Source organism: Micromonospora wenchangensis (genome assembly GCF_002210435.1).
In the GTDB taxonomy this organism is placed as follows: Bacteria; Actinomycetota; Actinomycetes; order Mycobacteriales; family Micromonosporaceae; genus Micromonospora; species Micromonospora wenchangensis.
In genome coordinates, this window is record NZ_MZMV01000036.1 from 1 (window position 1) to 57,671 (window position 57,671).

Consider the following 57,671-nt stretch of genomic DNA (forward strand, 5'->3'; position numbering starts at 1 on the left):
GCCGGCGCTGGCGGCGCTGCTGGGCCTGGCGGTGCTGGTCTTCGAGATCCCGGCGCTGCGGGTGCTGCTGCACGGCCTGACCGGTGATCCGGTCCCGGTGTCGCACGTCGTCGTGGGCATCTTCCTGGTGGTCGGGTTGCCGATCTTCGCCGGCGGCCTGTACGGGCTGCGGGCCGGCGGGCTGGCGATGGCCGACGGCGACCGGGGCTGGCTGCGCCCGCCGACCGCCTATCTCACCGTCGGGCTGGTCCTCTTCGTCGCCGCCGCCCTCGCCGCCCGCTGACCCGCCCACCGGCCGGCTGCGCCGAGGGTGGCGCCTCCCGCATCCCGGGCCGCCCCTTCCGTCGGAGGGGAGCCCGGGGCCGGGTGGCGGGGTGGGGGCGTACACTGGCCTCTTGGCGACCGCCTTGCGCGGTCGACCTCGCGTGCCCTCCCCACGTCTCGTCGTGGGGCGACGGCCTCCCTGGTCCCGATTCCGTCGGGCCCACCATGGCCGGCGACCAGGCGCCAGGACGCCCGGCCACCGGTCGGGCGGAACAACCAGGGATCTTGAGGAGTACCCCACCATGGCCGTCGTGACCATGCGTCAGCTGCTGGAGAGCGGTGTCCACTTCGGGCACCAGACCCGGCGCTGGAACCCGAAGATGAAGCGCTTCATCATGACCGAGCGCAACGGCATCTACATCATCGACCTGCGCCAGACCCTCGACTACATCGAGAAGGCGTACGACTTCGTGCGCAACACGGTGGCCGAGGGCGGCAGCATCCTGTTCGTCGGCACCAAGAAGCAGGCTCAGGAGGCCATCTCCGAGCAGGCGACCCGGGTCGGTCAGCCGTACGTCAACCACCGCTGGCTCGGTGGCATGCTGACCAACTTCCAGACGGTGTACAAGCGGCTCCAGCGGATGAAGGAGCTGGAGGCGCTGGGTGACCTGACCGGCACCGCCGCCGGGTACACCAAGAAGGAGACCCTGCAGCTGTTCCGCGAGAAGACCAAGCTCACCAAGACCCTCGGTGGCCTGCGGGACATGCAGAAGCTCCCGGCCGCGGTCTGGATCGTCGACACCAAGAAGGAGCACATCGCCGTCGACGAGGCCCGCAAGCTGGGCATCCCGGTGATCGCGGTGCTGGACACCAACTGCGACCCGGACGAGGTCGACTTCCCGATCCCGGGCAACGACGACGCGATCCGCTCCGCCGAGCTGCTGACCAAGGTCGTGGCCGCCGCCGTCGCCGACGGTCTGATCGCCCGGTCCGGCCGGCGTCGCGGTGGCGACGACAAGCCGGAGGCGGGTCAGGTCGGCAGCGACGAGCCGCTGGCCGAGTGGGAGCGCGAGCTGCTGGAGCCGAAGAAGGCCGACGAGCAGCCGGCGGCCGACGCGCAGCAGCCGGCCGAGCAGCCGGCCACCGCCGCCGCCGAGTGACCGCACCGTCGCGTCCCGCCGCCCGGACGACCGGGCGGCGGGGTGCGACGGTTTCTGCCGGGCACGTCCGGCTCCGTTCCGGGTAACCGGCACCCCAGACCACCCACCGCAGTCTCAACACCGAAGAGAGAGTCATGTCCAACTTCACCGCCGCGGACGTCAAGAAGCTCCGCGACCTCACCGGCGCCGGCATGATGGACTGCAAGAAGGCGCTCACCGAGGCGGAGGGCGACTTCGACAAGGCCGTCGAGATCCTGCGCGTCAAGGGCGCGAAGGACGTCGGCAAGCGGGCCGGCCGGACCGCCGCCAACGGCCTCGTCGCGCACTCGGGCAAGGCGCTGCTGGAGCTCAACTGCGAGACCGACTTCGTGGCCAAGACCGACGCCTTCGTCGCCCTGGCCCAGCAGTTGGTCGAGCACGGTGAGCGCAGCGGCGTCGGCACCGCCGAGGAACTGCTCGCCACCGAGCTGGACGGCAAGACCGTCGCCGACCTGGTCCAGGAGCAGTCCGCCAAGATCGGCGAGAAGCTGGTGCTGAACCGCTTCGCCAAGCTCGACGGCACCGTCGCGGTCTACCTGCACCGCAAGAGCCAGGACCTGCCGCCGGCCGTCGGCGTGCTGGTGGAGTACACCGGCAAGACCGACGAGGCCGCCGACGCCGACGCCCGGGGCACCGCGATGCAGATCGCCGCGATGCGCCCGAAGTACGTCACCCGGGACGAGGTGCCGGCCGACGTCGTCGAGTCCGAGCGGCGCATCGCCGAGCAGACCGCCCGCGAGGAGAACAAGCCCGAGGCGGCCCTGCCGAAGATCGTCGAGGGCCGGGTGAACGCCTTCTTCAAGGACTACGTCCTGATCGAGCAGGCGTCGGTCGCCGACAACAAGAAGACCGTCAAGCAGGTGCTGGCCGAGGCCGGCATCGAGGTGACCCGCTTCGTCCGGTTCGAGGTCGGCCAGGCCTGAGCCGCCCACGGACCGGGCGCGGACACCGCGCCCGGACGGGCACGCAACGTCGACGAGGAGGCCGCCGGTGTACGTGACAGGCACCGCGGCCTCCTCGTCACATAGGGTCGGCAACGGGCAGGTACGCGGTGACGCGGCGCGGTCGACGTGCGCGCGGGAAGGGCGGGGCGGATGACACAGGTTGTGAACGACCGGAGCCTGGAGGCGGACGACCCGACGGCGCCGCCGCCCGGCCGCGCCCGCCGAGTGGTGCTGAAGCTCTCCGGCGAGGTGTTCGGCGGTGGGGCGATCGGTGTCGACCCGGACGTCGTGCAGGCCATCGCCCGACAGATCGCCACCGTCGTACGGCGTGGTGTGCAGGTCTCCGTGGTGGTCGGCGGCGGCAACTTCTTCCGGGGCGCGGAGTTGCAGAAGCGCGGCATGGACCGGGCCCGCGCCGACTACATGGGCATGCTGGGCACCGTGATGAACTGCCTGGCGTTGCAGGACTTCCTGGAGAAGGAGGGCATCGAGACGCGCGTGCAGAGCGCGATCACGATGGCCCAGGTCGCCGAGCCGTACATTCCGCTGCGGGCGATCCGGCACCTGGAGAAGGGGCGGGTGGTCATCTTCGGCGCGGGCGCCGGGATGCCGTACTTCTCCACCGACACGGTGGCCGCCCAGCGGGCCCTGGAGATCCGCGCCGACGTGGTGCTGATGAGCAAGAACGGCGTGGACGGCGTCTACAGCGCCGACCCGCGGATCGACCCGGACGCCAGCAAGTTCGACTCGATCACCTTCTCCGAGGTGCTGCGCCGCAACCTGCGGGTGGCCGACGCGGCGGCGTTCAGCCTCTGCATGGAGAACGGGCTGCCGATGCTGGTCTTCGGCGCCCAGGGCGAGGACACGATCATCCGGGCCGTCGGCGGCGACAAGATCGGTACGCTGATCACCGCCTGACCGATCCCGCCGGCCACCGCAGCGGTCCTCCGCACCAGAGCAGCAGATCAGCCCACGACGAGCAACAGAAGGAGGCGAGGAGACCGGTGATCGACGACACCCTCCTCGAGGCCGAGGAGAAGATGGAGCGTGCGGTCGAGCACGCCAAGGAGGAGTTCGGCGCCATCCGTACCGGTCGCGCCAACGCCGCCATGTTCTCCAAGGTCGTCATCGACTACTACGGCACGCCCACCCCGCTGCCCCAGATGGCGTCCATCGGGGTGCCCGAGCCGCGCATGGTCATCATCAAGCCGTACGACAACTCGCAGATCAACGCCATGGAGAAGGCGATCCGCGACTCGGACCTCGGGGTGAACCCGAACAACGAGGGCAACCAGCTGCGCATCCTGCTCCCGCAGATGACCGAGGAACGCCGCCGCGAGATGATCAAGGTGGCCCGGCACAAGGGCGAGGAAGCCAAGGTGGCGGTCCGCAACATCCGCCGCAAGGGCAAGGAGGAGCTGGACCGCCTGGTCAAGGACGGCGAGGTCGGCGAGGACGACGGCCGCCGCGCCGAGAAGGAACTCGACGACCTGACCCAGCGGTACGTCGCCACCGTCGACGAGCTGGTCAAGCACAAGGAGTCGGAGCTGCTCGAAGTCTGAGCTCCGGGCCGCCACGGCACCGGCGCGGCACCGCCTGACGGCGGCGTCGCTCCGGTGCCGTCGTCGTTGGGGTTGCCGTCGTCGTTGGGGTCGCGGTCCTTGTTGAGGTGCCGCGGTGTGGGGGTGGCCGCGTCGGCGAGGTGCCGGTGGCGGGGACCGGCACCACGATCGCCCGGGGCACCGGCCGGCGGGGGTGCCACGGGGAACCCGCCGCATCCGGGCGGTGACGGGCCGGCGGGACGGGGCCGCCGGGCGGACGACCCGGACGCCACCGCTGGCCGGCCGGGCCCGGCGTCCACCGTGCCCGGCCGGCCCGTGCAGTAGGCTCGGCACGATTCCCGGCCACCGGGCGGTGAACGGCGGGGATCGATCGGCCGTCGGGCCGGTCAACCGAAGTAGTCACGCGGGTAGGGGATGGTTGTGGTCTTGCGTCATGTGGTGGCACTCGTACCGTCGTCCGGTACGTGATGTCCCCCCTCGACCCCTACAGCGGCACCGAGCCCCGTGGCTGGGAGCGGTCCGACCGTCCCCCGGCGCTGCCCTGGCCGGACCGGGAGGTGGAACCGTGGTCCCCCCGGCAGTCGGGTGCCGACCTGTCCGCGGTGCCGCAGGCCCCGCCCCGGCCGCCCGTCCGCCGGCACGACGAGTCGCCTGACGGCCCGTACGACCCGCCGGTGGCCGGCCGGCCGTTCGCCGACGACGACGCCCCGACCTCGCAACTGCCCCCGGTCCGCGACGACGACGCCCCGACCGCCCAGCTCACGCCGGTCCGCGCCGACACCGTCCCCACCCCGCCGTTCTCCCCGGCCGGCGACGACGCCGACCTGCCGGAGGCCGACGCCGACCTGCCGGAGCCACCGCCCGGCCGGCGGCCCCCGGGGCGGCGACGGGCCAGCGCCGAGCGGCCCGCCACCGGGCAACCGTCGACCGGCCGGGCCGGGCGCAACCTGCCGGCCGCGATCGGGGTCGGGCTGGGGCTCGGTGCGCTGGTCCTGGTTCCGCTCTTCTTCTTCCTCCCCGGGTTCCTGGCCGTGCTGGCCGGCGCGATCGGGGTCGGCATCTGGGAGATGGCCCGCGCGGTCCGGCGCAGCGGCGCCCATCCGCCGCTGGTGCCGCTGCTCGCCGGTGGTGTGCTCACCATCGGGCTGGCCTGGTTCGCCGGCCCGGACGCGCTGAGCCTGGGCCTGCTGGTCACGGTGCTGGGCACGATGATCTGGCGGTTGGGTGACGGCCCGGCCGGTTTCCAACGGGACATCACCGCGGCCACCCTGATCGCGGTCTACGTGCCGTTCCTGGGCGGCTTCGCGGCGATGCTCGCGGCGGCTCCCGGCGACGGCCCGCTGCGGGTGCTGGTCACCGTGGCCGGCGTGGTGCTCTCCGACACCGGCGGGTACGCCGCCGGGGCGAACTTCGGCAAGCACCCGATGGCACCCCGGATCAGCCCGAAGAAGTCCTGGGAGGGGTTCGCCGGTTCGGTCGTCGCCGCGGCCGTCGGCAGCGCCCTGCTGATCTGGCTGCTCTTCGACGTGGCCCCCTGGTGGGGTGCGCTGTTCGGGGTGGCGGTCTCGGTGGCGGCGGTGCTGGGTGACCTCGCCGAGTCGATGATCAAACGGGATCTGGGCGTGAAGGACATGAGCAGCCTGTTGCCGGGGCACGGGGGGCTGATGGACCGGCTGGACTCGATCCTGTTCGCCGTACCCACCGCCTATCTGCTGCTGGCGGTCCTCGTGCCGGTGGTGGGCTGAGGGATGAATCACGCCGTGCCACCCGGGCGGTCCCGGCGGTGGGGGCCGATTCGGCACCTCCGGACGGGCGGCTGCGGCACACGGCGTGACAGACTGGACCAGTCATGACGAGCCTGCCTGTGATCCCCGTTGACCCCGACGCCCCCGGCCGCCGCCCGGCGATGCCTCCCCGGCACCTGGCCGATCTCGATCTGCCGGGCCGGAAGGCGCTCGTCACCGAGCTGGGTGAGCCGGCCTTCCGGGCCCGGCAGATCTCCCACCACTACTTCGGTCGACTGGTCCGCGACCCGGCCGAGATGACCGACCTGCCGGCGGCCAGCCGGGACCGGCTGGCCGGGGCGCTGCTGCCCCGGCTGCTCACCCCGGTCCGCGAGCTGGCCTGCGACGACGGCGCCACCCGCAAGGCGCTGTGGCGGCTGCACGACGGTTCGCTGGTGGAGAGCGTGCTGATGGGCTACCCGGACCGGGTCACCGTCTGCATCTCCAGCCAGGCGGGGTGCGGCATGGCCTGCCCGTTCTGCGCCACCGGCCAGGCCGGGCTGACCCGTAACCTCTCCGCCGCCGAGATCGTCGACCAGGCGGTCTACCTGGCCGGGGTCGCCGCCTCGGGCGCGGTGGCCGGGTCGCCGCCCCGGCTGTCCCACGTCGTGTTCATGGGCATGGGTGAGCCGTTGGCCAACTACTCCCGGGTCGTCACGGCGATCCGGCGGCTGGTCGCGCCGGCCCCGGAGGGGCTGGGTCTGTCGCAGCGTCACATCACCGTCTCCACTGTCGGTCTGGTGCCGGCCATCCGCCGACTGGCCAGCGAAGACCTCTCGGTGACCCTTGCGTTGTCGCTGCACGCGCCCGATGATGAGCTGCGCGACGAACTCGTGCCGGTCAACCAGCGCTGGAAGGTAGCCGAGGTGCTGGACGCAGCGTGGGACTACGCGGCGACGACGGGGCGCCGGGTGTCGATCGAGTACGCGATGATCAAAGACGTGAACGATCAACCGTGGCGGGCCGACCTGCTGGGACGCCTGTTGGCCGGACGGTCGGCGCACGTCAACCTCATCCCGCTCAATCCGACGCCGGGCAGCCGGTGGGACGCCAGTGCCAAGCCGGTGGAGCGGGAGTTCGTCCGACGGTTGCGTGAGTCCGGCGTCTCCACCACGGTGCGTGACACCCGGGGGCGCGAGATCGACGGTGCGTGCGGGCAGTTGGCTGCCGCGGGGGACAGTGACAGCGAAGCGCCGCGTGGGGCGCGACCGGGCGTAGCGGTACGAGACCAGGAGACATAGTGGCGAGTCAGGGTCAGCGTTTCCGGCGTAAGGCGCTCCGCCGGGGCTACAAGGTCGACGAGGTCGACGCCTTCCTGGATCGGGTGGAGGCGACCCTCGCCGGTCAGCCGGTCGGTGCTCCGGTGGCTTCCCAGGAGGTCCACGACGTCGTCTTCCGGGTCCGCTTCAACGGTTACGACGAGTGGCAGGTCGACCTGCACCTGGACCGGGTGGAGCGGCAGCTGGCCGAGCTGGAGGAGCGGTCCGCCCCGACCGGTCGCGGTGCCGACCCGCGCGGCGCGGACCGGCTCGCCCCGCCCATGCGTGACGACCACCGGGGTCTCCCGCAGGCCCCGCCGCCGATGCCGCCGCGCGCCATGCCGGCGCAGCCCGGCCCACCCGACCGGTACGGCAGCCGCTACGACGAGCCGACCGGTGCCTTCGCCGGTGGCTACGACGCCCCGCGTGGCGGGTACGACGCTCCGCGCGGCCAGTTGGGGCCGGGCCCCGGCGGGCCGATGGGTCCCGGCCCGGGTGCGCCGATGGGGCACGGTGGCCCGCCGCCGCGTGGCCTGCCGGCCGGTCCGGGCAGTGGCTACGGCCCCCCTGACGATCAGCGGTTCGACGGGTTCGAGGCCGGTCGGCACGGCCGTGCCGACATGACCGCCGAGATCCGGATGCCGGAGCGGGACCGGATGTCCGAGCGGGACCGGATGCCGGAGCGGGACCGCATGTTGGACCGCGACCGGATGCCCGAGCACGACCGCATGCTGGACCGGATGCCGGAGCGGGACCGGATGCCCGACCGCGACCGGATGCCCGAGCGTGACCCCCGGGACATGCGTGGCCGGGGCCCGGCCGGCCCGCCGCCGATGCCGCCGCCGTCGCTGGGTGGCCCGCCGATGGGTGGCCCGCCCGCGCCGATGGGCCCGCCGGTCGGTGGTCCGCCGATGGTGGGTCCGCCGATGGCCGGCCCGCCGGGCAGCGAGCTGTACCGGGTCGACCAGATCCGGCGCAGCTTCCAGGTGCGCCGGTTCGGCAGCGGGTACGACCCGGACCAGGTGGACCGGTTCTTCGAGAGCCTGCTCGGCGGGATGCAGGGCCGCAACCAGATGCCGGTGAACCCGAAGGACCTGGACACGTTGCGCTTTCCGCTGGTGCCTGGCGGCTACTTCGAGGCCGAGGTCGACGCCGCGCTCAAGGACGTGCAGGACATCCTGTTCGGCCGGTGATCCACCACACGTGACGAGGGCCCACCCCCGGTCGGGGGTGGGCCCTCGTGGCGTTGCGGGGGCGGTGCGTCAGGAGCGCAGCCCGCTGCGACGCAGCACGGCGTCGCCGACGACGATCGCCAGCAACAGCACGGCCAGGCCGACCAGCCAGATGTCCTCGACCTTGCCCTCGTGGTTGCCGCACAGCATCGCCAGCAGCGCCAACGCGGAGAGCACCGCGCCGATCCGCCCGGCCTTGCGGTGCCCGGGCCTGTGCTGATCTGGCGCGGTTACCGGCTCGCTTCCTGCCACTGTCGGTCCTTCCCTCGCGATCGGATCTCCGGTTAGTCTGGCACGCCCCGCCCCGGGCCCGGTGCGGGGTCCGCCCTGCTGGGGGCGCGGTGCGACGCAGGACCACGCCACCGGGTGGGGTTGACCGGCCGGGGCGGCACCCGGGCCGAAGGTCCCCTTCCCGGTGGGGCGGGTCGGCTCTACCGGCGTCGCGGACCGTCGACCACACTGCCTCCGGTAGCGTTCCTGACGTACACCTTGATTGTCTGTTTGAGGGGGACTGCGGTGCGAGTGACCGGTACGGGACACGCCAGCATGCGGATCGACACGGCTGCGGGCAGCATCCTGTGCGACCCGTGGGTCAATCCGGCCTACTTCGCCTCGTGGTTCCCGTTCCCCGACAACTCCCTGCTCGACTGGGAGACCCTGGGCCGGGTCGACTACCTGTACGTGTCGCACCTGCACCGGGACCACTTCGACGCCAAGCACCTGCGGGACTTCGTCTCGAAGGACGCCACCGTCCTGCTGCCCGAGTTCCCCACCTCGGAAATGGAGGACGAGCTGCGGGCGCTGGGCTTCACGAAGTTCCTGCGGGCCCCCAACGAGCAGGTGGTGGAGCTGGACGGCGGCCTGAAGATCATGATCCAGGCGTTGACCAGCCCGACCGACGGCCCGATCGGCGACTCGTCGCTCTGGGTGGAGTACGACGGGGTCCGGCTGCTCAACCAGAACGACGCCCGCCCCACCGACCTGACCGTCTTCGCCGAGCTGGGCCACGTGCACGCGCACCTGCTCCAGTTCTCCGGCGCGATCTGGTACCCGATGGTCTACGAGCTGCCGCAGGCGGCCAAGACCGCGTTCGGCAAGCAGAAGCGGGAGCGGCAGTTCGACCGCACCTGGCGCTACATCGACGACCTGAAGGCCGACCACGTCTTCCCGATCGCCGGCCCGCCGTGCTTCCTCGACGACGCGCTGTGGCAGTTCAACGACATCCACGGCGACGAGGGCAACATCTTCCCGGACCAGTCGGTGTTCCTGTCGGAGTACGCGAAGGTCGGCGGCACCAACGGCATCGTGCTGCTGCCGGGCAGCGTCGCCGAGGTGACCACCTCCGGCGCGACCACCACCCACCCGCAGCCGGTCGAGGAGTTCTTCGCGAACAAGACCGCGCACCTGGAGGAGATGCGGGAGCGTAAGCGCGGCGTCATCGAGGCCGAGAAGGCGTCCTGGCGGCACCCCGAGATCGACGTGTTGGCCGGGATGAAGCGCCGGATCGAGCCGCTGCTCGACGAGTCGATCTACCTGGCCAAGGGCGTCGGCGGCCCGGTCCGCTTCGACCTGGTCGGCTACGACGGCGACAGCGTCGAGTCGATCGTGGTGGACTTCCCCGGCAAGGAGGTCCGGCCGTACGCGGACGAGAAGGTCCGGTACCGGTTCCGCACCGAGCGGGCGCTGATCGAGCACCTGCTCTACATCGACGAGGTCGACTGGGTCAACTCGCTCTTCCTGTCCTGCCGTTTCTCGGCGGCCCGGATCGGCCAGTACAACGAGTTCGTGTACGCCTTCTTCAAGTGCCTGTCCACCGAGCGCCTCCAGTACGCCGAGGGCTGGTACGACGAGCACGAGCGGGCCGTCGACGCCGAGGACGTCACCCTGGGCGACTGGGTGGTGCAGCGCCGTTGCCCGCACCTGAAGGCGGACCTGACCCGGTTCGGCATCGTCGATGGCGACCAGCTCACCTGCCAGCTGCACGGCTGGAAGTTCGACCTGCCGTCCGGCCGCTGCCTCACCAGCGTCGGCCACAAGATCCGCGCCGCCCGGGTGGACGCGGAGGCCCCGGCCCCGGCCGGTGAGCCGGTCAACTGACCGGCTCACCGGGCCGCGGCCCGTACCACCGACCGGTGGGGTAGCGGCTTTGCCCTTCCGAGGTGGGACGGCACCCGCCAGCCTTCCCCGACGTCGGATCGGCAGAGGCAGCGGTGGCTGGAGTGATCACGTGCCCGGTGGACGTAACCGGCGGGGTACGCAGAGATTCTGCCGGGCCTCCTCGGTCAGCTGGGCGAAATGTCCACCGCACCAACTGGCGACCGACTCCTTCGACCCTTCGGGTAGCACGGCGAAGGTGAGCCACAGCGGCTGGTTGCCGTGCCGCTGCTGCTGGCCGTAGTCGGTGCTCAACAGGAGGACCACGGGTACCTCGGTGCCGAACTCCACCCGTAGCCGCAGATGCTCGGCGAGGATGTCACTGGCGTAGAAGGTGTGCGAACCGTTTGCTGCCTGCTGGCGCGGATCGACGATGCCCTCGGACTTCGAGGCGAGTTGGGCGACGTACCGGCCGTCGAGGTTGACCGTGGGCAGGTCCTGGTCGTGCAGTCGATGCAACTCGGCCAGGGCCGCGGCCTCGGGATCTGGTGGGGTGGTGGCACCGCCGTCGGGCGGTCCGGTCGGCTCGTCCGGGGTACCGGTCGAGTCGGCCGGAGTGAGGTATGGGTTCGGGGTGGACACCGATTCGCCGTAGCCGGAGGTGCCGGGGTCGTCGGAGTTCCACAGGTGCACGCCGTACGCCGTGCCGACGACGACCAGCAGGACGGCTAGGACCACGCCGGCCGGCTTCCGCAGCATGGGGGTGCTCGGCAGAGTCGTCCCGGATCGTTCCGGCCGGCGCGGGAACGCCTCCGGTGCGGTGACCTTGTCGGTCGGCACCACGGGAAGTCCACCGAATGGTGCCAGTGCTGGGTGCTGCCGCTCGTCGCCTTCCGTCAACGAGTCTGCCTGCTGGGTATCCGGGCGGGACGTGGGGGACTCGGCCAGTGGCGTACCGGGTAGCCGCCGGTTCGGGGCGTCCCGGGGCGGTCGGACCCCGATGGTCCGGGCGGCGGGGGCACCGTCGCCGGGGCCGGCCGGGATCTGGTCCGCGAGGTCGCCGACCAGATCCCGGAGGTCCCAGATCGCGCCTTTCCCCTGGTTCTCCTCTTTCGTCATCTCAGCCTCTCAGGCGTCGCCGGGTACCAGAACCCGACGGCGGCTCCCACCGTCGGGCGTGGGGGTCGCCACCGCGGCACCCGCAGGCACAGCCCGTTCCCGACCCCAGTCACGGATTTCCGCGATCTGTTCGGGGTGGGTGCGGCTCAACGGGATGATGTTGACGAAGGTGTCGATCACGAAACTGGCAGTCAGGGCGCTTTGACCGTCGTGCAGCATGACCTCGATTCCCACCTCGTTCATCGCCGACTCGATGTCCGAGCCGGCGAAGCCGTCGGAGAGGTCGACCAGCCGGGCGAGCAGACCACCGTCTGCCTCGGTGCCCAGATAGCGCCGGTGGTAGAGCCGTATGATCTCGGCGCGGTCGGTCGCGTCGGGCAGGTCGACGAAGAAGAGTTCGTCGAATCGGCCCTTGCGGAGCAGTTCCGGTGGCAACGATCGGACGTCGTTGCAGGTCGCCACGACGAAGACCCGTGACTTGGACTCCTGCAACCAGTACAGGAACTGTCCGACCAGTCGACGGCTCACCCCGGTGGAGTCGTGCTGTCCGGCCAGCCCCTTCTCGATCTCGTCGATCCACAGGACGCACGGCGCCATGCGTTCGGCCATCTCCAACGCCTCCCGCAGCCGGGCCTCGGACTGTCCGACGTACATGCCGAGAATGGTGGCGAAGTCGAGCCGGTACAGGGGCATCTGCCACTGGGCCGCGACGGCCTTGGCAGAGAGCGACTTTCCGCATCCGGGCACACCGACCAGCAGCACCCCACGGGGCGGGCGCAGCCGGGTGCCGCTCAGGTCGGCGAGCATGACCTGGTGTCGACGTTGCAGCCAGGCGCGCAGGGTCGTCAGCCCGCCCAACTGGTTGTCGGCCGGGGCGACGTGCACCCGTTCCAGGCCAGCGAGATCACCGAAGTGCTTGTCCTTGAACTCGGCCAGCCGGGCCACGTCGTCCCGGTGGAGACGTCCACTCGCGGCCATGGTGGCCAGGACGTTGATGGCAGTGCCTTCCGGTACCCCGACGAGGAACTCCGCGGCGCGCCGGGCATCGGCCTCGGTCCACTCGATGTCCACCGCACCCTGCTGCTCGGCCAGGAAGTCGGCGACGATGTCGTACATCTCGGCGGCGTCGGGCAGGTCGAGGGTGATGCTCATCCCCAGGCGTTGCAGACCACTCCAGAGCGGCGTGTCGGTGATCAGGACGATGCTGCCGGACCGGGCGTCGGCGAGCCGGGCGAGTTCGGCCAGATGACGGGCCGCAGGTGAGTCGGTGGTCAGGTCCTCCGGCTCGACGAACACGATCGTCGCCTGGGCCCGGCGGGACAGTTGCCCCGCCGCGAAGTCCATCGCTGCCACCAACGACCGGTCATCCTGCACCTGCGTGTTGGTGCGTAGGTCCCGCAGGCCGGCGGCACGGGTGTGGAGCCAGAACGGCAGGCCCGCGCGACGCGCGCTGCCGGCCACCTCACGTAGCAGCCGCACGGCGCGTAGCGGCTCGACGGTACGCACACCGACGAGCGGCACCCGAGCGGCGACAAAGCTGTCGAGGTCGCGGTGGGCCTCCAGGTATCGGGACATCCGTGCTCCTCAGCCGGCGGTGGTGGACGGGCCGGTGATGATCCGGCGGGACGGTCGGACGGGTTCCGTCGCCCACTCGTCGAGGGGCCCCGGAAACTGGGCGACGGACGCCGTGAGCGAGTTCTCCCGCAACGTCCGCAACCTGTTCTCCACCAGCCGGCCGTCGCCACCAGCACGGCGGAGCGTCTCGACACCCTCCTCGAGCGTCTGCTGCACGAGTACGACCTGTTCGTCGACCAGACCGCGCAGGTGCCGGGCCAGCGGCTCCGGCAGCCCAGGATGTCCCGCGACGGCCCGGATCGGCACCAAGCCGCGACGGCCCTGGGCAAGGGCACGTCCCCGGTCGAACTCGTCACCGGCGGCGGTCAACGCCTTGAGCAGGCCGTCCACCCATGCCTGGAGACGCTCGGTCAGCGCGCTGTTGAGCAGCTGCACAAACCGGAACCAGCCGTCGGCGGGCAGTGACTCCGGGGCCAGCGGAGGCAATCCGTGCGGATCGGCCGGCTCCGCGTTGCGCCAGCGCCGCAGAAAGGTCAGCCAGGCGTGCAGGTCGTCGCCCCCGTTGCTCATACGTCGTCCCGTGCGGGTCGACGGACCTTGGACTCCCCCGGTGGCAGCGGATCCCAGTCGGGTAGCTCCTCGACGATCTGCCGGCGGCGCTCGGTGCGGGTCAGCCATGCCGGGGGTGTGGTCCGGGCCCACGGCACGTTCGTCTGTGGGGTGGCCACCTGCGGTACGGCCATCTCGCCGGCATGGTCGGAACCGGTCATGTCACTCTCCTTCCGTGATGCGGGCCACCACTCGACGATCGTGCGACGACTCGGGCCCGCCCGCCGTCGCCAGGTCAGCGATCAGGACGGTGACCTCACCAGCCTTGCCGTCAGCGGCCTTGAACCGCTCGTACCAAGTTTCGAGTTCCATGCCGGTGGCCCGGAGGTCGCGCAGGGACTCGTCCCGGGCGTCGTCGATCAGCGTCCTGACCCGTGCCTGCTCAGCGGCTGCCCGGTCGGCCCGGCCCTTCAGGACCACCGCCCAGGCGATGCCGGCCGCGGCGGTGACGAGCAGCCCCGCCCCCGGACCCCCCAGCCCCCAGGTGATCACCAGCAACAGGAGCAGGAACACCGATGGTCCGATCAGGTTCCTGCCCCAGGTGAAGGTGAGGCTGTCGACGAAGGAACGGGAGGCCCGGTCCCAGTGGGTGGTCAGCAAGTGCTCCATCGCTCCCAGCGGCTCGTCGAAAGACCCCTGCCACCGGGGCGGTCGGAAGGCGGGGATCCCGCAGCTTGCTGCGGGATCGACAACCATCTGCACCGTCTGGGGCGCGGCGAGCCGGTAGTCGCGGGTGAACGACTCATGGGCCTGGGCCAACCAGTCGTGGCAGTTCGCCAGGGCGAGCCGCTGGGTCTGCGGAGAGACGGCCAGGGTCTCGGGGGTGAGCGCGCAGTCGGTCTGCAGGCTGAGGTAGTCACGGGTGTCGTCGAGGGCGTCGGCCTCGGTCCGGACCAACTGTTCGGCTGCCGCCAGGTCACCGTCGGAGCGGACGACTGCCTCGTACGCGAGGAGCTCCCGACGCAGAGGCAACTCCTCGCGGTCGCTCTCGCTGACGAGTTGTTCGAGCAGGTCGTCAACGGCGTCTTCGATGTCGCTGCTCACCGTGGCCTCGGCGGCCAGCAGGGGCGCGTATCGGTCGATGATCGACTGGTGGGCGTCCGCGTGGGACAGCATCAGGCGTAGCTGAGGCCACTGCGGCGTGGCCGTGGCCAGTCGGGGAAAATCTGTTTCGAGCCCGTCAGCGCGGATGTGGGTGTTCAGCTCCTCGCGCCAGCGTCGGACCTGCGCGGCCACCGCCTCGTCGTCGAGCAGGAGACGACGCCACCGGTCGAGCCGTTCCTGAACGAGGGCCACTCCGGCGGGGCCGAAGGCACCCTGGGCAATCGCCTCCAGGATGACGGGGAACTCGCGACCGAGCGCTGCGGGGTCCTGGGCGTCGAGGTAATGCCGCAACCACCGTACGGCGGCCGACCGTCGGCCCTGCCGCCGGAGCACCAGGGTCATGAACAGCGATGTCCGTTCGGGCGAGTGGCTGTAGGCGTCCTCCAGCGCACGTACGCACCGCTCCTGGTCATCGCCGACCCAGGCGGCCAGTGCCACCAGGACGGGTGCCAGCCAGTAGCGGGAGTTCTGCACCATCAGCTCCTCGCTGACGGTCTGGACGGTCTCCTCCCGGACCAGCCCTCGGTCGAACGCACGGAGGATGCCGACGGCGGTCCGGCGTACCACCTTGTGATGGCCGAACCGTTGCTCGATGTCGGCCTTGACCTGGCCGACCTTTGCCTCGGCGCTGTGCAGGTGCTTGGTTCGCTCGGCCTGTTGCTCCAGGCGGAGCAGGCCGTTGCGCAGCGCGAGCAGTTGGTCCTGGGTGTCCCGCTGGCGCACGCCGATGTCGGCGACCTGCGTACCGACCTCACCCACGGCGACCCGCAGGCCGTTGATGTCCCGTCGGTACTCGCGGAGGACGCTCTCTATCGCTCTCAGTTCTGACATGGCTCCCCGGCTCCTACCCGTACCGAATTTGAGTCGACGACTCTCAGGCTCTGCTAATCGTTGACGGCGATGAGATCGAGTCGGTCCCGTCCGCGATACTCATATTCGCCTGTGACGACGCCGCCATATCGTTTTCCGGTGCGGCGTGATGAATGGGCGATGGTGTGGATGGTCGTCGGTTCGGGGCTGCCGTCGCGTCGACCGAAGGTCTCGAAGGGTTGACCGATCGGATAGCGGTTCCCGCCTCTTCTGATTGGAGGCTGTCCGGTGGTGGGGCGGATCCCGCTCGTCGGTCTTCCTGATGTGCCATCTGTGCGAGCGCGGCCGGGTCGGCGGGACGATCTGGCAGTACCCGGCCGGCCGGTGGGCGTTGAAACCGTCCACCCCCCACCACAGAGGCGGTTGCCTGACCGGTGTTCACCGGTCGGGATGCGACTGCTGACCTCGGCCGGACTCACACCCACTCCCTCGCGTCTCGTGTGGACACCGAGCCTGGCACGGTCGCGACCACGCGATCCCGGATTAGTACGGGATTCCCACCGCCGGATCGGCCGATGATGTGTTCCGGAGATATTTGAGGCCGGACGCGATTATCGGAAACTGTCAGTTGGTTGACAGTTCCACGTGGGGGATCGGATGGTCGACGATGATCGGACATCGCGTCGGCGGTGATCCTCCCGGGGGCGACCGGGTAGTGCGGTGGGTAAGGCCGTCCCCGTGCGGTACGAATTCCTTCAGGCGCCCTGAGACGAATCGCCGGTGGCCGGGCCGATCGGGTCCTTTCGAATGGAGACCACATGGACGCGGATGAGCCGCTGGCAGGGAACCCGCCGGTGCTGTCGATGGACGAGCCGATACGGCCGTCGGACCTGCTGGTCCGGGTGGCGCTGCTTCCCGGTTCGACCCGCGACGCGGGCACCGCCGGATTCCCCACCGATCCGGGCGGGGTGAGCCTGGGACGTCCTCTGCTCTTCCCGGTCCCCGCCGAGGAACTGCCTTCCCAGTTGCGCCGACGTGCCGGGGCTGGCGGGCTGCGCTACTACGGGGTGTTGTTCGCCTTCGATCTGGACCCACTGCCGCAGGGGGGACAGCACGCCGCGGTCCGGTTCGAGGTCGCCCTCGCCGACGAGGGCGCACTGGCCGTGCAACTGCACGCCGACGGGGGAGCCCTCGGCCTGACCTTCGGAGCTGAGCGGGCCCGCGCGGTCACTCCCGCCGCCGACCGGGCTGCCGCAGCGGCGGCAGCCCGCAACGGTTGGCTGACCCGCCTGGCACCCCGGGCGGATCGCCCCCGTGCCTGGTCGTTCGGAGCCCACCGGCACCGGTTCGGGTGGAACTACGAGGATGCCGGCGGGTCGGGCCTGCCCCTGACCTACGGACTGCACGCCCTGATCGAGGTGCCGTCCACCACCACCGTGCTCACTGGACGACTGGGGGTTCGGGTCCGGAACCGACCGGGCCGGCTTCATACCGGTGGAAGCTGGACAGCAACCCTGCACGACACCGTGCCGTTTCGTGAGGTGCTGCCCGACCGGGTGGAGCACCAGGGAGCGGCGGTCCGGTTGTGCATGGCTGCCGACGTTGCCGGCTACAGCAGGCGCCCCAACGACCTCGCTGCCCGGACCCAGTCCTGGCTGGTCCGGGTGCTCAGGGAGGCGCGTCATGCCGCCGGCATCGACGAGTCGGCCGTGTCCCTGCAGTTCCAGGGTGACGGCGAGTTCGCGGTCCTGCCTGTCGGCATCGACGAGTCGAGGGTGATCCCCCGCCTGGTCGACGGGCTCGACCTGGCATTGCGCCGGACGAACGATGGTCTCGGTCCGGCCGAACGGATGCGACTCCGATTCGCTCTCCACCGTGGTCTGATGAAGCCCGGGGACAGCGGTTGGGTCGGGGCCGCAGCGATCGCGGTACACCGGATTCTGGACAGCCCGCCCCTGCGGGCCGCCCTGCGCGACAACCCGTTGGTCGACTACGTCCTGGGCGTACCGGATGTGCTCTATCAGGACGTGCTGCGGCACTCCCAACTGCCGCCACTGCCCGAGCGCTTCGCCGAGGTGACCGTCGACCTGCCGGAGAAGGGCTTCGTCGAACACTGCTGGCTCCACGTGCCGATCGGGGAGGGGCCTTGACCGGGCGGGTCTTCGCGTTGCTGGTCGGCATCGACAGCTACCGGGCGTCGCCTCCCCTGCGCGGGTGCGGCAATGACGTGGCGCAGGTGGCGGAATTCCTTCGGGTCCGCGTCCCGGCGCAGCGGAGTCCCTCGGTCCTGGCGTTGGTCGACCACGAAGCGACCCGGGACCGCGTGGTGGCCGGATTGCGTGATCATCTCGGGCAGGCCGGGTCCGGGGACACGGCCTTGTTCTGGTTCAGCGGGCACGGCTCGCGGGCCGCTGTGCCTGGCGAACTGTGGCATCTGGAGCCGAGCGGGCAACTGCAGACCCTGGTCTGCTACGACAGCCGTCACGGCGACGTCCCCGACCTGTACGACAAGGAGGTTTCCTTACTGCTCGGCGAGGTCGCGGCCCGGGACTGTCATGTGGTTGCCGTCCTGGACAGCTGCCACTCCCACGGCGCGACCCGCAACGTACAGCGTTCGGTGCCGGATCTGACCACTCCGCCCGCAGTCGGAGCACTCCTGCCGGAACTGCGCCTCGCCGCTACCCGGGCCCCGGTCGAGCATGTGCTGCTGGCGGCCTGCCGGTCCTCCGAGGTGGCCACCGAGGAGTGGTTGGACGGCGCCTACCGGGGGTTGTTCAGCTGGGCTCTGATGGCGGCGATGCACCGGCTCGGCCCGGCGGCCACCTATCGTGAACTGCTCGCCGCCGCCCGGTGCGAGGTGGAGCGGTATGCGTCCCGACAGGTGCCGAAGCTGGACCCGGTGACCCCGGGAATCGTCGACCAGCCGTTCCTCGGTGGCCGGATCCGCCCGCCCGCCAGCGGGATGTGGCTACGCGCGGGTCAGGGCTGCTGGGAGATCGACGCGGGAGCCTGCCACGGCATCCCGACCAGGGTCGACGGGAACGGCATACGGGTGGCCGTGGCAGGCACGAGCGACGAGGCCAGGATCGTCCGGGTCGACCCGGACCGTAGCGTCGTCGAGCCGGTCGGCTGGGAACCGGACGAGGACGTGCAGTATCCGGTGGTGCTCAGCCGGGTACCCGTGCCGGAGGTCGTCCTCGCCGTCGAGGAGGCCGCGGGGCCCACCATCGACGTGGTCATGGCCGCGCTGGCCGCGTCGGGACCGACCGGGGGCCCGTCGCCGTACGTCCGGCCGTTCGTCGGGGCGGGGGAGGCTGACTCGGTCGAGTTGCGTCTACGGGCGGAGGCCCCGGATCGGGTGAGCATCCGCGACCGTGACGACGTCCCGCTCTGCGCGGACTTCACCGGGGTACACGGCGACGGTGGCCGGAGAGTCGTCGCGGCGCTTGAACACCTGGCCCAGGTACGCCTGGTCCGGACCCTGGTGAATCCGGTGTCGCGGCTGACCGGTGCGGTGTCCCTGCAACTCGTCGAGGCCCGTCCCACGGACGTGACCGCTCCGGCGCACCGTCCGGCACTGCTGCCGGGGGCTGACGGTGCGATCGTGCTGCGCTACCACTGGGAACACGGTCGCTGGGTGGCACCGACGGTCTTCGTCCGGCTGCACAACGACAGTGGTCGCCCGCTGCATGTGGTCCTGTTGAACGTCACCCAACGTCACCGGGTGCACGCCGGCCTGTTCCCCGGTGAGGACATCGCGCCCGGGAGTGCCGGCGCTGCCCTGTACGGCCGGCCGGTCGAGTTCCGGCTGCCGGCCGGAGTCCCGGTCGAGCCGGGCGCACACACCCGCGACCTGCTGATCCTGCTCGCGGCCGAGGAGGAGTTCAGTGCCGCGCCGTTCGAGCTGCCGGCCCTGGACGAGGTGGGTACGCGGCGGACCCGGGCACCGTTGGCGGTGACCGGCCTGCTCGGCCGGCTGGGCCTGGCCGCCGTGCACCGCGACGCGGGCGCCGCCGGCACGGCGTGCGACTGGCTCAGCTTGGCCCTGACGGTGGTCACCGAGGTGCCGGGGAGCACCGGTCTCAGCGGGGTGGGTCGATCCAGGTGACCGACGACCACGACCCGGACGAGCTGCCCCTCAACGAATGGATCGACGTGCTGCTCCAGCTCAGCATGGATCCGCCGGCCGACGCCGACCCGGCCGAGATCGCCGGGCTGCTCGGCGAAGCCCTCCTGGAGTGGTACGACCAGGACGGGGACGACAATCACCTCTTCGCGGCGGTCGGCGAGCTGACCCGCGCGCTGGATGTCTCCCCGCACCACACCGGCGCGGCCTGGTGGCACTACGGCCTCGGGCTTGCCCACGGTGAGCTGGCCCGGCTGGCGGCGGGACTCGAAGGGCCCGGCCGTGCCGGGGTGGCCGACCACCTGGAGCGGTCGGTGACGCAGCTGACCATGGCCCATCGGGCTTGGCCGGCTGCCGATCCCGAGCGGGACAACGTGGCGGTGGACCTGCTGGAGGCGGCCTGGAAGCGGTTCTCCTGGCATGCTCCGGACCTGGAGGAGGACTCGCCGGCTGCCGTGGCGGAGGTGGATCGTCTGGAACGGGCCATGGTGGGTGTCACGGTGGGCGACGCCGATCCTCACCGGATCCGGTACGTGCGGATGCTCGGTGGGTTGGCCCTGCTGGCCCGTTACGACTGGGCCGGCCGTCGTCGGCGGGATCTGGACGAGGGGGTGGCGCAGCTCACCGCGGCACTCGCCGGCCTGCCACCGGAGACTCCACGGTATTCGTTCGCCTCCGCCGAGTTGGCGGCGGGTTATCTGGAGCTGGCCGGCCTGGACGAGGATCCGAACAGCCTGAGCCTGGCCATCGCGGTGGCGAACCGGGCGATCCGGTCTGGCCGGCCGGACCAGCCCGGCTGGCTCAGCCTGCACCGGGGGCAAGCCTTCGGGTACGCCGCCCGGTGGGACCTCGACGACGATCCGGCGGACATCGCGGCGGCGATCGAATGCTGGCGGACCGTGCGGGCGGACGACCCGGACCCGTCCTCGGCTATCGCTCTGGCCGAGCTGCTGCACAGCCGGGCGGTCCGGACCGGGGAGGCGGACGGTCTCGCCGAGGCGGTCGAGCTGTTGGGCGGAGCGCTGCCAGCGGCACCGGACCCCGCAGCGGTCTGGTGCCAACTCGGTGCGACGCACCTGCTGCGCTGGCAACATGGTCGTGCCCCTGAGAGTCTCGCCGCCGCCCGGGCCTGCGTCGACCGGGCGCTGACCGCCGACGCCTCGACGGAGGACGTGCTGGCCGCCCACCGGATCCGCCTTCTCGCGCTCTACGAGGCGGTCTCCGACGAGGACAAGGTGGAACCGGTGGCCACGCCCGCCACTTTCGAAGGTCTGGAGCAGTCGCTGGTCGAGGCCGACCGGGTGTTGGACGAGGTGACCCAGGCGTCGCCCGCTGACCGGGGGAGACTCGCTCTCGTCATCACGTACGCGGAGTTCGCCCGGCTCGCGATCACGATGGCGGACCCCGATCTGCCCCGGCTGCGGCATTTGCTCGCGACGGCCCGGGTGGGAATCGAGGGCCAGCCGGCGGGCTTCGCCGGGGCCGTCGACACCGCGGAGGGAGTCGTCGCGAGCTTCAGCGCTGTCACGGAATTCGACTCCGACTCCGACTACGGCATGGCCGCCTTCTCCGCGGCCCTGGCCGACCAGGACTTCATCGCCGGCTCACAGGGGCGGGCGCTCACCTCCTTCACGCTGGTCTGTCGGGGGGCCCGCGTCGGTGATCTCCGCAGCTTCCGGGCCGGGACGGCCCCGCTGCCGACGCGGGGTGACGCCGCCGCCGAGGAGACGGACGCGACCTGGTCAGAGTTCGCACTCTTCGCGGCCATCATCGAGGTACTCCGCCTGGGTACCCACGCGGACGTGGTCGGGATGGGCCGTGCGCTCGCGATCGTCGAGGAACTGTACGGCGGTCTGCGTCCGTCGCGGCTGTCCCGGCACCTGCTCGATCCCCTCGTCGAAGCGTGCCGGGATCACTACGCGCTCCTGGCACGTGCCACGAGCGAGTCGCCCCGGCCCCGGCCCCCGGTCCCGCTGCCGGCCGGGCCGCTGACCCCGCCTGACCTGCTCACCATCCTCCTGACCGCCGGGACGCAGGTGCACTCGGCGACCAAGCACCAGGACGTGGGGTTGCTCCGGCGCTGGGCCGACCACCTGATCGGGCTCGCCCACCGACAGTTGCCCTTGTCCGGGCTACGGAAGTCCGTGCTCAGCCTCGCCGGCAAGGCCGAACTCGCGCGGGCGGCTGCGGCTGGGGACCGCGGGTCGGCGGCCCGCGCGGTCCGGTACCTCGGCCAGGCGCTCGCCGAGAGCGTCGGTCCCGCTGATCCGCTCTGGTCCGACATGGTCGGCGACCACGCGGAGGCGCTGCGCCGATCAGGGGATCCGGACCGGGCGGCGACCCGGCGGCTCGGCTTGTCCGCGTTGCAGGGGCAGGCCCGGCAGGTTCTCCTCCAGTCCGGCACCGACCAGGCGTTGGAGACGGCGCGGTCGGCCGCCGCCGCCGCGGCCCGGGTGGTCCGTTGGTGCCTTCAGGACGAGGCCGACGACGATCTGCTCACCGCCCTGGACGCCGGCCGGAGCCTGACCCTGCACGCGGCGACCGCCGGTCACACCGTGGTGGAGTTGCTCGGTCGTGCCGGTCGGAACGACCTGGCTGCGGAGTGGCAGGACTCCGGGGGCCTGGGTCGCGACCACTTCACCGGTGACCTGCTCGGGGCGGTCGTCACCGCCGGGGAGGCACCTGACGATCTGCGCCTGCGGGTGCTGCGTGCGCTGGAGAACGCCGGTCTCCTCGACGACCTGCTGACCCAGGTGCGGACGGACGAGGTCCGTGCCGCCCTGCACGGACTGGACTTCGACGCCCTCGTCTATCTCGTACCGGCCGCAGGGGCGGTGCCGGGGCTCGCGGTCGTGGTACCCGCCGTCGGCGACATCCTTCCGCTGAGCTTCCCCGACCTGTTGGCGGGCCCCGGCAGCCCGGTACGTCGACTGTTGGCGGCGGCCCTGGGCCCGGCCGTGCTGGGCGACGCGGCGGCACCCGGATCGCGCGGCGTCATGCTCCGTCCGGATACCGACGTCGTGGCGACCAACGGGCGGCCCGTTGCGGGGACGGTGCCGCGGGACGCCGGTGCGGTGGGCGGCGAGGTGGGAGGGCCGGCTGCCGTTGCGCGGGCCACCTACATCGACGACCTGTGTCGGTGGGCGTGGCGGGCGGTGGTGGGACGCCTCGTCGCCGACCTGCGGGGGTTACGACCGGACCGACCGGCCCGGGTGGTGCTGGTGCCGATGGGAGTGTTCGGGCTGGTGCCATGGCACGCCGCGTACGAGGAGACCGTCACCGGTCGCCGTTACGCAGTCCACGACCTGGTGATCTCGTACGCGCCGTCGGCCCGGATCCTCTGTGCGACGGCGGCCCGGCCGGTACGGGCGGTCCGATCCGCCCTGGTGGTCGGCGATCCGCTGAGTGACCTGCGGTATGCGGGCATCGAGGCGCATGCGGTGTACGAGCGGTTCCACCACAGTGGCGACTTCCTGGGCGCGGATCCTGATCCGCGACGCCGGGCCAGCCCGGAGGGTGTGCTGGCGTGGATTCGTGCCGTCAGGCCCGGCCCGTCCCTGCTGCACTTCGCCTGTCACGCGCGGGTGGACCCGGCTCGGCCGGCCGATGCCCACCTGCTGCTTGCCGGGGGGCCGTTGCCGGCCCGGGAGCTGCTGCAGGCGTCCCGCCTGGCGCAACTCGACCTCGGTCAGGTGTTCCTGGCCGCCTGCACGACGCACGCCGCAGGTGGGGCCTACGACGAGGCGTTCAGTCTGGCCACCTGCTTCCTGGCGGCCGGTGCCCACACCGTGTTCGGTTCGTTGTGGCAGGTGCCGGACGAGGGCACCTCGCTGCTCATGTACCTCGTGCATCACCTGCTGTACGAGGAGGGCTGTGCCCCGGCCGACGCTCTGCACCGGGCCCAGTTGTGGATGCTCGACCCGGACCGTGAGCCGCCGGCCGGGATGCCGGCCGTACTGGCCGCGGAGTGTTCACGGCCGGGCCTGGCCGACCCGATCTCCTGGGCCGCGTTCACCCACCAGGGCCGATGACGCCTTCTACTCTTGTCCCCCGATCGCCGGCCTGCGAGGCGAGGATGACAAAGGCGGCGAAACGGCCCTGTTTTGGTAACCGACGGTCCACGATCGTTGTGGGGCCGCGATTCGATGCGGTGCCCCGGTTGAGGGGTGGGGGTGGGGTGGGGGACGAGGAGGAGTACGAGTTCGGGCAGCGGCGGGAGAAGGAGCGGGACGCGTCGCGGGTGGAGGCGTTCAGCGACGCGGTGATCGCGATCGTGCTCACCCTGATGGCGGTGGAGCTGCTCCAACTCAGCCCGCAGCGGCCCGAGGGCCAGGACCTGCCCGGGGCGCTGTTCCACGAGTGGCCCGCCTACCTCGCGTACGTGATCACGTTCGTGATCGTCGGGCAGGTCTGGTTGACCCACCACAACATGTGGCGGTACGTCGTCAAGGTCGACCAACTGCTGCTCGTCCTCAATCTGCTGTTGCTGCTGTTCGTGGCGGCCATTCCGTTCGCGGCCAGCCTGCTCGCCGACAATCTGCGGGGCACCGTCGCCGACCAGCGGCTGACCGCCGCGCTCTACGTGGGCACGGTGCTCGGTGAGGCGCTGTTCTTCAACCTGAGCTGGTGGTGGGCCCGCCGTCGTCGACTGCTCGACCCGGGGCTGGACCCCCGGCTGGCCCGCGCCGTGGCCCGCCGGTTCCTGCTCGGCCCGGTGCTGTACGTCGTCGCGTTCGGTATCTCCTTCGTCGACCCGGTGCTCAGCCTCGCGGCGTACTTCCTGCTCACCGGGCTATACCTGATCCGGGGTCCGGGCGACCTGCCGTCCTCCCGCCCGACCCCCGCCTGAGCGGGGGCACGGGCCGGGCGGGTGTCAGCGGCCGAGGTCGGCGAGGATGCGCTGGGCGGCGTTGTGACCGGCCGCGCCGATCACGCTGCCCGCCGGGTGGCAGCCGGCGCTGCCCGCGTACACGCCGTCGATGCCTGTGGCGTACGGCATCCGGTCGGTGAACGAGACGGTGTTGTCGACGTGGTGGATGTGCCCGCCGGTGATGCCGAAGTGCGCCTCGATGCCGGGCGGGGGCAGCGGCACCGCGTCGGCGATCAGGTCACCGGTGCCCGGGGCGTACCGTTCGCAGATCTCCACCAGCCGGGCGACGTAGCCGGGCAGCGCGGTGTCCCAGTCGGTGCCGGCCAGCGTGTAGGGCACCGACTGGACGAACAGCGCCGACGAGTGGTGCCCGGCCGGGTCGGACAGCGACGGGTCGACCGTGGTGTGCAGGTACCACTCGATGGTCGGCTCGTCGGGCAGCCGCCCGGCCCGTACGTCGGCCCACATCGCCCGCAGCGCCGCCATCGGCGACGCGCCACCCGCCCCGACCAGCGACGCCGACCCGGGCAGCAGGTGGATGGTGGACCCGAACGGGCTGGGCGCGTCGGCCGGCAGGCAGGAGAACCGGGGCAGCCCGGTCAACGCCAGGTTGAGCTTCAGGGTGGTGCCGGGCCGGCGGACCGCCGCCATCCGCGCGCCCAGCTCCGCCGGCAGCGCGCCGTCGGGCACCAGCTCCATCAGCCGGTACGGGTCACACGCGCCGAGCACCACCTCGGCGGCGACCTCCCGCCCGTCGGCCAGCCGCACGCCGGAGGCCGCGCCCCCGGACAGGGTGACGGCGTCGACCCGGGCACCGGTCAGGATGGTCGCCCCGGCCGCCCGCGCGGCCTCGGCGAAGGTGCGGGAGACGGTGCCCATCCCGCCCTGGGCGATCATCCAGGTGCCGTCCGCGCCGGGCAGCCGGCACATGTTGTGCACCAGGAAGTTGTGGCCGGTGCCGGGGTCGTCCGGGCCGGCGTTGAGGCCGGACAGCCCGTCGGTGACCGCGTACATGCTGACCAGCAGTTCGGAGCGGAAGTCGAACCGGGCCAGGTAGTCGGCGACGGAACCTCGGACCAGGTCGACGAAGACCTGCCGCAGTTCGGGGCGGACGTAGCGCTCGGCGGTCTGCTCCACCGGCAGCGGCTCGGCGAGCCAGGCCGGTGCCAGGTCGGCGCGGAGCTGCGCCAGTTCGGCCTGGAGCGCGTCGTCGGCGGCCACGTCGGCGGGGGAGAAGAACTCGGTGAGCTGCCGCCGGGTCGCTGCGGTGTCGCTGCCGAACAGCAGGTACGGCGCACCGGGCCCACCCGGGGTGGGCAGGAAGTAGTGCGGGTCGCGGCGCAGCACGGGGATGCGCACGTCGAGGGTGGCGAGCAGCTCCGGCGGCATCAGCCCCAGCAGGTACGACCCGGTGGAGTGGCGCAGCGCGGGCACCTTCGGGAACGGGTTCTCGGTACGGGTGGCCCCGCCGATCACCTCCGCCGCCTCCAGCACCAGCACGTCCAGCCCGGCGCGGGCCAGCAGGACGGCGGAGACCAGCCCGTTGTGCCCCGATCCGACGATCACGACGTCGGCGCGGGACGGCAGCTCACTCGCATCGCTCATGCCTGGGCAGCCTAGTGCGGTGCGCGGCGTGAAGTCTGCCGCCTCGACCGGCGGGACCGGCCGGTCCCGGCCCGTCGAACGTGAACGGTTGTTGCGATAGTGGACGTCGATCGCTGTGGGGCGGTCCCGGTGGGCGGCCCGGGTGCGGGCGGCGGTGGTTCGACGGGCCGGCGGGTCGACGAGGGGAGAGGCCGATGTTCGCCTGGTGGGGGCGGGTGGTGGTGCGCGCCCGGTGGGCGGTGCTGGCCGTGGCCGGGGTGCTGATCGCGGTCGGGGCGACCTGGGGCACCGGGGTGTTCGGCGAGCTGAGCGGGGGTGGCTTCGACGACCCGTCGAGCGAGTCCAGCCGGACCGTGCAGCGGGTCACCGCCGAACTCAGCAGGCAGGGCGCGGACGTGATCGTCCTGTGGTCCAGCGACACCGTCACCGTCGAGGACCCGCAGTTCCGTGACCCGGTGACCTTCACGGTGGCCGGGCTGCGCCAGCGCGCCGAGGTGGCCGAGGTGACCACCTGGTACGACGCGCCCGCGCCCGCGCTGGTCGCCACCGACCACCGGGCCACCTACGCGCTGGTCAAGCTCACCGGCGGCGACGAGGACGCCCGCTCGGCGCAGTTCGCGGCGCTGCGCCCCGCACTGGACGCGCCCGGCCTGCGGACCGACGTCGGCGGGCTGGTGGCGTTCCAGGAGGCGGCCACGACCCAGAGCACCGAGGACGTCACCCGCGCCGAACTGCTGTCCATGCCGGTGCTGCTGGTGCTGCTCGTGTTGATCTTCGGTGGGCTGGTCGCCGCCGGCACCCCGCTGCTCGTCGGCGGGCTGGCCATCCTCGGCGCGTTCCTCGCGGTACGCCTGGTCAACATGGTCACCGACGTGTCGATCTTCGCGATCAACGTGATCACCCTGATCGGCCTCGGGATGGCTGTCGACTACGCGCTGTTCATCGTCAGCCGGTTCCGGGAGGAGTTGGCCGCCGGCCGGTCCACCGCCGAGGCGATCCGCCGCACCATGCTCACCGCCGGCCGGACCGTCTTCGTCTCCGGGCTCACCGTCGCGCTCGCCATGGCCAGCCTGCTGATCTTCCCGCAGCCGTTCCTGCGGTCGATGGGCTTCGGCGGGATGGCCGCCGTGCTGATCGCCATGCTGGCCGCGTTGACCGTGCTTCCGGCCCTGCTGGTGGTGCTCGGCCACCGGGTGGACGCGGTGCGCGTACCGCTGCCGGGGCGGCGGGGGACGCGGGGTGGGCGGCCGGCGGCGGGTGCGGCCGGCGGCGCGTGGGCCCGGATCGCGCGCAGCGTGATGCGCCGGCCGGCGCTGTACCTGGTGGGGGTCGCGCTGCTGCTCGGCGTGCTGGCCACTCCGTTCGCGCGGATCACCTTCGGCGGGGTCGACGAGCGGGTGCTGCCGGCGGACGCCGCGCCCCGGGTGGTCTCGGAGCGGATCGCCGCCGAGTTCCCCGGCGGCACGATCGCCCCGGTCGAGGTACTGGTCTCCGGCGCGCCGGCCGACGCGGTACGCCCGTTCGCCGACCGGATCGCGGCGCTGCCCGGGGTGACCGGGGTGCAGGTCACGGCGGCGAAGGGGGAGTCCACCCTGCTGTCGGTGAGCTACCCGGGGGAGCCGACCGGCGACGCCGCCCGGGACGTGGTGCGGGCGCTGCGCGACCTGCCCGGCCCGGACGGGGCGCAGGTGCTGGTCGGCGGGCGACCCGCCGCCGACGTCGACCTGCTGGACAGCCTCGGCGACCGGCTGCCGTGGATGGCCCTGCTGATGGCCGGCGCGACCCTGCTGCTGCTCTTCCTCGCCTTCGGCTCGGTGGTGCTGCCGGTCAAGGCGGTGCTGATGAACCTGCTGTCGATCGGCGCGTCGTTCGGCGTGGTGGTCTGGATCTTCCAGGACGGCCACCTGTCCGGCCTGCTCGGCTTCACCTCCACCGGGTTCATCGAGCCGAGCAACCTCATCCTGATGCTCGCGGTGCTGTTCGGGCTGGCCACCGACTACGAGGTGTTCCTGCTCAGTCGGGTCCGCGAGGAGTGGGACCGCACCGGCGACAACACCGCCTCGGTCGCCGCCGGCCTGCAACGCACCGGCCGGATCATCACCGCCGCCGCGCTCCTGCTGATCATCGTGGTGGCCGGTTTCACCACCGGCGGGATGGCCTACATCAAGCTGATCGGCGTCGGCATGATCGTGGCGATCGTGGTGGACGCGACGCTGGTCCGGGCGCTGCTCGTGCCGGCCACCATGCGGCTGCTGGGCCGGTGGAACTGGTGGGCCCCGACGCCCCTGGCCCGGTTCTGGGCCCGCTACGGCCTGCGCGAGACCGACGACCCGGCGGCGTCGCCGACCCCGGACGCCTCGGAGCCGACGGCCCCGACGGCCGGGTCGGTTCCGGCGGACGCGGACGCGGACGCCGTGGGGTGGTTCGCCGTCGCGGGCCGGGACGTCCCGGCGGCGTCGGCCCCGGATCGGGACGCCGACCCGGAATCGGACGTCGACCCGGAGGCGGCGGCGCGGCGGGCCCGCCAGCGGGACAACGCGAGGGTGGCCGAGTAGCCGGCCAGCACGATCACGTGGAACAGGTAGAGCCAGAGCAGCACCGCGACGCCGGCCCCGACCGGGTCGAAGCCGCCGAACGGCACCCCGAGATCCAGCGGGAGCGAGCAGAACAGCACGAAGCCGTGCAGGAAGCCGGAGAGGTTGGCGGCGGTGAACGAGCCGACCGCCAACGTCGACAGCCAGTCCGGTGAGGCCGGCCCGACCACCCGGAACACCCACATCAGCACCGGGGTGAGCACCAGCCACACCGCCAGGAACGACAGCACGATGCCCAGGGCGGCGACCCAGCCGCCCTGCCGGATCAGCCGGGTGGTGGTGGGCAGCGCGATGAGGATCGACAGCAGCAGGGCGGGGGCGGGGGCGAGCAGCGGCAGCAGCAGCAACCGGCCCCGCCAGCCGACCAGCGACTCGTCCGGGTTGGGCGCGGTGGCGACCGAGACGAACGCCCGGCGCAGCCCCTCACCGTAGAGCGAGGCGGGCAGCAGGGAGGCCAGCGCCAGCAGCGGGGTCAACTGCACCCCGGCGTTGACCAGCGCGTCCACCGCCTCGGGCGCACCGATCGCGTCCGGCAGCGTCTCCACGGCGTACGCGGTGAGCCGGCGTACCCGGTCCGCGCCGGCCAGCAGCGAGGTCAGCCAGATCGCCAGCAGGGCGACGGGCACCACGGCGATCGCCCCGTAGAAGGTGATCGCGGCGGCGTGCAGGGAGAGGTCCCGTCCGCGTACCGGCCGGAACGCGGCGCTGGTGATCCGTTTCGTACGCTGCCATGCGTCGCCCATCGCGATGTTCTTCCCCCTGTCGCCCGCCGCCACGCATCACGATCCCGCGTCAGGGCCGTGCGCCGTCGACGATCGGGCCAACTGGGCCGATGCTGCGGTGTCGGGACGCCGGGATGGCGCAACATCGGCCCCGGCGAGTGGATCACCAGCGGACCGGCCGGCGGCTAGGCGGTCATTAGCCGCAATCCGGACGACGTCTTGCGGTATCGACAGACGTCACCCTATTCTCGCTTGTGGAAAGCGCTTTCCAGATGCTCAGTGCGGGTGCCCCGGCGAGTTCCACCACCGCCGCAGGCGCCAGTTCGCCGTGCGCGGCAGCGCGGCGAGCGGGTCGACCCGACCACCGGCGCAGACATCCCTGGCCGGCCGGCGACTCCGCCTGACGGCCGCGAAGGCCCGGCCCGTCCCCGGCGCGCAGAGGTCCGCCAGGACCACCGTCATCACCGCCGCCCGACCGGGCACCACACCACCCGGCGGCGGCACCACCACCAGGTAACGAGAAAGGTGACGCGAGGATGAGACGACCAGTCGCACGACGAGTCCAGGCGGGGCTGGCCACGGCCGCCGTCGGTGCCGCGATCTGCGTGGCCCTGCCGGTGCACCAGGCGTCGGCGGCGGCCGGCAGCGCCAGCGGCTACGCCACCCAGAACGGCGGCACCACCGGTGGCGCGGGCGGGCAGACCGTACGGGCCAGCACCGGCACCGCGATCCACGCGGCGCTGTGCAACCGGGCCAGCAGCAGCACCCCGATCGTCATCGAGGTGCAGGGCACGATCAACCACGGCAACACCACGAAGGTCTCCGGCAGCAGTTGCAACACCGCCGCCGACAAGATCGAGCTGAAGGAGATCAGCAACGTCACCATCGTCGGGGTCGGCAGCGGGGCGGTCTTCGACCAGCTCGGCATCCACATCCGCGACTCCCGCAACATCATCATCCAGAACGTGACGGTCCGGAACGTCAAGAAGTCGGGCTCGCCCGTCTCCAACGGCGGCGACGCCATCGGCATGGAGAGCAGCGTGCGCAACGTCTGGGTCGACCACGTCACGCTGGAGGCGTCGGGTGGCGAGTCGGAGGGCTACGACGGGCTGTTCGACATGAAGGACGACGTCCAGTACGTGACGCTGTCGTACAGCATCCTGCGCAACTCCGGCCGGGGCGGCCTGATCGGCTCCAGCGAGAGCGACCGGGGCAACGGCTTCGTCACCTTCCACCACAACCTCTACCAGAACATCGACTCCCGTACGCCGCTGCTGCGGGGCGGGATCGCGCACGCCTACAACAACTCGTACGTGCAGCTTAACGAATCGGGGATCAACTCCCGGGCCGGCGCGCGGGCCAAGGTGGAGAACAACTACTTCAAGAACTCCCGGGACGTCCTGGGTACCTTCTACACCAGCGAGGCCGGGTACTGGCAGGCCAGCGGCAACATCCTGGACAACGTGACCTGGTCCAGCCCCGGCAGCGAGACCAACCCCGCCGGCCCGGGTATGCCGTCGAACACCAGCGTCAGCATCCCGTACTCGTACCGCCTCGACGGGGCGAGCTGCGTGCCGGACATCGTCCGGCAGACGGCCGGCGCGAACACGGGTCTCAAGGAGTCGAACGGAAGCTGCACGCCGACCACCCCGAACCCGACCACCCCTGCGCCGACCACGCCGGCCCCGACCGCCCCGCCGCCCACCAGCACCCCCGGCGGGACCAACCTCAGCATCGGCGCCGGCTCCGACGGCTCCAGCAAGGCCAGCGGTACGAGCTACGGCGACGTCCGGGACGGCAACCTGGGCACCTTCTGGTCGCCGGCCGGGTCGACAGGTGACATCTCGATCAAGTGGGGCTCCGCGACCAGCATCTCCTCGATCAACATTCGGGAGGCGTCCGGCTCGGCCGGCAGCGTCACCTCGTGGCAGGTGCTCAACGGCGACACCGGCGCGGTGCTGGCCTCCGGCAGCCGGGCCGGGGTGATCACCTTCGCCCGTACCTCGCTGAAGAAGGTCACCTTCCGGATCAACAGCTCTGCCGCCACCCCGAAGGTCGCCGAGTTCGAGACCTACGCCTGACCGTCGTCCCCGGCCCGGCCCCGGGGCGATGATCAGCTCAACGGGGCCCAGGTGGGGCTGTCCGGTCGGCGAGGACACCCCCACCTCGGCCCCCTTGTGTCGATCAACCCAGGTCGGCGGGTACGGCTGCGGGCGACGACCCGGATGGCGTGCCGGGCGGCGGGTCGGGTGGTGGCCGGTCGTGGCGGGTCCAGGCGAGGAACCGGGTGAAGTAGGCGGCCGGGTCGACCGGGCCGGTGCCGACCCGCAGCGCATCGGCGATCGCGTCGTGCATCAGCAGGCAGAGGTAGATGGCCAGCGCCGGCCGGTCGTGGGCGTACTCCCGCCGCAGGCTCAGCTTGGCTGGCTGGCAGGGCCACGGGGCGGCACAGGCCCGGCACCGCCAGGCGGGCCGCGCGGCGACGTGCCGACCGCCCGCCGGCCACCTGCGCCGCGCGTCACCCTCCGGCGAGGTCACCGGTGTCGGCCGCCCCTGCCGTGAGCTGTCCGTCGGTGGGGTCACCGTCGACAGCGGCCGTTCCCGTCGTGCGTCGTCCGGCGGCGTCACGGCCGACGCCGGTCGCCCGCGCCGTGAGCTGTCCGTCGGCGGGGTCACCGGTGGCGGCCGTTCGCCCGACGTGCCTGCCCCCGGGTGACCAGGCCCGCCGCGCCCACCCAGTAAACGGCAGTGGGACCATTCCACAGGTGTCGGCGGTGCGCCGGCAGCGGGGGCGGTGGCGGTTCCCGCAGCGGTACGGCGGCCCGCCGGTCCGGGCACGGCCAGCGCAGCCCACAGGTGCAGTACCGACCCCACCGGGACCAGTCCCGCCGATGCCGTGGCGTCACCGGTACCGGTCTGTCGCGCTTCCTCATCCGCCTGCTCCCTCCGTGAGCCTGTTCACACTCTGCTGTGGACGCGACTACTGTCGGAAGGTGGCGCGTGGCCTCAGCGAAGGGTGTGCCGACCGGGGGCGGTGCGGTGGTCGACGTTGGCGGCGGATGGCAGACGTGTGGTGGAGGTGTGATGACCGGTGGACCGATGTCGACCCTGGAATTCCTCGGGGCGGAGTTGCGCCGGGCGCGCAGGGAGCGCGGGCTGAGTCAGGAGGATCTGGCCCAACGGATCAGCTACTCGTCGTCGCTGGTGGGCATGGTCGAGATCGGCCACCGTACGCCCTCGCAGGACTTCATCACCCGCGCGGACGCCGCCCTGGAGGCCGGCGGCCTCTTCGAACGGCTGCTCGCCCTGGTCCGCGCCGACTCCGCACCCCCGTGGCTACGCGAGTGGATCAGCGTGGAGCGGGAGGCGACCTTGATCCGCTGGTTTGAGCCTTCCCTCGTCCCCGGCCTCCTGCAAACCGAGGCGTACGCCCGCGCGGTCCTGCACGGTGGCGGAATGCTCCGGGAGAGTGAAATCGAGCAGCGAGTCTCCTCCCGAATGGATCGGCAGGCAGTGCTGACCCGGGAGCGCCCACCCGAGGTGGTGGCGGTGATCGACGAGGCGGTGCTGCGCCGGGGGATCGGCGAACCGGCGGTGATGATCGAGCAGTTCGAGCATCTGCTGCGGCTGACTGAGCACTCCCACATCAGCGTGCACGTGGTGCCAGCAGATGCGGGGATGCACGCTGGCCTGGCCGGTCCGTTCATTCTGGTCCGCGTGCCAGACGGGGGAGAGGTCGTGCATCTGGACAGCGCCCTGCGGGCGCACATCACCGACCGGCCGGACGACGTTGATAGCCTTCAGCGCAGATGGGAGAGCCTGCGCGGTGAAGCACTGCCACGCCGGGCCTCCCGGGATCTCATACGGGAGTTGGCGAAGTCATGGACTTGACCGGTGCAGTCTGGCGCAAGTCGACCCGCAGCGACAACGGTGGCTCCACCTGTGTGGAGGTGGCGACGAATCTGCCGCAGGTGGTCGGGGTGCGGGACAGCAAGGACCGGCGTGGCCCGGTGTTGACGTTCACACCCGTCGCCTGGGCCGGCTTCGTGGCCGCGACCAGGGCGGGCACCCTCGGCGTCCGCCAGTGACCGACTCGTCGCTGCCTGACGGCGTTGATGTATCAGTGTGAACGGGCCGTCCGCCTGGTTGTCCCGGGATCTCGTACAGGAGTTGGGTAGTCATGGAGCTGACTGGCGCGATCTGGCGTAAGTCGACCCGCAGCGACAATGGCGGTGCCACCTGTGTGGAGGTGGCGACGAATCTGCCGCAGGTGGTCGGGGTGCGGGACAGCAAGGACCGTGGTGGCCCCGCGCTGACCTTCCCGCCCGCCTCCTGGGCCGGCTTCGTGGCCGCGACCAGGGCGGGCACCCTCGGAGTCCGCCAGTGACCGACTCGTCGCGGCCCGATGACGTCGATGTCGGAGTTGGCGAAGTCATGGATCTGATCGGTGCTGTCTGGCGTACGTCCACTCGTAGTGGAAACGGCGGGTCCACCTGTGTGGAAGTGGCGACGAATCTGCCGCAGGTGGTCGGGGTGCGGGACAGCAAGGACCGTGGTGGCCCCGCGCTGACCTTCCCGCCCGCCTCCTGGGCCGGCTTCGTGGCCGCGATCCGGCCGGGTGACCTCAACCCCGCCCGACGTATCTGCCGTCCGGCATGATGATCGACTCAACGGGGCCGATATTGGGGTAAGGATCGTCGCGGACACCCCTGTATCGGCCCCGATGTGTTGATCAGGCGTGTGGATCTGGCCGACGGGCGGGGAGGTCGTGGGCTGACCGGGACGCACTGGCGGTGCGACGGGCGGCTCCGGGGGCTGCGGCGATTAGGCTGGGACCAGCAGGATGTTCCGCTGAGGGGGTGAGCCCGGATGGCCCAGGCCGCATTCGCGCCCGAGCCGGCACCGCAGTCGCCCGACCCGACGTGCCTGTCGACCGGGTCGGTCGACCGGCCGGCCGGGCCGTCGTTCGACGTGTTGCGCTGGCACGACGAGCCGTGGACCGCCCAGCTCGCCCTCGACCTGTTGCCGGAGACCAACGGTCCCAAGGTTGAAGTCCTGAGCGGAAGCGTGATCGTGACCCCACATGCCGGATACGACCATCAGAACGCCGAGTTGGATCTGGCCTACCTGCTCAAGCAGGCGGCCCGCCGGGAAAAACTGTGGCTGTACGCCGAAGCCAACATCGTTTCCGGTGCCGACCTCTTCATTCCGGACATCGTGATCCTCGACGCTCCCGGTGGCGGGCGGACGACGATGGACATCGGCCACGCCGTGCTGCTCGGCGAGGTCGTCTCCCCGGGTAACAGGCGTAAGGACGTGATCGACCGGCCCCGTGAGTACGCCGCCGCCGGTGTCCCGTTCTTCCTCCGCGTCGACCTGCGTAACCGGGTGCCCACCATCGCGCTCTTCGAGTTGACCGACGGGGAGTACCGGCCGGTCGCGGCGGCTGCGGCCGGGACGACGTTCGTCATGCGGCAGCCCTTCGCGTTCAGTATCGATCCGGCCGACCTGCTGGGCGAGGAGGCACCGGTCGAGGAGGCGGAACCGCTGGGTCGGGGGGCGGGCGCGGAGGGTGACGTCGAGGGGTGAGGCTCCCAGCCGGCGCACAGCGCGTACGGGGCAGAATGGCCGGGTGACAACTCCCCGGGATCTCGTCCTGCTCGGCTCCACCGGTTCGATCGGCACCCAGGCGATCGACATCGTCAGGCGCAACCCCGACCGGTTCCGGGTGGTGGGGCTCGGTGCCGGCGGCGGCAACGTCGAGCTGCTCGCCCGGCAGGCCCTCGAACTGGGCGTGGACGCGGTCGGGGTGGCCAAGGCGTCCGCCGCGCAGGACCTCCAACTCGCCTTCTACGCCGAGGCGAGCCGGCGCGGCTGGGCCACCGGGGAATTCAAGCTACCGAAGATCATTGCCGGCCCGGACGCCATGACGGAGCTGGCGCAGTGGCCCTGCGACGTGGTCCTCAACGGGGTGGTCGGGTCGCTCGGGCTCGCGCCGACGCTGGCCGCGCTGCGCTGTGGTCGTACCCTCGCGTTGGCCAACAAGGAGTCGCTGGTGGCCGGCGGCCCGCTGGTGAAGGCCGCGGTGACGCGGCCGGGGCAGATCGTGCCGGTGGACTCGGAGCATTCGGCGCTGGCCCAGTGCCTGCGCGGCGGCACCAGGGGCGAGGTGCGGCGGCTGGTCGTCACGGCCAGCGGCGGGCCGTTCCGGGGGCGGCGGCGCGACGAGCTGACCGCCGTCACCCCGGAGCAGGCGCTGGCCCACCCGACGTGGAACATGGGACCGGTCGTCACGATCAACTCGGCCACCATGGTCAACAAGGCGCTTGAGGTGATCGAGGCGCACGAGCTGTTCGACGTGGCTTACGCCGACATCACCGTGATGGTGCACCCGCAGTCGGTGATCCACTCGATGGTCGAGTTCGTCGACGGCTCCACCCTGGCCCAGGCGAGTCCGCCGGACATGCGGCTGCCCATCGCGCTCGGCCTCGGTTGGCCCGACCGGGTGCCCGACGCCGCGACCGCCGTCGACTGGACCACCGCCCACACCTGGGAGTTCGCCCCGCTCGACGACGAGGCGTTCCCGGCGGTGGCGCTGGCCAAGGCGGCGGGCGAGGCGGGCCGCTGCCGGCCGGCGGTCTACAACGCGGCCAACGAGGAGTGCGTGGCGGCGTTCGTCGCCGGACGGCTGCCGTTCCTGGGCATCGTCGACACCCTCGGGCGGGTGTTGGAGGACGCCCCCGATTTCGGTGAACCAGGTACCGTCGAGGACGTGCTCGCCGCCGAATCGTGGGCGCGCGCGCACGCGCAGGAGATCATCTCGGGGTCGGGGAAGGAAGCCTGATGCTCTATCTGCTCGGGGTGGTGGTGATCGCCCTGGCGATCCTCATCTCGGTGAGCCTGCACGAGGCCGGTCACATGTTGACCGCCAAGGCGTTCGGCATGAAGGTCACCCGCTACTTCGTCGGCTTCGGGCCGACCATCTGGTCGTTCCGCCGGGGTGAGACGGAGTACGGCCTCAAGGCCATCCCGCTCGGCGGGTTCTGCAAGATCGTCGGGATGACGCCGCAGGACGACGACGTCGAACCGGGCGACGAGAAGCGGGCGATGTGGCGTTACCCGGTCTGGAAGCGGACGATCGTGATGTCCGCCGGCTCGGTCACCCACTTCGCGCTGGCCATCGTGGCGATCTGGCTCGCCGCCATGTTCATGGGCCTGCCCAACAAGGACCTGCCCAACCCGCTCCCGGCGCACGTCAAGGTCGTCGACTGCGTCATCCCCACCGACGCGGTCCGCGAGTGCGCCCCGGGCGACCCGGTCAGCCCCGCCAAGCAGGCCGGGCTGCGCGACGACGACAAGATCGTCGCGGTGAACGGCATCGCCGTCCCCGACTACGCCGCGCTGGTCAAGACCGTCCGTGACCTGCCCCCGGGCCAGCCGGCGACGATCAGCTACGAACGCGACGGGGTCGCCGGCCAGGTCCGGGCCGACCTCGCCGCCGTGCAGCGCAAGCCGTTGGACGACCCGAACGGCGCCCCGATCACCGTCTCCGCCCTCGGCGTCGCCGGCCCGATGCTCCCGCCCGGCGTCCCGGCGAACGTCACCTACGGCCCGGTCGAGGCCATCCCCGCCACCGCCGGCTACACCAAGGACCTGGCCGTCGGCACCTACGAGGCACTCAAGCGCATCCCCGACAAGGTGCCCGCCCTGTGGACCGCCGTCACCGGCGGCGAACGGGACAAGGACACCCCGATCAGCGTCGTCGGCGCGAGCCGGCTCGGCGGCGAAGCCCTGGAGAACGGCGTCTGGCAACTGCTCGTCCTGCTGTTCATCTCGCTGAACTTCTTCGTCGGCGTGTTCAACCTGCTGCCGCTGCTGCCCCTCGACGGCGGCCACATCGCCATCGCCTGGTTCGAACGGGCCCGCTCCTGGCTCTACGCCCGGATCGGCCGGCGCGACCCCGGCCGGGTCGACTACCTCAAGCTGATGCCCATCACGTACGCGGTGATCCTCATCGGTGGCGCGTTCACCCTGCTCACCGCCACCGCGGACATCGTCAACCCCATCACCCTCTTCACAAGGTGAGTGCCTGAAGTGACCGCTGTCAGTCTCGGTATGCCCGCCGTACCGCCCCCGCCGCTCGCCCCGCGCCGGGCCAGCCGCCAGATCATGGTCGGTTCGGTGCCCGTCGGTGGCGGTGCCCCCGTCTCGGTGCAGTCGATGACCACCACCCTCACCTCCGACGTCAACGCCACCCTCCAACAGATCGCCGAGCTGACCGCGTCCGGCTGCCAGATCGTCCGGGTCGCCGTGCCCAGCCAGGACGACGTGGAGGCACTGCCGGCGATCGCGAAGAAGTCGCAGATCCCGGTGATCGCCGACATCCACTTCCAACCGAAGTACGTCTTCGCCGCGATCGACGCCGGCTGCGCGGCCGTCCGGGTCAACCCGGGCAACATCCGCCAGTTCGACGACAAGGTCAGGGAGATCGCGGCAGCGGCCTCCGCCGCCGGTACGCCGATCCGGATCGGCGTCAACGCCGGCTCGCTCGACAAGCGGCTGCTCACCAAGTACGGCAAGGCCACCGCCGAGGCGCTCGTCGAGTCGGCGCTGTGGGAGTGCTCGCTGTTCGAGGAGCACGGCTTCCGGGACATCAAGATCTCGGTCAAGCACAACGACCCGGTGGTGATGATCCGGGCGTACCGGCAGCTCGCCGAGCAGTGCGACTACCCGCTGCACCTGGGCGTGACCGAGGCCGGCCCGGCGTTCCAGGGCACCATCAAGTCGGCCGTCGCCTTCGGGGCGCTGCTGGCCGAGGGCATCGGCGACACGATCCGGGTGTCGCTGTCGGCCCCGCCGGTCGAGGAGATCAAGGTCGGCAACCAGATCCTGGAGTCGCTGGGCCTGCGCGAGCGCGGGCTGGAGATCGTCTCCTGCCCGTCCTGCGGCCGGGCCCAGGTGGACGTCTACAAGCTGGCCGAGGAGGTCACCGCCGGCCTGGAGGGGCTGCCCGTACCGCTGCGGGTCGCCGTGATGGGCTGCGTGGTGAACGGGCCGGGTGAGGCCCGCGAGGCCGACCTCGGGGTCGCCTCCGGCAACGGCAAGGGGCAGATCTTCGTCAAGGGGCAGGTCGTCAAGACCGTCCCCGAGGGGCGGATCGTCGAGACGCTGATCGAGGAGGCGCTGCGGATCGCCGACGAGATGGGCGCGGAGATCCCCGAGGAACTGCGCGACCTGGTCCCCGGCCCCACGGTCACCGTGCACTGATCCACCGTCGAGAAGGGCGGCCCTCCCGGTGGGGGGCCGCCCTTCTTCTCGTACGGGGTAGGCGACCCGGGCCGGGGTCGTGTGGTGGTCCGGGCCGGCCGGGTTCGCCGTGCCGGGCCCGGACGTCGACGGTCGCCGGGGGGGTGCCGGGTGCCAGGTGCCGGGTGGTGCCCGGCGGTCACTCGGATTCGGCGAGGATCGCGTACAACTTGCGGCGGGTCTCGTCGAGCACCTGGGCGGCGCGTTCCCGCTGGTCGTCGGTGCCGGTCATCATCACCTGGCGCAGCGCGTGCATGGCCTGCGCGCCCGCGTCGCGGATGTCGTGCCAACTGTTGACGGTGTCCTCGGCGAACTCGGCCCAGGGTGGGGTCTGCGCGGCCGTCGCGGCCTCCTCCCGGCCGGCGTCGGTCAGGTCGAACCGCTTGCGCCCGCCGCCGGCCGGATCGGTGCTGGCGGCGATGACGCCCTCGTCCTCCAGCAGTTGCAGCGTCGGGTAGATCGACCCCGGGCTGGGCCGCCAGGCCCCGCCGGTGCGGGAGTCGATCTCCTGGATCATCTCGTACCCGTGCATCGGCCGCTCGGTGAGCAGGGCCAGCACGGCGGCCCGGACGTTGGGCCGGCGTCCCCGGCCCCGACCGCGCCCGCCCCGGCCGCCGCCCCAACCCCCGTGCCCGTGCGGGCCGGGCGGTACGGGGGGGAAGCCGAAGCCGCGCTGCCGGGCCTCCTGGAGTGCGTGGATCCGACGGTGGAATCCCATCGTGTCGTCCTTTCGTTGTGCTGTCGCTGATGCATCAACGATATATCGGCAATGTGTTGGCGACAAGTCCTTTGACGGCTGTGCCGGTCGCCCGGCGAACCACCTCCCGGATCTGGCAGGCTGGTAACCGTGCTGACGGTGCCGGTACGCCAACTGGGGGAGTCGGAGCGGCGCGCCGTCGAGCGGCTGCTCGACCTCGACCCGTTCGCGGGCGCACAGGTCGCCGAGCGGGTCTCCGCGCGCGGCCTGGCCTGGTGGCGGGCCGAGGGTCGGATCCTCGGCTACGGCACCCGCCGCAACCTGGAGTCGATCTGCTGGCTCGGCGGCAACCTCACCCCGATCCTCGCCACCGACTCCGCCGTCGCCGCCTTCGCCGAGCAACTCTCCGGCGAGGAACGGCTCTGCTCCTCCATCGTCGGACGGGCCGACGCGGTGCTCGGCCTCTGGGACCGGCTCGCCGACAACTGGGGGCCGGCCCGCGACGTCCGCCCCAACCAGCCGCTACTGGCCACCGACGCCCCGCCCGCCATCCCGGTCGACCCCGAGGTGCGCCGGGTCCGCCCCGACGAGGTGCACCTGCTCTTCCCCGCGGCGGTCGCCATGTACGCCGAGGAGGTCGGCGTCTCGCCGCTGGCCGACGACGGCGGTCGGGCCTACCGCCGACGGGTCGAGGACCTGGTCCGCGCCGGCCGGGCGTACGCCCGCATGGTCGACGGCGAGGTCGTGTTCAAGGCCGAACTCGCGGTGGTGACCCGCCGTACCGCCCAGATCCAGGGCGTCTGGGTGGCCCCCGCGTGGCGCGGACGCGGGATCGCCAGCGCCGCGATGGCCGCCGTCGTCCGCGACGCGCTGCTCCGGGTCGCCCCCACGGTCAGCCTCTACGTCAACGACTTCAACCGCCCCGCCCGCCGGGTCTACGAACGCTGCGGCTTCCACCGCGTGGGCACCCTCGCCACCATCCTCTTCTGACCGCCCCGGCACTCCCGCTCCCCGGGCACCCGCCCTCAGGCGTCCACCCGCCCGACTTCTCCGCCCCGCCCTGCCCTGCCTCGGTGATCAAGAAGTTTGCGTCAGTTGATCAAGAGGTTCGAGTCAACTTGAAGATCAATCTTGACGCGAATCTCTTGATCACCGGGGCAGGGCGAGGGCGGGGCGGGGCAGTGCGGGGGCGGGGCGAGGCAGGGTGGGACGGGAGGTGGGTGGGGCTGGGGTGGGTGGGGCGGAGTGGGGGAGTTGGGTGGGTCGGTGGTAAATGCGTTGAGGGGAGAGGGGCGGGGGGTCAGGCTGGGGGGTACCGCCACCCCGAGTCCCGGAGGGAATCTCCATGCGCCTGCTCCGTGATCTCTGGGCGTCCGCGCCGCGCCGCGTGACGGTCGTGATCGTCCTCGTCGTCCTCGGTGCCGCCGGTCAGGCCGCCGCCTCCGCGGTCGCCGGCCCGGTGCTGGTGCACCGCTCGGCCGGGTGGTTCACCGCCCTGGTCGTCGCGCTGGTCGTCGCCGTCTTCGGCGAGTTGGTGATCGCGCTGCTGATGGCGGGCATCACCGCCGACTGGTCCGCCGACGTGCGTCGCCGGCTGTGCCGGGTCGCCCTCGGGCAGGACCTACCCACCCTGGAGGGCACCCCGGTCGGCGAACTGCTCGACCGGATCGACAACGACGTCTACCAGGTCGCCTCCGAGCTGCGGAACACCGGCGTACGGCTGGTCCAGGGGTTGGTGCTCTGCCTGCTCGCCACGGTCAGCGCGCTGTTCGTCTGGTGGCCGGCCGGGGTGGCGATGCTGCTGCTCACCGCGCTGCTCGTCGTGCTGCTGCGCCGTCCCACCGCCGCCATCGCCCCGGCCCGGATGTCCGAGGAGGAGGCCTGGTCGGACCTGGCCGCCGTGATGGAGGAGGCGGTGCACGGCCAGGACGACGTCCGCACCAGCCTCGCCCAGCCGTACGTGCTGCGGTTGTACGCCCGGCGGGCCGCCGAGGTGCTGACCCGCTGCCGCCGGGTCTTCCTGATGTCGGCGCGGGTCACCGCCTTCGCCGCCGGCACCATCCGGGTCGGGATCGCCGGAGTGGTGCTCGCCGGGGCGTGGGCGTTGACCACCGGCCGGGTCGACGGCGCCCGGCTGACCGCGATCTGGCTGCTCGCGTTGAGCTTCGGCGCGACCGTCGAACACCTCGCCCGCTGGGTGCCGCACCTGCAGTACGCGCTCGGCGCCTGGGCCCGGGTGCTGCTGCTCTCCGACGCCCGGCAGGAACCCTCCGGCGGGGCCACCCCCACCGACGGCGACCTGACCCTGCGCGGGCTCACCTTCCGCTACCCGGCCACCGGCGAGGACGAGCGGGCGCCCGCACTGCGCGACGTCCGGCTCAGCTTCGTCCGCGGCCGGTCGTACGCGCTGGTGGGGCGGACCGGTTCGGGCAAGTCGACGCTGGCCAAGGTGCTCACCCGGGCGGTTGAGGTGCCACGCGGGACGGTGCTGCTCGGCGACACCGACCTGTGTGACCTGGACGTCGAGGAGCTGCGCCGGTGGATCGCGGTGGTGCCGCAGCGTACCGAGATCCTCGCCGGCACCCTCGCCGAGAACGTCGCCCTGTTCGACCCGGACCTGCTCGACGACGCGCCCCGGGCACTGGCCGAGCTGGGGCTCACCGGGTGGGTCGCGGAGCTGCCCGACGGCATCCGCACCCGGCTGGGCGAGGGCGGCCATGTGCTCTCCGCCGGCCAGGAACAGCTCGTGGCGTTCGCCCGCATCCTGGTGCGCGACCCGCACGTGGTGATCCTCGACGAGGCCACCGCACGGCTGGACCCGGTCACCGAGACCCGGGTACGCGAGGCGACCGAACGCCTGCTCACCGACCGGATCGGCATCATCATCGCGCACCGGCTGTCGTCGGTGCGACGCTGCGACGAGGTGGTGGTGATGGCCGACGGGGCGGTCCTGGAGGCCGGCCCGCTGCGCTCCTCGGCCCGCTTCGCCGAGCTGCTCGCCACCAGCCACGCCGCCGCGTACACCCCGGTCGGCGCGGGCCGGTCCGGCAGCCGGGGCGGCGTGGACCTGCTCGACGGCCCGGCCACCGCCTGGCCGGAGGCCGGCACCCGGGGCACCGCCTGGCCGGAGGCGGACCCGCCGGCCGGGAACTGGGCGCAGGCCGACCCGCCGGGCACCGCCTGGCCGGAGCTGGACGCGACGTCCCCGGCCGGGCCGGACGGCACCGGAGCGGGCGACGACGGGCCGGGCCGGGCCACCGTCGTGCAGGGGACCGGGACGGCCGGGCGGACGGCGGTGGCCGTACCGAAGGGGGATCCGCCGCCGCTGCCACCGCTGCCGCCCGCGCGGACCATGCGGGAGATCCTGCGCCTGGGCCTGAACGACCCGCGCCTCGGCCTGCTGTCGGTCGTGCTGTTCATGGTGATCACCGTGCTCGGCCTCGACGGCGCGGTGCTGCCCTGGCTGTGGGCGGACGTCGTCGACGGCGGTGACCCGTGGCTGCCGGCGCTCGGCATCGCCGCCGCGCTGGTGGTGGTGCTGCCGCTGCCCTTCCTGACGAACCTGCGGTTCCCCCAGTGGTGGGTACGGCAGATGCTGCGGATGAGCCTGCGGCTGGTGCACGGTCAGACCGGTCCGCGCCGCACCAGCCGGCACACCCCGGCCGAGGTGGTGGCGCAGAGCGGGGACACCGAACGGGTCGTGCAGCTCGCCGACAACCTGATGGACCAGTTCATCGCCCTGGTGACGATGGTGACCATGACGCTGATCACGGGCAGCCTCGTGCCGGCGCTGTTCTTCCTGGGCACGATGGCCGTGTCCGGGCTCGCCGCCACCCTGTTCGGCCCCGGGTTGGAGCGTTCCGCGCGGGACACGGTGGCCGCCCGCGCCGCCTTCGCCACCGCGCTGGTGTCGTCGCTGTCGGCGGCCCGCACGGTCAAGCTCGCCGGGGCGACCCGGCCCGTGCTGGACCACCTCTCCGCGCTGGACCTGGTGCGCAGCGACCGGCAGCGGCGGGAGATCGCCGCCCAGGTGTGGGCCCGCTCCACCCCCTCGGTGGCCAGCGGCCTGCTGCCGATCGCGGCGTGGGCGCTCTACCTGGCCGGCGGGCTCTCCGCCGGTGCCACCCTGGTCGCCGTCTCCACCCTCGGTGCGGCCCGCTGGTTCGCCTGGACCACCGCGTCCCTGGTCTCGCAGTACCCGTCGGCGCGGGTGTGGACCCGGCGGACGGTGGCGATGGCCGGGATCGGGGCGTACTCGGCGGAGGTGCCGGGGGTGGACCTCGCCGCCGGCACCGCCCCCGCGCCGGAGCCGCCGCCGCGCCGGCCGCTGCGTCGCCTGGAACTGGCCGGCTTCGGGGCGCTGCACTCCGACGGCACCCTCGCCGTACGGGACGTCGACCTGACCGTCGACCGGGGTCAACTGGTGCTGGTGGTGGGGCCGGTCGGGTCCGGCAAGTCGTCGCTGCTGCGGGCGCTGGCCGGGATCGTGCACCACGTCGGCGAGCTGCGGTGGAACGGCGAGCCGGTGACCGAACCGGAGCTGTTCCTGCGCCCCCAGCAGGTCGGCTACGTCGGTCAGCTGCCCCGGGTGCTCTCCGGCACGGTCGCCGACAACATCGCCCTCGGGCACGACGTGGACGCCGCTGGGGCGGTCACCACCGCCCAACTGGAGCACGACCTGGCGGGCGGCGGCGGACTGGGGCTGCTCATCGGGCACAAGGGCACCCGGCTGTCCGGCGGGCAGTTGCAGCGGCTGGCGCTGGCCCGGGCGCTCGCCCCGCGTACCGAACTGCTGGTCGCCGACGACGTGTCCTCGGCGCTGGACGTCACCACCGAGCTGGCGCTGTGGGCGGCGTTGCGGGGGCACGGGGTGACCGTGGTCGGCTCCACCTCGAAACGGGCGGCGCTGGTCCGCGCCGACCACGTGGTGGTGCTGGTCGACGGCACGGTCGCCGCCCAGGGCGGGTGGCGGGACCTGGAGGACGACTGGGGTCACCTGGCCGGCTGACCCCGCCCCGCCGGGCCGCGGGACCGGAGGGGGTTGTCGTCGCCGAGGCGACGACAACCCCCCGGCCGGAGTCACGGCGGGCCGGCGGACGGTCAGAAGGCGCGGGCGTACGGGTCGGGCCAGTCGGGGGCGGCGCCGAGCTTCGCGGCGGCCCGGCGCGGCCAGTACGGGTGGCGGAGCAGTTCCCGACCGAGCAGCACCAGGTCGGCCTCACCGGCCGCGACGATCTGCTCGGCCTGCTCCGGCTCGACGATCAGGCCGACCGCGCCCGTCGGTACGCCTGCCTCGCGGCGGATCCGGGCGGCCAGTGGCACCTGGTAGCCGGGCCCGACCGGGATGGCCGCCCCGGTCGACGCCCCGCCGGAGGAGGCGTCCACCAGGTCGACGCCGGTCGCGGCCAGCTCGGCGGCGAGGGCGACGCTGTCGTCGACCGTCCAGCCGCCGTCGACCCAGTCGGTGGCGGAGATCCGGGTGAGCACCGGCACCTGCTCGCCGACGGCGGCGCGGACCGCGCGGGCCACCTCCAGGGTGAGCCGCATCCGGGCGGCCCGGTCGCCGCCGTAGCCGTCGGTGCGGTGGTTGGTCAGCGGGGACAGGAACTCGTGCAGCAGGTAGCCGTGCGCGGCGTGGATCTCCACGGCGGCGAAGCCGGCGTCGACGGCCCGGCCGGCGGCGGTGGCGAACGCGGCCACCACCCCGGCGATCCCGGTCTCGTCCAGCGCCGTCGGCCGCCGGTAGTCGGGCAGGAACGGCTCGGCTCCGGGGCCGACCGGCGTCCAGCCGCCCTCGGCGTCCGGCACCCCGCCGCGCCCGGCCGCCCACGGCCGGTAGGTGCTGGCCTTGAAGCCCGCGTGGGCGAGCTGCACGGCGGGCACCGCCCCCCGGGCGGCGACGAACGCGGTGACCGGCCGCCACGCGTCGACGTGCGCGTCGGACCAGATGCCGGTGTCCTGGGGGCTGATCCGCCCCTCGGGGACGACCGCGGTGGCCTCGGTGACGACCAGGCCGGCACCGCCGACGGCCCGGGACCCGAGGTGCACCAGGTGCCAGCCGGTGGGCAGCCCGTCCGGGTCGGCGCTGTACTGGCACATCGGCGCGAGGGCGATCCGGTTGGGCAGGGTGACGCCGCGCAGGGCGAGCGGGGTGAACAGGGCACTCATGCGGGTGATCCTCCGGTACGGGCGGGTGGCGGTGCGGGGCGGGGCGCAGGGTCCGGGGGAGGGCCCGGCCGGCGTGCTCAGGCGGGTGCCGGCGCGAGGTCGTCGCGGCGGGCCGGCCGGTCGTCGGTCCCGTCGGCGTCGGTCAGGTCGCGCCGGCCGGCGTCGGCGTAGGCGTCGCGGTCCAGGATGCCCTCGCGGGCGGCCACGATGGTCGGCACGACGGCCTGCCCGGCCACGTTGGTGGCGGTGCGGATCATGTCCAGGATCGGGTCGATCGCCAGCAGCAGGCCGGCCCCGGCCAGCGGCAGGCCCAACGTGCTCAGGGTGAGGGTCAGCATGACGATGGCACCGGTCAGGCCGGCGGTGGCGGCCGAACCGACCACCGAGACGAAGGCGATCAGCAGGTAGTCGCCGACACCGAGGTCCACCCCGAAGACCTGGGCCACGAAGATCGCGGCGAGCGCCGGGTAGATCGCGGCGCAGCCGTCCATCTTGGTGGTGGCACCGAACGGCACCGCGAAGGAGGCGTACTCGCGGGGGACGCCGAGCCGCTCGACGGCACGCTGGGTCACCGGCATGGTGCCCACCGAGGACCGGGACACGAAGGCCAGCTCGATCGCCGGCCAGGCCCCGGCGAAGAACCGCAGCGGGTTGAGCCGGCCGGCGGTGACCAGCAGCAGCGGGTAGACCACGAACAGGACGATCGCGCAGCCGACGTAGACGGCGGTGGTGAACTTCGCCAGCGGGGCCAGCAGGTCCCAGCCGTACGCGGCGACGGCGTGGCCGATCAGCCCGAGGGTGCCGATCGGGGCGAGCCGGATCACCCACCACAGCGCCTTCTGCACGATGGCCAGCACCGCGCGGTTCAGTTCGACGAACGGCTCGGCGGCCGCGCCGACCAGCAGCGCGGCGGCACCGACCACCAGGGCGAGGAAGACGATCTGGAGCACGTTGCCCTCAACGAACGCGCCGACCGGGTTGGTCGGCACGATGCCGGTGAGGAAGTCGGTCCACGAGCCGGTGGTCTTCGGGGCGGTCGCGCCGCCGACGTCCAGGCTCACCCCCCGGCCCGGGTCGGTGAGCAGGCCGATGCCGATGCCGAGGCTCACCGCGATCAGCGCGGTGACGCCGAACCAGAGCAGCGTCTTCAGCGCCAGCCGGGCGGCGTTGGCCACCCCGCGCAGGCTGACCACGCTGACCACGATCGCGGTGAAGACCAGCGGCGGGACGGCCAGCTTGAGCAGTTGGACGAAGAGCCCGCCGACGGTGTCGAGGGTGCTCGCCAACCAGCTCAGGTCGTTGGCACGGGCGAGGAAGCCCAGCGCCACGCCGAGCACGAGGCCGAGCAGGATCTGGGCGGAGAACGGGAACTTGCGCAGGGTGGAAGCCATCAGGGTGGGTCCAATGTCGGGAAGGGTCGGCGGTCAGCGTCAGGAGCGAGGCTGCGCCGGACAGACCCCACTGGCCTGCCGTCGGAGATCGACGTACAGGCGCACGGTGAGGTGCCAGACATTGGTCATCGCCTGTCGACGGTACTCCCGGCCGATCGCGGGCTGGAATGACCGCTCGGCGTGAGGCTCCTTACACGGAGGTTGTCGACCCGGTGACCCGTTCGTCACGTTCGACGTGCTCACGGGCGCGGGACACGGCCCGGTCGTCAGGTACGGGGGCGGCCGGCCGGCGCCGGGCCAGCAGCAGCGCGGTGCACAGGCCCCAGCCGGCGCAGACCACCAGCAGCACCCGTTCCAGCCCGGCCACCAGGTCACCCCGGCCCACCGTCAGCAGGCCCAGCGCGACCGCGCCGGCCACCGGCAGCGCCACCACCCCGGCGACCCGGGCCACCCGGCGCAGCCCCGCCGTCGCCGGGCGGACGAACCCGACCACCAGCATGGCGAGCACGGTCACCCCGGCGGCCACGATGCTCGCCCCGGCGTGCACCAGGTCGGCCGGCGTCGCCGCCTCGAACGGCGGCAGCGGGCACCCGGCGCTGCACGTCACCGCGCCGGAGACCACGGTGCCGGCCGCGCCGGCCAGCAGCAGGCCGGCCGCGAGCCGCAGCGTCACCGGCAGCGCCGCGGCCAGCGCCAGCAGCGCCGCCGCCAGGGCGAACACCCCCATCCGGTACGTCGAGGCGAACGCGCTGTCGCTGACCCCTGCCTCGCTGACGTACCCGCGCCACGGGCCACCCGGACCGGCCCCGACGGCGACGGTCACCGCGACCGCGCCGAGCAGCACGCAGCCGGCGGCGACCCGGCCGGCTACCGCGCGGGCGGCGTCAGGCACGGCCGTGCGGGGTGAGCCAGCCGGAGGTGTCCGGGCCCGCCGGCACCACCCCCGTGGGATTGATCTCGCGGTGGGTGGCGTAGTAGTGCCGCTTGATGTGGTCGAAGTCCACCGTCTGCCCGAAGCCCGGGGTCTGGAACAGGTCCCGGGCGTACGCCCAGAGCACCGGCATCTCGGTCAGCTTCTGCCGGTTGCACTTGAAGTGCCCGTGGTACGCCACGTCGAAGCGGACCAGGGTGGTGAACAGCCGCACGTCCGCCTCGGTGATCGCGTCACCCATCAGGTACCGCTGCCCGGCCAGCCGCTGCGACAACGCGTCCAACCGGGCGAACAGCGCCGCGTACGCCTCGTCGTACGCCTGCTGGGAGGTGGCGAAGCCGCACCGGTACACGCCGTTGTTGACGTCGGTGTGGATCTCGGCCATCAGCGCGTCCAGCTCGGGACGCAGCGCGACCGGGTACAGGTCGGGGGCGTCCGGGGCGTGCAGGCGTCGCCACTCGGTGGAGAAGTCGAGGGTGAGCTGCGGATAGTCGTTGGTGACCACCCGGCCGGTGAGCGTGTCCACCAGCGCGGGCACCGTCACCCGGCCGGTGTAGTCCGGGTCGGTGGCCAGGTACGCCTCGGACAGGAAACCGACGCCCAGCGCCGGGTCGAAGCCGTCCGGGTCGAGGGTGAACCGCCAGCCGCGTTCGTCGCGGATCGGGTCCACCGTGCCCAGCGAGATCACCCCGTCCAGGCCGAGCAGGCCCCGCACGATCGTGGCCCGGTGCGCCCACGGGCAGGCCCGGCACCAGATCAGCCGGTACCGGCCGGCCTCCAGCGGCCAGCGTCCCTGCTCGTCCGGTCCGCCGCCCGCCGGCGAGGTGGAGTGCGGGGTGACCCGGCCGGTGAACCGGTTGGGCTGGCGGACGAACGCCCCACCGCCGGAGGTCTCTGCGCTGAACTGGGCCCGGGTCATACCGCCAACCTATCCGGCGGCCGCCCGCCCGACCTGTCGTGCGACCCGGCCGGGGCGGCGTCCGGCGCGGGCGTGGATATCCTGACGGCGGGCGTCCCCCGTGACCCGGGTGACGCCGGGACCGCCAGCCCCTTCCCACCCCCCGAAGGACGTGCGTCGATGAGCGTGGCCTACCTCGTGTCCGGAGTCCGTACCCCGATCGGCCGGTACGCCGGCGCGCTGGCCGGGGTGCGCCCCGACGACCTGGCCGCCCACGTCCTGCGGGAACTGGTCGCCCGGCACCCGGCGGTGGACTGGGCCCGGGTCGACGACGTGGTGCTGGGCTGCGCCAACCAGGCCGGTGAGGACAACCGCAACGTGGCCCGGATGGCGGCGCTGCTGGCCGGCCTGCCGCAGGAGGTGCCGGGCAGCACCGTCAACCGGCTCTGCGGCTCCGGCCTGGACGCGCTGGCCACCGCCGCCCGTGCCGTGGTGGCCGGGGAGGCCGACCTGGTGCTCGCCGGTGGTGTCGAGAGCATGAGCCGGGCCCCGTTCGTCATGCCGAAGGCGGCCACGCCGTATTCGCGGGCCGCCGAGGTGTACGACACCACCCTCGGCTGGCGGCTGGTCAACCCGCTGATGGAGGCGGGGTGGGGGATCGACTCGATGCCGGAGACGGCCGAGAACGTGGCCGCCGAGTTCGGCGTCGACCGGCGCGCGCAGGACGAGTTCGCGCTGCGTTCCCAGCAGCGGGCCGCCAAGGCGCAGGCCGACGGCCGGTTCGCCGAGGAGATCGTGCCGGTGACCGTGCCGGCCGGGCGCCGGGACACGAAACTGGTCGAGGTCGACGAGCATCCCCGGGAGACGTCGCTTGCGAAGCTGGCCGCGCTGCCCACCCCGTTCCGGGCCGGCGGCACCGTCACCGCCGGCAACTCCTCCGGGGTCAACGACGGCGCGGTGGCCCTGCTGGTCGCGTCCGAGGCGGCGGTGGCCCGGTACGGCCTGAGCCCGCTCGCCCGGGTCAGCGGCGCGGCGGCGGCCGGCGTACCGCCCCGGATCATGGGGATCGGGCCGGTGCCGGCCACCCGCCGGCTGCTCGACCGGCTCGGCGTCGCCCTCGCCGACGTGGACGTCGTCGAGCTGAACGAGGCGTTCGCCGCGCAGGGGATCGCGGTGCTGCGCGAACTGGGGCTGCCGGAGGACGCCGAGCACGTCAACCCCAACGGCGGGGCGATCGCCCTGGGGCACCCGTTGGGGGCCAGCGGGGCCCGGCTGGCGTTGACCGCCGCCCTCGAACTGCGCCGCCGGGGCGGCCGGCGGGCCCTGGCGACCATGTGTGTCGGGGTGGGGCAGGGCATCGCGCTGATGCTGGAATCCGCCGACTGAGGCGTCCGGACGCGCCGTGGTGGCCGGTGGTGCGCGGGCGGACGCTCAGCGTGACCACGGCCCGCCGGGCGCGTCCGACCTGCCGGTCCGGGCACAGATCGGGCTCGGCTGATCTCCCGTACCTGGGCGGACGGGCCTAGAGTGGTCAGCACCACACGATCCGCGGGTCGGCCGGTGCGGCTCCGCGTGCCCGCGCACGCCGTCGACACCGGTGCCCTCCCGCACCGCGGCGACGAACTGGGGGGCCAGGCAGAGATGCAGACGCCGGACGGACTTCCCGCCGAGATCGACCTGAGCCGGCCCAGCGCCGCCCGGGTCTACGACTACTTCCTCGGCGGCGCGCACAACTTCGAGATCGACAGGCGGCTCGCCGAGCAGATCGCCGGCATGACCCCGAACCTCGCGGCCACCATGCGCTCCGGCCGGGAGTTCCTGCGCCGCGCCGTGCGGGTGCTGCTCGACGCCGGCATCGACCAGTTCCTCGACATCGGCTCGGGCATCCCCACCGTCGGCAACGTCCACGAGGTCGCCCAGGCGGCCGACCCGCAGGCCCGCATCGTCTACGTCGACATCGACCCGGTCGCCGTGGCGCACAGCCGCGAACTGCTCACCGGCAACGACCGGGCCGTCGCCGTGCACGCCGACCTGCGGGAGCCGAAGCTCATCCTGGACGAGGCCCGGTCCAGCGGCCTGATCGACTTCGACCGTCCGCTGGGCATCCTGCTCGCCGGGGTGGTGCACTTCGTCCCCGACGTCGACCGCCCGGCCGACGTCCTCGCCACCCTGCGGGCCGCCGCCGCACCCGGCAGCTTCCTGGTCATCTCCCACTCCACCTTCGAGGACCAGCCCCAGGAGATGCTCGACGCGCAGCGGCTCTCGGCCCGTACCGACACCGAGATCACCCTGCGGTCCCGCGCCGAGATCACCGACTTCTTCGGCGACTGGACGCTGCTGGAACCCGGCGTGGTGCACATGCCGTTGTGGCGGCCCGACTCCCCGTCCGACGTGGACGACCACCCCGAGCGGTTCGGGGCGTTCGGCGGCGTCGCCCGGTACGACCGTTCCGCCGGCTGAGCCGACCATGTCCGCCGTTCCGGACCCCGGCGGCACCGACGCGTCCCGTCCGGGCGCGCAGGGCTACGCCGCCGACTGGGCACGGGCGGTACGCCGGCTCGGGTTCGTGCCGATGAGCACGGACGAGACCGAGCGGCTGCTGCTGGCGCACACCGTACGGCTGGCGCAGGCCCTGCTCGCCGAGGAGTTCTCGGCCGCCCCGGCGGAGGAGGTGGGCCGGGCGCTGGTGGAGGCGCACCTGACCGAACCGCGCATCCTGGACTGGTCGGTACGGGCACTAGGCGAGCAGTTGCCGCAGCGGGTGCTGCCCCCGGACGACCTGCCGCCCGACCTGCCCGTCCGGGTGGCCGCGTTGCAGGGTGGGCTGGCCGCCGGGTTCGGCCGGGCGCTGCGCGACCGTACCTTCAGCCAGCAGGAGCGGATCGCCCGGTCGGCCTGGCAGGCGCGGGATTCGGTGGAGCGGGCGCTGCGCGACAGCGAGGCGCGGTTCCGGGCGGTCTTCACCGGGGCGGTCATCGGCATCGGGATCGCCGGCATCGACGGTCAGATCATCGACGTCAACCAGTCCTTCGCCGACATGCTCGGCTACACCCCGGAGGAGCTGCGGCAGACCAACGTCGCGTCGCTGTTCCACCCCGACGACGCGGCCGGGATGTGGGAGATGTACCAGGAGCTGATCGAGGGCAAGCACGACAGCGTCCGGGTGGAGAAGCGCTACTACCGCAAGGACGGCAGCGTCGTCCTGACCGACCTGGCCGTCTCGCTGATCCGGCACGACGACGGTCGCCCCCGGTTCACGGTCGCGATGATCGAGGACATCACCCAGCGGTACGAACTCCAGCAGCGGCTGCGGTTCCAGGCCCTGCACGACCCGCTCACCGGCCTGCCCAACCGGACGCTGTTCTTCGAGAAGCTCGGCCAGGTCTTCGCCGACGCCGGGCCCGAGCAGCGGATCGGCGTCTGCTTCCTCGACCTGGACGGCTTCAAGGCGGTCAACGACAGCCTCGGCCACGACCTCGGCGACCGGCTGCTGGTCACCATCGCCCGGCGGCTGTCCGACTGCGTCATCGGCCAGGGGCACCTGGTGGCCCGGATGGGCGGCGACGAGTTCGTCATCCTGGTCAACGGCGGCGAGGGCATCGACGACGCGGTCGGTGTCGCCGAGTTGGCGCTCGCCGCGGTGGCCGCGCCGGTGCTCGTCGGCGACCACCAGCTCGCCGTCTCGGCGAGCGTGGGGGTGGTCGAGTGCCCGGCCAGCGAGACCAGCGTGTCCGAGCTGATGAAGGCCGCCGACACCACGCTGTACTGGGCGAAGGCGGAGGGCCGGGGCCGCTGGGCGGTGTACGACCCGGAGCGCAGCGCCGCCGACATCGCCCGGTCCGCGCTGGCGGCGGGCCTGCCGGCGGCACTGGACCGGGGTGAGTTCGTGGTGCACTACCAGCCGATCGTCTCCCTGCTGGACGGCTCGATGCTCGCGGTGGAGGCGCTGGTCCGCTGGGCGCACCCGGAGCGGGGCCTGGTCGGTCCGGACCGGTTCATCGGGCTGGCCGAGGAGACCGGGTTGATCGTCCGGCTCGGCGAGTGGGTGTTGCGACAGGCGTGCCGCGACGCCCGCGCCTGGCACCGGGAGTTCCCGGAGGCCAAACTGGTGGTCAGCGTCAACCTGGCCGCCCGGCAGGCCGACGACCCGGCCATCGTGGACACCGTCGCCAGCGCGCTGAGCCGCAGCGGCCTGCCGGCGGAACTGTTGCAGCTTGAGCTGACCGAGAGCGCCGTGATGGGCACCGCCGGGGAGCCGTTACGGTCGTTGTACCGGTTGGCGGATCTGGGCGTACGGCTGGCCATCGACGACTTCGGCACCGGCTACTCGAACCTGGCGTACCTGCGGCGGTTGCCGATCCACTGCCTGAAGCTGGCCGGCCCGTTCGTCGAGGGCATCCGGGGCGACGGCGGCGACTCCTCACCCGACCACCGGGACGAGCGGATCGTCGACGCCCTGGTCCGGTTGGCGCACGCGTTGGAGCTGTCGGTGACCGCCGAGGCGGTGGAGACCGGGGAGCAGGCCGAACGGTTGCGGGCGTTGCGCTGCGACACCGGCCAGGGCCGCTGGTTCGGCCCGCCCGCCCCGGCCGACCAGATCACCGCCCGGCTGCGCGGGGAGACGACTGAGTGACCTGCCCCCCGGCCGGTCGGGGGCGTCGTCGGCGGCGCGGTGGTGACCGGGGCGTGGTCGTTCGGGGTGGGGTGGCCGCAAGCGGCCGGTCGGGTGCGGGTGGCCGGCGGGGAGGCCGGTGCTCTGGCATGGTGACGACGTGACCGGGGGACCGGGCGGGGAAGAGGTGGCGGGGTGAGCCTGACCGACGGTGGGGCGGCGTTCTCGGTGGTCGCGGCGATCGCGATCGTCGCCGGGCTGGCCGGGGTGGTGGTGCCCGGCCTGCCGGCGCTGCCGCTGTGCTGGGGCGGGGTGCTGCTCTGGGCGATCTTCGGCGATGCCGGGCCGGGCCGCTGGGCGGTGCTCGCCGCCGCCACCGTGGTCGCCGCCGCCGGTGCCGTGATCAAGTACGCCTGGCCGGGGCGCAACCTCAAGCGCACCGGGGTGCCCACGTCGTCGCTGCTCGTCGGGGGTCTGCTCGGGCTGGTCGGGTTCTTCGTCATCCCGGTGATCGGCCTGGTGATCGGTTTCGTCGGCGGGGTGTGGGGGGCCGAACGGCTGCGGCTGGGCAGCAACCAGCTCGCCTGGCCGGCGACCGTGCAGGCGTTGAAGGCGGCCGGTCTGTCCATGATGGTGGAGTTCCTGGCCGGCCTGGTGATCGCCGCCCTCTGGGTGGCCGGCCTCCTCTTCACCTGACCCCCCACGACAGCGGCCGGGACCACCCGCGGGAGCACCCGGCAAGGTCGACTCGGTTGGGTCGATGTTGCGGTATCCGGCCGCCGGGACACCGCAATATCGGCCCAGGTGTGTCGATCAGGACGTGGCGGGCCGGCGATGGTCGGGGAAGGTCAGGCAGCGGGGCCGATCTGCTTGGCCAGGTCGACGAACGACTGCCAGGTGTCCGGAGCGAAGGCGAGGGTGCCGCCGGCACGGTCCTTGGTGTCGCGGACGAGGACGACGCCGGGCAGATTGTCCGCCACTTCGACGCAGTCGCCGCCGCCCGAACCGCTGCGGCTGGACTTGCGCCACTTGGCACCGATCAGGTCCATGACTTCACAACTTCCTTCATCAGCTCGGTCGACTGCCGGCGGGACAGGGCCTCGTTGCGGACCGTCTCCCACCTTGACAGCAGGGTAGCCAGGGCGTCGTCCTTGTCCACGACGATCCCGCCCAGTTGGTTCTCCAGGTTACCCACCCAACCACCGTCTGCGGTCTTCGCCAGGATGAACGGGCCGGTCAAGCTGACATGTATCGCGATGTCCGCAGGCACGATGTGGATGCTGATGTTGGGTCGCTCGGCCAGCTCGATCAGACGGTGTACCTGGTCTGCCAGCGCCTGGTGAAAGGCCTCGTCGACGCGGCGGATCACGATCTCGTCGAGAACCACCACGAACTGCGGCGGCTCGTCCTTGTTCAGGATCGACTGCCGGTCCATTCGGGCTGCGAGGCGCTGCTCGACCTGGGCATCGGTCAGTTTGTCGTCGCAGCGGATCACCGCACGCGCGTACGCCTCGGTCTGAAGTAGGCCGGGCACCAGGGTCGGTTGGTAGCACCGGAGCTGGTCAGCGGCTCGTTCAGCATCCAGCCAGGGACGGAACCAACGCGGCTGACCGTCACGCCTCGCCAGCTCCAACAGGGACACGAACAGGCCGCCGGTCTCCAGCACCTCATCCGCTCGGGCGGCGAAGGGCGTATCCATTGCGCGGGTGCCGGTTTCGACAGCCGAGACAGTGGACGCCGAGTAGTTCGTGCGCTTGCCGAACTCATCCTGGTTCATTCCTGCCAGTACCCGCTGCCGACGGAGCTGCGCGCGGATGAGGCCCATGTTCCGATCGCCTTCCAAGATTCCTCCAGACATGCGCCAAGATCTGCAAGCTGCGCCGAGCGTCGACCAAGATCCGTAGATCCTCATCGCGACCAGGCTCGATGCCTCCCGACAGTAGCGACGCGCTCACCAGACTGTCATCAGGTGGGTCGGCTCGGACGCCGACGGTGTCGGGGCCGACTTCGCGGGGGCCGCTCCCTTCCTGGCCAGTGGGAGCGGCCCCTTCCCAGACACGCGAGGAGGTCGACATGAAGGGTTCGGTCATGTGGTGGAGGATCATGAGGACGCCGCCCTGCCGGGTGGTCGGGAGCGTCAGTCGGCTCCTACGGTCGGCTGACCTGATCGGCGACGAGGCGCAGGCCGCCGCGCTGTGGGGGCGGTGATGGTGGTGGTTCGTCCGCCTGTCCCGCACGTCGCGATGCGTCCGCTGTGGCGTTGCCGTAACTGCGGCCGGCAGTGGCCCTGCCAGCCGGCCAAGCTCGCGCTGCTCACCGAGTACCGGCACGACCGGATGTCCCTGCTGATCTATCTCGGCGCCCTCATGTACGAGGCCACCAACCAGCTCACCCAACTCCACCCGGCCCACCCGCCCACCGGGATGACCGAGCGCTTCCTGTCCTGGGCCAGGGCCCGGGGCTGAGAGCCGTGCAGGATCGGCGGCAAGATCGACTCTTCTGGGTCGATGTTGCGGTGTCCATGCCCGGCGGATACCGCAACATCGGCCCAGGCGAGTGGATCAGGGCGGGAGGGAGGCGGGGCGGGACGCCCGTCGGGTACGGCACGACGCCGTACGTGAGAGAGAGGTGGGCGTCCCGCGCCGCCGTGGTGCCGGGCTCCTGCCGAGCGCCCGGCGTCGGCCCGTCGCGATCGGGCCTGGTCACGGGCTCAAGCATGCGTCGGTGCGGGGCCCGGGGCAACCTGATTACCGCCCGGCCGGGGCGACATGATTTAACGGGTTCGGCACCGGCGACGGATTGACCGTCGTGATCGGCGGGACGAGACTCGGGCGCACCCGGGGATCACCCGGGCAGTTCCGGGTACCACCTCAGGGAGGTGTGCTGTGGCCACAACGCCCCCGCCGACCACCGGGCAACCGCCGACCACCGGGCAACCGCCGACCGCCGGGCAACCGCACGCGCCGGACGACGACGCCCGACGACTCGCCGAACTCGGCTACCAGCAGGAGTTGCGCCGTACGTGGAGCGGCTTCTCCAACTTCGCCATCTCATTCTCGATCATCTCGATCCTGGCCGGCTGTTTCACCACCTTCGGTCAGGCGTGGAACAACGGCGGGCCGGTCGCCATCTCCTGGGGCTGGCCGCTGATCTCGCTGTTCATCCTGATCATCGGGTTCTGCCTGGCCGAACTGGTCTCGGCGTATCCGACGGCCGGGGGGATCTACTGGTGGGCGGCGAAGATGGGCAGGCCGGTGCACGGCTGGTTCACCGGCTGGCTCAACCTGATCGGCCTGGTCGCGGTCACCGCGTCGGTGGACTACGGCTGCGCCACCTTCCTCAACCTCACCCTGTCGGCGCTCTTCGACGGGTGGGAGGGGACGCTGCGGCAGGCGTTCGTCCTGTTCGTGATCATCCTGGCCCTGCACGGGCTGATCAACATCTTCGGGCACCGGATCATCGACGTACTCCAGAACGTGTCGGTCTGGTGGCACGTGGCCGGCGCCGCCGCCGTGGTGGCCATCCTGCTGCTGGTGCCCGACCGGCACCAGAGCTTCCAGTTCGTGTTCACCGAGCGGTTCAACAACTCCGGATTCGGTGACGGTGACACCGGCGGGTTGACGTTCTGGTTCTACGTGCTGCCGCTGGGATTCCTGCTCACCCAGTACACGATCACCGGATTCGACGCCTGCGCGCACGTGTCCGAGGAGACCCGGGGCGCGTCGCAGGCCGCCGCCAAGGGGTTGTGGCGGTCGATCTTCTATTCGGCGGTGGGCGGGTGGATCCTGCTGTTGGCGTTCCTGTTCGCCGCCACCGACGTGGACGCGGTCAACGCGGCCGGCGGATTCTCCGGCGCCATCTTCGAATCCGCGCTGACCCCGTTCTTCTTCAAGACGGTCATTATCATCTCCACCATCGGGCAGTTCTTCTGCGGAATGAGCTGCGTGACCTCGATGAGCCGGATGACGTACGCGTTCAGCCGGGACCGGGCGGTGCCGGGCTGGCGGCTGTGGTCGAAGGTCGACCGCAACGGCACCCCGGCCAACGCGATCATCGGGGCGACGCTTGCCGGTCTGGTGCTCACCCTGCCGGCGCTCTACGAGAGCCCGTCCGGTATCCCGGTCGCCTTCTACGCGGTGGTGTCGGTGGCGGTGATCGGCCTCTACCTGTCCTTCGTCATCCCGATCGCGCTGCGG

Annotated in this window: 46 protein-coding genes and 2 pseudogenes (1 of these 48 running past the window's edge); 32 read left to right on the forward strand and 16 right to left on the reverse strand. The window is 72.1% G+C overall.

The window, feature by feature from the left end; genetic code table 11:
* The 8 genes and pseudogenes from B5D80_RS20375 to B5D80_RS20410 form a co-directional block, all read left to right on the forward strand.
* Positions 1 to 283: pseudogene (locus tag B5D80_RS20375) on the forward strand (hypothetical protein); the annotation flags it as partial.
* Between the two features lie 283 nt (positions 284 to 566).
* Positions 567 to 1,424, forward strand: a complete 858-nt coding sequence (gene rpsB / locus B5D80_RS20380) for a 30S ribosomal protein S2 (protein WP_088645506.1) — start codon at positions 567 to 569, stop codon at positions 1,422 to 1,424.
* 134 nt (positions 1,425 to 1,558) lie between these two features.
* The gene (gene tsf / locus B5D80_RS20385) at positions 1,559 to 2,386 is read left to right on the forward strand and encodes a translation elongation factor Ts (RefSeq protein ID WP_088645507.1); all 828 of its coding nucleotides are present in this window, start codon (positions 1,559 to 1,561) and stop codon (positions 2,384 to 2,386) included.
* 171 nt (positions 2,387 to 2,557) lie between these two features.
* On the forward strand, positions 2,558 to 3,325 hold the full coding sequence (pyrH, locus tag B5D80_RS20390) for a UMP kinase (protein WP_088645508.1): 768 nt from the start codon (positions 2,558 to 2,560) through the stop codon (positions 3,323 to 3,325).
* Positions 3,326 to 3,411: 86 nt separating this feature from the next.
* On the forward strand, positions 3,412 to 3,969 hold the full coding sequence (gene frr / locus B5D80_RS20395; protein ID WP_088645509.1) for a ribosome recycling factor: 558 nt from the start codon (positions 3,412 to 3,414) through the stop codon (positions 3,967 to 3,969).
* 467 nt (positions 3,970 to 4,436) lie between these two features.
* Positions 4,437 to 5,714 carry a phosphatidate cytidylyltransferase gene (locus B5D80_RS20400; RefSeq protein ID WP_088645510.1) on the forward strand — a complete coding sequence of 426 codons (1,278 nt, stop codon included), beginning with the start codon at positions 4,437 to 4,439 and terminating at the stop codon, positions 5,712 to 5,714.
* 104 nt (positions 5,715 to 5,818) lie between these two features.
* Positions 5,819 to 6,994 carry a dual-specificity RNA methyltransferase RlmN gene (gene rlmN, locus B5D80_RS20405; protein WP_088645511.1) on the forward strand — a complete coding sequence of 392 codons (1,176 nt, stop codon included), beginning with the start codon at positions 5,819 to 5,821 and terminating at the stop codon, positions 6,992 to 6,994.
* On the forward strand, positions 6,994 to 8,205 hold the full coding sequence (locus B5D80_RS20410; RefSeq protein WP_088645512.1) for a DivIVA domain-containing protein: 1,212 nt from the start codon (positions 6,994 to 6,996) through the stop codon (positions 8,203 to 8,205). Before rlmN ends, B5D80_RS20410 begins: the two co-directional genes overlap by 1 nt.
* A 69-nt stretch (positions 8,206 to 8,274) precedes the next feature.
* Here the strand turns inward: B5D80_RS20410 and B5D80_RS20415 are convergent, their stop codons facing one another.
* Entirely contained in the window at positions 8,275 to 8,496 is a 222-nt protein-coding gene (locus tag B5D80_RS20415; RefSeq protein WP_088645513.1) for a DUF2631 domain-containing protein, read from the reverse strand.
* Positions 8,497 to 8,760: 264 nt separating this feature from the next.
* Here B5D80_RS20415 and B5D80_RS20420 point away from each other — a divergent pair, with 264 nt between their 5' ends.
* Complete coding sequence (locus tag B5D80_RS20420; RefSeq protein ID WP_088645514.1) at positions 8,761 to 10,341, forward strand: Rieske 2Fe-2S domain-containing protein; 1,581 nt, start codon at positions 8,761 to 8,763, stop codon at positions 10,339 to 10,341.
* 126 nt (positions 10,342 to 10,467) lie between these two features.
* On the opposite strand, the gene B5D80_RS20425 is transcribed toward B5D80_RS20420, so the two are convergent.
* The 5 genes from B5D80_RS20425 to B5D80_RS20445 are packed head-to-tail and all read right to left on the reverse strand — an operon-like array spanning position 10,468 to position 15,576.
* Positions 10,468 to 11,457 carry a hypothetical protein gene (locus tag B5D80_RS20425; protein WP_144081723.1) on the reverse strand — a complete coding sequence of 330 codons (990 nt, stop codon included), beginning with the start codon at positions 11,455 to 11,457 and terminating at the stop codon, positions 10,468 to 10,470.
* A 9-nt stretch (positions 11,458 to 11,466) separates the two neighbouring features.
* Positions 11,467 to 13,032 (reverse strand): AAA family ATPase, encoded by a 1,566-nt coding sequence (locus B5D80_RS20430; protein ID WP_088645516.1) that lies wholly within the window; start codon positions 13,030 to 13,032, stop codon positions 11,467 to 11,469.
* Between the two features lie 9 nt (positions 13,033 to 13,041).
* Entirely contained in the window at positions 13,042 to 13,602 is a 561-nt protein-coding gene (locus tag B5D80_RS20435; RefSeq protein ID WP_088645517.1) for a hypothetical protein, read from the reverse strand.
* Positions 13,599 to 13,802 carry a hypothetical protein gene (locus B5D80_RS20440; RefSeq protein ID WP_088645518.1) on the reverse strand — a complete coding sequence of 68 codons (204 nt, stop codon included), beginning with the start codon at positions 13,800 to 13,802 and terminating at the stop codon, positions 13,599 to 13,601. The genes B5D80_RS20435 and B5D80_RS20440 overlap by 4 nt, the downstream gene beginning before the upstream one ends.
* 1 nt (position 13,803) lies before the next feature.
* Entirely contained in the window at positions 13,804 to 15,576 is a 1,773-nt protein-coding gene (locus tag B5D80_RS20445) for a magnesium transporter CorA family protein (protein ID WP_088645519.1), read from the reverse strand.
* A 797-nt stretch (positions 15,577 to 16,373) separates the two neighbouring features.
* Here B5D80_RS20445 and B5D80_RS33010 point away from each other — a divergent pair.
* The 4 genes from B5D80_RS33010 (at position 16,374) to B5D80_RS20460 (ending at position 24,530) form a co-directional block, all read left to right on the forward strand.
* Complete coding sequence (locus B5D80_RS33010; protein ID WP_144081724.1) at positions 16,374 to 17,705, forward strand: hypothetical protein; 1,332 nt, start codon at positions 16,374 to 16,376, stop codon at positions 17,703 to 17,705.
* Positions 17,702 to 19,663, forward strand: coding sequence for a caspase family protein (locus B5D80_RS20450; RefSeq protein WP_144081725.1), 1,962 nt, complete (start codon positions 17,702 to 17,704; stop codon positions 19,661 to 19,663). Before B5D80_RS33010 ends, B5D80_RS20450 begins: the two co-directional genes overlap by 4 nt.
* Positions 19,660 to 23,712 (forward strand): CHAT domain-containing protein, encoded by a 4,053-nt coding sequence (locus B5D80_RS34855; protein ID WP_088645521.1) that lies wholly within the window; start codon positions 19,660 to 19,662, stop codon positions 23,710 to 23,712. Before B5D80_RS20450 ends, B5D80_RS34855 begins: the two co-directional genes overlap by 4 nt.
* A gap of 146 nt (positions 23,713 to 23,858) precedes the next feature.
* Positions 23,859 to 24,530 carry a TMEM175 family protein gene (locus tag B5D80_RS20460; RefSeq protein WP_245854815.1) on the forward strand — a complete coding sequence of 224 codons (672 nt, stop codon included), beginning with the start codon at positions 23,859 to 23,861 and terminating at the stop codon, positions 24,528 to 24,530.
* 24 nt (positions 24,531 to 24,554) lie between these two features.
* Here B5D80_RS20460 and B5D80_RS20465 read toward each other — a convergent pair whose 3' ends face one another.
* Positions 24,555 to 26,156, reverse strand: coding sequence for a phytoene desaturase family protein (locus tag B5D80_RS20465; RefSeq protein ID WP_088645523.1), 1,602 nt, complete (start codon positions 26,154 to 26,156; stop codon positions 24,555 to 24,557).
* A gap of 194 nt (positions 26,157 to 26,350) precedes the next feature.
* On the opposite strand from B5D80_RS20465, the gene B5D80_RS20470 reads away from it, so the two are divergent.
* On the forward strand, positions 26,351 to 28,711 hold the full coding sequence (locus tag B5D80_RS20470; RefSeq protein ID WP_088645524.1) for an MMPL family transporter: 2,361 nt from the start codon (positions 26,351 to 26,353) through the stop codon (positions 28,709 to 28,711).
* Here the strand turns inward: B5D80_RS20470 and B5D80_RS20475 are convergent.
* Positions 28,660 to 29,493: pseudogene (locus B5D80_RS20475) on the reverse strand (YhjD/YihY/BrkB family envelope integrity protein); the annotation flags it as partial. The gene B5D80_RS20470 and the pseudogene B5D80_RS20475 sit on opposite strands and share 52 nt — an antisense overlap.
* A 515-nt stretch (positions 29,494 to 30,008) precedes the next feature.
* Here B5D80_RS20475 and B5D80_RS20485 point away from each other — a divergent pair.
* Positions 30,009 to 31,553 (forward strand): pectate lyase family protein, encoded by a 1,545-nt coding sequence (locus B5D80_RS20485; RefSeq protein ID WP_088645526.1) that lies wholly within the window; start codon positions 30,009 to 30,011, stop codon positions 31,551 to 31,553.
* A gap of 103 nt (positions 31,554 to 31,656) precedes the next feature.
* Here the strand turns inward: B5D80_RS20485 and B5D80_RS20490 are convergent, their stop codons facing one another.
* Positions 31,657 to 32,010: a hypothetical protein gene (locus tag B5D80_RS20490; protein ID WP_245854817.1), complete on the reverse strand. Its 354-nt coding sequence runs from the start codon at positions 32,008 to 32,010 to the stop codon at positions 31,657 to 31,659.
* Between the two features lie 561 nt (positions 32,011 to 32,571).
* Between B5D80_RS20490 and B5D80_RS20495 the strand changes: the two genes are divergently transcribed.
* The 8 genes from B5D80_RS20495 (at position 32,572) to ispG (ending at position 38,739) form a co-directional block, all read left to right on the forward strand.
* The gene (locus tag B5D80_RS20495) at positions 32,572 to 33,363 is read left to right on the forward strand and encodes a helix-turn-helix domain-containing protein (protein WP_088645527.1); all 792 of its coding nucleotides are present in this window, start codon (positions 32,572 to 32,574) and stop codon (positions 33,361 to 33,363) included.
* A complete protein-coding gene (locus tag B5D80_RS20500; RefSeq protein WP_088645528.1) occupies positions 33,354 to 33,560 on the forward strand; it encodes a DUF397 domain-containing protein in 207 nt (68 codons plus the stop codon). Before B5D80_RS20495 ends, B5D80_RS20500 begins: the two co-directional genes overlap by 10 nt.
* Positions 33,561 to 33,652: 92 nt before the next feature.
* Positions 33,653 to 33,859, forward strand: coding sequence for a DUF397 domain-containing protein (locus B5D80_RS20505; RefSeq protein WP_088645529.1), 207 nt, complete (start codon positions 33,653 to 33,655; stop codon positions 33,857 to 33,859).
* 47 nt (positions 33,860 to 33,906) lie between these two features.
* Entirely contained in the window at positions 33,907 to 34,131 is a 225-nt protein-coding gene (locus B5D80_RS20510; RefSeq protein ID WP_088645530.1) for a DUF397 domain-containing protein, read from the forward strand.
* Positions 34,132 to 34,341: 210 nt separating this feature from the next.
* Positions 34,342 to 35,061, forward strand: a complete 720-nt coding sequence (locus B5D80_RS20515; RefSeq protein WP_088645531.1) for a Uma2 family endonuclease — start codon at positions 34,342 to 34,344, stop codon at positions 35,059 to 35,061.
* Positions 35,062 to 35,104: 43 nt separating this feature from the next.
* Positions 35,105 to 36,316 carry a 1-deoxy-D-xylulose-5-phosphate reductoisomerase gene (gene dxr / locus B5D80_RS20520; RefSeq protein WP_088645532.1) on the forward strand — a complete coding sequence of 404 codons (1,212 nt, stop codon included), beginning with the start codon at positions 35,105 to 35,107 and terminating at the stop codon, positions 36,314 to 36,316.
* Complete coding sequence (locus tag B5D80_RS20525) at positions 36,316 to 37,557, forward strand: M50 family metallopeptidase (protein WP_088645533.1); 1,242 nt, start codon at positions 36,316 to 36,318, stop codon at positions 37,555 to 37,557. Before dxr ends, B5D80_RS20525 begins: the two co-directional genes overlap by 1 nt.
* 9 nt (positions 37,558 to 37,566) lie before the next feature.
* Positions 37,567 to 38,739, forward strand: coding sequence for a flavodoxin-dependent (E)-4-hydroxy-3-methylbut-2-enyl-diphosphate synthase (gene ispG / locus B5D80_RS20530; protein WP_088645534.1), 1,173 nt, complete (start codon positions 37,567 to 37,569; stop codon positions 38,737 to 38,739).
* 178 nt (positions 38,740 to 38,917) lie between these two features.
* On the opposite strand, the gene B5D80_RS20535 is transcribed toward ispG, so the two are convergent.
* Positions 38,918 to 39,496, reverse strand: coding sequence for a PadR family transcriptional regulator (locus B5D80_RS20535; protein WP_088645535.1), 579 nt, complete (start codon positions 39,494 to 39,496; stop codon positions 38,918 to 38,920).
* Between the two features lie 129 nt (positions 39,497 to 39,625).
* Between B5D80_RS20535 and B5D80_RS20540 the strand changes: the two genes are divergently transcribed.
* Complete coding sequence (locus B5D80_RS20540; protein ID WP_088645536.1) at positions 39,626 to 40,465, forward strand: GNAT family N-acetyltransferase; 840 nt, start codon at positions 39,626 to 39,628, stop codon at positions 40,463 to 40,465.
* A 355-nt stretch (positions 40,466 to 40,820) separates the two neighbouring features.
* Positions 40,821 to 44,483 (forward strand): ATP-binding cassette domain-containing protein, encoded by a 3,663-nt coding sequence (locus tag B5D80_RS20545; protein ID WP_088645537.1) that lies wholly within the window; start codon positions 40,821 to 40,823, stop codon positions 44,481 to 44,483.
* 92 nt (positions 44,484 to 44,575) lie between these two features.
* On the opposite strand, the gene B5D80_RS20550 is transcribed toward B5D80_RS20545, so the two are convergent.
* The 4 genes from B5D80_RS20550 to B5D80_RS20565 all read right to left on the reverse strand — a co-directional run bounded on the left by B5D80_RS20550 (position 44,576) and on the right by B5D80_RS20565 (position 48,884).
* The gene (locus B5D80_RS20550) at positions 44,576 to 45,643 is read right to left on the reverse strand and encodes an NADH:flavin oxidoreductase/NADH oxidase (RefSeq protein WP_088645538.1); all 1,068 of its coding nucleotides are present in this window, start codon (positions 45,641 to 45,643) and stop codon (positions 44,576 to 44,578) included.
* A gap of 77 nt (positions 45,644 to 45,720) precedes the next feature.
* Positions 45,721 to 47,022: a dicarboxylate/amino acid:cation symporter gene (locus B5D80_RS20555; RefSeq protein ID WP_088645560.1), complete on the reverse strand. Its 1,302-nt coding sequence runs from the start codon at positions 47,020 to 47,022 to the stop codon at positions 45,721 to 45,723.
* Positions 47,023 to 47,224: 202 nt separating this feature from the next.
* Complete coding sequence (locus B5D80_RS20560) at positions 47,225 to 47,926, reverse strand: DUF998 domain-containing protein (protein ID WP_088645539.1); 702 nt, start codon at positions 47,924 to 47,926, stop codon at positions 47,225 to 47,227.
* Positions 47,919 to 48,884 carry a glutathione S-transferase family protein gene (locus B5D80_RS20565; protein ID WP_088645540.1) on the reverse strand — a complete coding sequence of 322 codons (966 nt, stop codon included), beginning with the start codon at positions 48,882 to 48,884 and terminating at the stop codon, positions 47,919 to 47,921. Before B5D80_RS20565 ends, B5D80_RS20560 begins: the two co-directional genes overlap by 8 nt.
* A gap of 159 nt (positions 48,885 to 49,043) precedes the next feature.
* Between B5D80_RS20565 and pcaF the strand changes: the two genes are divergently transcribed.
* The 4 genes from pcaF (at position 49,044) to B5D80_RS20585 (ending at position 54,171) form a co-directional block, all read left to right on the forward strand.
* Positions 49,044 to 50,249, forward strand: coding sequence for a 3-oxoadipyl-CoA thiolase (pcaF, locus tag B5D80_RS20570; protein ID WP_088645541.1), 1,206 nt, complete (start codon positions 49,044 to 49,046; stop codon positions 50,247 to 50,249).
* Between the two features lie 186 nt (positions 50,250 to 50,435).
* Positions 50,436 to 51,323: an SAM-dependent methyltransferase gene (locus B5D80_RS20575; RefSeq protein ID WP_211291593.1), complete on the forward strand. Its 888-nt coding sequence runs from the start codon at positions 50,436 to 50,438 to the stop codon at positions 51,321 to 51,323.
* Between the two features lie 7 nt (positions 51,324 to 51,330).
* Complete coding sequence (locus B5D80_RS20580; protein ID WP_088645542.1) at positions 51,331 to 53,496, forward strand: putative bifunctional diguanylate cyclase/phosphodiesterase; 2,166 nt, start codon at positions 51,331 to 51,333, stop codon at positions 53,494 to 53,496.
* A gap of 174 nt (positions 53,497 to 53,670) precedes the next feature.
* Positions 53,671 to 54,171 carry a DUF456 domain-containing protein gene (locus B5D80_RS20585; protein WP_088645543.1) on the forward strand — a complete coding sequence of 167 codons (501 nt, stop codon included), beginning with the start codon at positions 53,671 to 53,673 and terminating at the stop codon, positions 54,169 to 54,171.
* A gap of 152 nt (positions 54,172 to 54,323) precedes the next feature.
* Here B5D80_RS20585 and B5D80_RS20590 read toward each other — a convergent pair whose 3' ends face one another.
* Both B5D80_RS20590 and B5D80_RS20595 read right to left on the reverse strand, forming a co-directional pair.
* Positions 54,324 to 54,524, reverse strand: a complete 201-nt coding sequence (locus B5D80_RS20590) for a DUF397 domain-containing protein (protein ID WP_088645544.1) — start codon at positions 54,522 to 54,524, stop codon at positions 54,324 to 54,326.
* Positions 54,515 to 55,318: a helix-turn-helix domain-containing protein gene (locus B5D80_RS20595; RefSeq protein ID WP_211291594.1), complete on the reverse strand. Its 804-nt coding sequence runs from the start codon at positions 55,316 to 55,318 to the stop codon at positions 54,515 to 54,517. The genes B5D80_RS20590 and B5D80_RS20595 overlap by 10 nt, the downstream gene beginning before the upstream one ends.
* A 230-nt stretch (positions 55,319 to 55,548) precedes the next feature.
* On the opposite strand from B5D80_RS20595, the gene B5D80_RS34860 reads away from it, so the two are divergent.
* The 3 genes from B5D80_RS34860 to B5D80_RS20605 all read left to right on the forward strand — a co-directional run.
* Entirely contained in the window at positions 55,549 to 55,683 is a 135-nt protein-coding gene (locus tag B5D80_RS34860) for a hypothetical protein (protein ID WP_281253482.1), read from the forward strand.
* The gene (locus B5D80_RS20600; protein ID WP_088645562.1) at positions 55,683 to 55,940 is read left to right on the forward strand and encodes a flavin reductase; all 258 of its coding nucleotides are present in this window, start codon (positions 55,683 to 55,685) and stop codon (positions 55,938 to 55,940) included. The genes B5D80_RS34860 and B5D80_RS20600 overlap by 1 nt, the downstream gene beginning before the upstream one ends.
* A gap of 420 nt (positions 55,941 to 56,360) precedes the next feature.
* Positions 56,361 to 57,671, forward strand: the 5' portion of a protein-coding gene (locus B5D80_RS20605) for an amino acid permease (protein ID WP_245854821.1). Its footprint extends 327 nt past the window's final position; the window shows 1,311 of its 1,638 coding nt (coding positions 1-1,311); it begins with the start codon at positions 56,361 to 56,363; its stop codon lies off the right edge, out of view.

Coding starts and splice junctions, on each gene's coding strand:
- rpsB (WP_088645506.1), top strand. CDS start 567: ATGGCCGTCGTGACCATGCGTCAGCTGCTGGAGAGCGGTGTCCACTTC.
- tsf (WP_088645507.1), top strand. CDS start 1,559: ATGTCCAACTTCACCGCCGCGGACGTCAAGAAGCTCCGCGACCTCACC.
- pyrH (WP_088645508.1), top strand. CDS start 2,558: ATGACACAGGTTGTGAACGACCGGAGCCTGGAGGCGGACGACCCGACG.
- B5D80_RS20400 (WP_088645510.1), top strand. CDS start 4,437: ATGTCCCCCCTCGACCCCTACAGCGGCACCGAGCCCCGTGGCTGGGAG.
- rlmN (WP_088645511.1), top strand. CDS start 5,819: ATGACGAGCCTGCCTGTGATCCCCGTTGACCCCGACGCCCCCGGCCGC.
- B5D80_RS20425 (WP_144081723.1), bottom strand. CDS start 11,457: ATGACGAAAGAGGAGAACCAGGGGAAAGGCGCGATCTGGGACCTCCGG.
- B5D80_RS20430 (WP_088645516.1), bottom strand. CDS start 13,032: ATGTCCCGATACCTGGAGGCCCACCGCGACCTCGACAGCTTTGTCGCC.
- B5D80_RS20435 (WP_088645517.1), bottom strand. CDS start 13,602: ATGAGCAACGGGGGCGACGACCTGCACGCCTGGCTGACCTTTCTGCGG.
- B5D80_RS20440 (WP_088645518.1), bottom strand. CDS start 13,802: ATGACCGGTTCCGACCATGCCGGCGAGATGGCCGTACCGCAGGTGGCC.
- B5D80_RS20445 (WP_088645519.1), bottom strand. CDS start 15,576: ATGTCAGAACTGAGAGCGATAGAGAGCGTCCTCCGCGAGTACCGACGG.
- B5D80_RS33010 (WP_144081724.1), top strand. CDS start 16,374: ATGGACGCGGATGAGCCGCTGGCAGGGAACCCGCCGGTGCTGTCGATG.
- B5D80_RS20465 (WP_088645523.1), bottom strand. CDS start 26,156: ATGAGCGATGCGAGTGAGCTGCCGTCCCGCGCCGACGTCGTGATCGTC.
- B5D80_RS20470 (WP_088645524.1), top strand. CDS start 26,351: ATGTTCGCCTGGTGGGGGCGGGTGGTGGTGCGCGCCCGGTGGGCGGTG.
- B5D80_RS20485 (WP_088645526.1), top strand. CDS start 30,009: ATGAGACGACCAGTCGCACGACGAGTCCAGGCGGGGCTGGCCACGGCC.
- B5D80_RS20495 (WP_088645527.1), top strand. CDS start 32,572: ATGTCGACCCTGGAATTCCTCGGGGCGGAGTTGCGCCGGGCGCGCAGG.
- B5D80_RS20500 (WP_088645528.1), top strand. CDS start 33,354: ATGGACTTGACCGGTGCAGTCTGGCGCAAGTCGACCCGCAGCGACAAC.
- B5D80_RS20505 (WP_088645529.1), top strand. CDS start 33,653: ATGGAGCTGACTGGCGCGATCTGGCGTAAGTCGACCCGCAGCGACAAT.
- B5D80_RS20510 (WP_088645530.1), top strand. CDS start 33,907: ATGGATCTGATCGGTGCTGTCTGGCGTACGTCCACTCGTAGTGGAAAC.
- B5D80_RS20515 (WP_088645531.1), top strand. CDS start 34,342: ATGGCCCAGGCCGCATTCGCGCCCGAGCCGGCACCGCAGTCGCCCGAC.
- B5D80_RS20525 (WP_088645533.1), top strand. CDS start 36,316: ATGCTCTATCTGCTCGGGGTGGTGGTGATCGCCCTGGCGATCCTCATC.
- B5D80_RS20535 (WP_088645535.1), bottom strand. CDS start 39,496: ATGGGATTCCACCGTCGGATCCACGCACTCCAGGAGGCCCGGCAGCGC.
- B5D80_RS20545 (WP_088645537.1), top strand. CDS start 40,821: ATGCGCCTGCTCCGTGATCTCTGGGCGTCCGCGCCGCGCCGCGTGACG.
- B5D80_RS20550 (WP_088645538.1), bottom strand. CDS start 45,643: ATGAGTGCCCTGTTCACCCCGCTCGCCCTGCGCGGCGTCACCCTGCCC.
- B5D80_RS20565 (WP_088645540.1), bottom strand. CDS start 48,884: ATGACCCGGGCCCAGTTCAGCGCAGAGACCTCCGGCGGTGGGGCGTTC.
- pcaF (WP_088645541.1), top strand. CDS start 49,044: ATGAGCGTGGCCTACCTCGTGTCCGGAGTCCGTACCCCGATCGGCCGG.
- B5D80_RS20580 (WP_088645542.1), top strand. CDS start 51,331: ATGTCCGCCGTTCCGGACCCCGGCGGCACCGACGCGTCCCGTCCGGGC.
- B5D80_RS20590 (WP_088645544.1), bottom strand. CDS start 54,524: ATGGACCTGATCGGTGCCAAGTGGCGCAAGTCCAGCCGCAGCGGTTCG.
- B5D80_RS34860 (WP_281253482.1), top strand. CDS start 55,549: ATGAAGGGTTCGGTCATGTGGTGGAGGATCATGAGGACGCCGCCCTGC.
- B5D80_RS20600 (WP_088645562.1), top strand. CDS start 55,683: ATGGTGGTGGTTCGTCCGCCTGTCCCGCACGTCGCGATGCGTCCGCTG.